Origin of the sequence: Halalkalicoccus sp. NIPERK01, assembly GCF_030287405.1 — an archaeon.
GTDB lineage: Archaea > Halobacteriota > Halobacteria > Halobacteriales > Halalkalicoccaceae > Halalkalicoccus.
In genome coordinates this window covers 1-42,507 of sequence record NZ_JASVVV010000010.1, presented here as the reverse complement: position 1 = coordinate 42,507, position 42,507 = coordinate 1, and the positions used below count along the sequence as shown (strand labels likewise).

Genomic DNA, 42,507 nt, shown 5'->3' with positions numbered 1-42,507 from the left:
CCTCAACGACACCGACCGACAGACTCGTCTGCGCGCTCTCGCTCGCGCCCAAGGGCGCTCGCGAAGGCGCGAGCGAGAGCGCGCCTGAGGAGAACGACTATCCAGCACCGCGCGCCGACCCGCCCGGAGCGAGCGGCCAGCGGAGAAAGCGTGGGGGGTGAGCATACCGCGCAACCCCTCGCGCTTTCCCGCTGGCGTCGAGGGCACATGCATTTTAGCCCGGAACGGGCGCTCGCGGTGCGGAGAGCGCCCGCACGCCCGGAATGGTCGGTCGCGAGCGACGCGGAGGGCGGCAGCGGCGAGCGGGGCGGGCCGTTACGAACCACCTGACCAACCGGGCTCGACGCTCGGTGACACAACCAGCGTCCTGGCGGACTCAGAAAGGGCGAGGCCGTCTCGGTCGTCCCCCGACCCTGCAAGCACCGAGCGAAGCGAGGCGCGCAGCTGTGGTCGCGGGATGCCGAGCGGCCGAGGGCTTTCATCACTCGTATTCTGTCGAGTGCCGTTCGATAATACGAATCGTCGACAAGGTACGCGATCACTGTTAACCAACAAAAACTGGCTATAAACGCCGTTGTTGGTTAATTGGAATCAAAACAAATTCGCCCGCAAGCGGCTCTATCTTCATTCGGCATGAGGGGTGTTTACTGGCAACGGTGGAGTGTTCTTAACCAACGAAGCGGGAGAGAGACGCCAGCGTTGGTTAAGACGAAGTTGAAGCCCGATTCGGCCGCCGTCGCTATGACTGCGACTCGACCTCGGTGCCGGGTTTGAACTCGGTCAGCTCCTCGATGCGCTGTTCAAGATCGTCGACTTCCTGTCGGAGTTCCTCGGCGTCGGGATCGTCGCTCAGCGCAAGCTGATCCTTCAGCCCTTGCAGCCGGGTTTCCTTGCGCTCCTCGTCGACGTCGGCTTTCCGCACGTACTCGCTTTCCTCGATCTCGTAGACCGCCGATTCAGCGAGTTCGGTCACGTCCAAGGCCTCGTCGACTTTCTCGCGGTCGACGGCCAGAATCCGCTTGCGGGGAATCCCCGCATCCTCGAGAACATCCAGGACCTCGTCATCGTCCTTCAGCGAGCGATTGCGCCGGCTCGTCCGCTGGACCGATCCGTACTGGCCATGCACCGGCTGGTCGTGGTGGAGCCGCCCGAGGAGTACCTCTCGGACTGTCTGCCGGAGGTCGCCGGCGTTGCGCTGGACGTCTGACAGCAGTGTATAGAGGTTGATGAGCGCCGGCGTCTCACAATCCTCGAGCGCGGTCAGATCATGGCGCTTGAGGGCATCGATCAGCAATAGCATATCGGCGTAGACATCGAGATCGGGTTCCGTGCTATCCGTCGCGTCGTCCTGATCGGCGGCAGGCTGGGTAGCGGCTCTTTTGATAAGCTGGGACGTCGTCGGCTCGTCGGTTTCAGTGATCGTTCCCGCCTGATCGTCGATCTCGTACCGGGGATGAAGGCTGAGCACTGCCGCGTACGGTTCGGCGTCCGGTGGCAAGCGCTGGAATTCGAAGGTTCCGCCAGCGTCGGTAATGCGCTCGGCCAGCGTTTCGAACTGGTCGCGTTGGAGCGGCTGGGAGTCACCCGAGTCGACGAACTTGATAACGATGCGGTGCTCTTGGACGTCGGTGAGGCGGAATCGCGTCTCCGACAGAGGCGTAATGAGCGTCGCATCCGCGGCGAGCTCCTCACACTCGTCGAGGAGCGTCCGCCAGCTCGCGGTAAAGGGCATGTAGCCCTTGGTTGTATCGCGGGAAAACCTCTCGGACCAGTCCTTTCTCGACATCAGTCTCTTGCAACGCTTCGGCTATCTGGCGGCAGTTAACCAACAACAACCCCGGTGCGTAGGATCTGTTGGTTAATACCCACGAATCAGCGAATCATTCGCTCTCAAGAAGTGTTTCGATTGATTCACGGAACGCTGAGAAGGCTGTTTCAGCTGTATCAATTTCTTGAGCGCCAGTGATCACCACCTTCCCAGAGGCAAAGACCAGGAGTACACACATCTGATCTTGAGGTCGGTACACTAGGCCGGGGAACTGCTCAGGCTCGTACTCTGTTACCTCAAGTCCTAGGCCGATCGCAAGGGCCGACAGATTGAGCGGTCGCTCCATATCTGCCATACACACGTAGTTCTGGACGGTGAACCAGGCATCATCAGCAGCCGAGACAATTCCATGTCGATACAATACAGCCAGGAACTCATCCCGGAGTCTGCCAGCCTCGGCTTCCGATGACGCTCCGGTGATGATGTACTTACCGGTGCGGTACAGCGTAATCAGTGGTGCATCGTCACCGAATCGAAAGTAGGCACCAGGGTATTTCTCGGGATCGTAGTCAACGACATCGTCAAGCTCCCGTGCGACTGCCTGGAGATCGAGTTCCACATCGAGGGCTCCCGACGCAACGACGTTGACGACCTGTACCATCGTGAAACTCTTCGTGGCCGAGCATACATCTATCACCCTATATAATGTGCCGATAGCTTGCTCACTGCGGCCGGACTCAGCTCACTCTCTTTGAGTGGTTTCTGGCACATTGTACCCACCCGCTCTGGATGGGACTGTACGCCACCACCCGGCTATACCAGGGTGCTACTCACTCCGCTCGACGAGGTCGTACTCTTCAGCGTACTCGAAAATGACCTGGAGGATGTCCCACGATTTGCCTGTCTGGTCGTCTTCAAAGTACCATTCAGCCTGTTCACCGATGGCGTCAGAAACGGCTCCAGCATCGAGAAAGTCCTCTGGGTCTTCGAAGCCCATGCCAATCCAGTCTTCGCCAGCGAGGTTCGCAGACAGGTCCCGTGTGATGGCGTCGATCACCGCTCGCTGGAGGTCCGACGTGAAGTCTACCTCATACCGATCTTCGGGTATCTCTTCTTTTAGTTTCGGGAGCAACTGCTCGGCGATCTCCTGATGCGACGATTCTCCACTTCCGGCCCAGTCGTTCAATACTGTGTAGTCGTTTGTCATCGTTTAAGACCGTCTTATCCACGTATTGGCCAGGTCATTGATAGTGTTTCTACTCAATGGATTGGTGAATTATACTACTGTGAGAGGATAGTGATGTTGAAAACACCCGTCAGTGATGTCTGAAGCTTATCCTGGTTGACTCTCTTGGTACACTTGTCGACGAAGATGTTTTGTGATCGCTTCCTGAACCTCGTTGTTGTCCATAAACTCCGCAAATAACTCCTGATTCTGATCCATTCGATCGATAAACATGCTGGTGAGCTCACCATCGAATTCCAACGCAAAGTTTTCACGACTATTCGCGCGCGCAGAACGCCGGAGGTGATCGTCTTCCAGCGCATCTTCCTTGAGCTGTTCGAGGAACAATTGGTCGGCTTCCGTGAAATCAGTCCCAAGCTTCTCGTTGATTTTCTCGACGATAGTCGACAGTTCGACTTCGTCATCAGCTTCTGAACCGCCCGTTCCAGTCTCTGTCGGGCCTTCGACCTCACCATCGGTCGCGCTGAGTCCGATGGAACCCTCCTCGGACTTCTCAAGTCGATAGTACTGTAGAGCAAGTTCGTCATCGAACTCTACGGAGGGGTCACGAGATTGCCGTGGGAGTTCCTTGTACAGGAACCGCCCGAAAGTGTAGAGCTTCTCAAGGTGGGTATCAGCGTAGCTAACGATCTGCGACTGGAACTTATACAGCCGTAGGAACGACCGGAGCGTCGAACGGAAGTCTTCCTTGGTTTCCTCATCTTTAGCGACGAAGCGGTCCCGGGCCGGCTGAACGATACTGCTGAGTTTTCCATGGGCACCTTCTGTTCCCGTGTTAGAAGGGTCAAAGAACACCTCAGCGAAGCGGTCTACTTCCTGTTGTTCGTAAATACGAAACGCATCAAGCTCGGTGGCCAACTGTTGGATGTGCTGTGGATCCATCTCTTCTGCCACAGTCGTCTTTCCGTAGAACGGTTCGAATGCCTCCTTGATCTCGTCCTGCTCATTCTCGAAATCCAGTACGAACGTATCCTCTTTCCCGGGATGCTGTCGGTTCAGCCGGGAAAGTGTCTGAACGGCCTGGATTCCGGAGAGCTTCTTGTCGACGTACATCGTATGGAGGAGCGGTTGGTCAAAACCGGTCTGATACTTATCGGCGACGACGAGGACCTGGTACTCCGGGGTATCAAAGACGTTCGGGAGTTCCGACTCTTTGATGCCGTCGTTCATCCCTTTTTCAGTGTAGCTACGACCGTCGTCCTCAACCGTGCCACTGAACGCGACAAGCGCGCTGAGGTCATATCCATTCTCCTCGACATGTTCTTCGATCGCCTTCTTATATCGGACTGCGTGAGCACGAGAGGAAGTCACGATCATCGCCTTCGCCTTCCCCCCGATCTTGTACTGCGTGTGATTCCGGAAATGTTCAACAATGATCTCTACTTTCTGTGAGACGTTGTGGGGGTGGAGTTTCAGGAACCGCGAAATAGCTTTCACTGCTTTCTGCTCAGGTACCTGCGGATCCTCCTCGACGATTTTAGCGACGTTGTAGAACGTCTCGTACGTCGTGTAGTTTTGGAGGACGTCGAGGATGAACCCCTCATCAATCGCTTGCTGCATCGAGTAGAGGTGGAACGGTTCGTGGCCACCGTCACCATCGGGTTCACCGAACGCCTGTAAGGTCTTGGCCTTCGGCGTCGCAGTAAACGCAAAAAAGCTGAGATTGGGCTGTTTGTTCCGAGCCTTCGCATTCTCTGCCATGGCATCCTCCCAATCCTCGATATCTTCCTCGTCGACACCCGAGAGAATGCCTTTCATCTCGGCGGACATCTCGCCGCTCTGGCTGCTGTGGGCTTCATCGACGACAACGGCGTAATCCCGCTCTGGAAGTGACTGCGCGTGTTCAATGACGTACGGGAACGTCTGCAGTGTCGTGATGATGACCGGCTTGCCAGCCTCCAAAGCCTCAGCGAGCTCCTCGGATTTTGAGCGGTTCTCCCCTTTGATTGGGTGAACGACGCCAGTCTTGTGGTCGAGCTCGTAGATAGTGTTCCGGAGCTGTTCGTCGAGGACGGTCCGGTCGGTGACGACGACAACGCCGTCGAACACAGCGTCATCTTGGTCGTCGTGTAGCGAAACGAGACGGTGGACCAGCCACGCGATCGACTTGCTCTTCCCGCTTCCAGTGGAGTGCTGGATGAGGTAGTCCTCACCAGTCCCCTCTTCTTTCGCGCTAGTGACCAACTGGCGGACACACTCAAGCTGGTGATAGCGCGGGAAGATTATCGTCTCGTCTTCCTCAACGGTGATACCGTCTTTCTTGATCTCCTCGGTATCGATATGAATGAACCGCTGAATGATCTCCATCCAGCTATCCTTCGCCCAGGTCTCCTTCCAGAGATACGCAGTGCGGTGGTCATTCTCGCGTGGGGGGTTGCCACCGCCCTTCTCATGGCCCTTGTTGAACGGGAGGAAATGAGTGTCCTCACCATCGAGTTCCGTTGTGTAGTGGATCTCGTGCTGGTCGATAGCGAAATGTACCAATGCACCGCGTTTGAACCGGAAGAGGGGTTCGCTCGGATCGCGGTCCTGGCGGTACTGCTCCCGGGCATCCCTGTTAGCCTGGTCAGTAAAGGTATTCTTCAGTTCAGCTGTCGCCACGGGGATGCCGTTGACGCTCAGTGCGAGGTCAAGACTCAGACTTGGGTTCGTCGCTGAGTAGTGGAGTTGTTGGGTGACGCCAAGACAATTCGCTTTGTAGCGAGCTTGTAGCTCGGGATTGATCCCTGTGTTTGGTTTGAACGTCGCGAGATCGATTTTAGTGCCGGTGGTGCGAAGACCGTGGCGTAGTAGTTCGAGAGTACCTTGCCGTTCGAGGGCACTCGTCAGTTCCTGGAGAAAGCGCTCGCGAGCACTGCCCTTGTGGGCGGTTTCCAGCTGGTCCCAGGCCTCCGGCTGGGTTTCCTGTACGAACGAGACGACCTCGTCGGGGAATATCCCCCGTTCGGCGTCGAAGCCGTCACTGGGGACGCGTGTGTAGCCGCGTTTCAGGAGGGCGGCGGCGATCTCGTCCTCGAAGGCCTTCTCATCGTACTGTTTACTCATATTTGACTGGTCTTTACTTCACTTTTGACTTCTGATACATCAATCTGGCCCGTGATCGCGGCGGTGATAAGTGCCTGACGTTTCTCTTCAATTAAACTCTCACACTCAGACACTTTTTCGTCAAGATGCTGCCCCGATTCCAAACCTGCTTGTATCTGGTCAACGACCTGCCGTTGTTCTTCTATAGGGGGAAGAGGAATTTCGAGATTTCGAACCATTTCTAGAGTAACTTCGCTAAATGTGGCGCCCTTTGATAGTCGGTTAAACTCTTGGTGCGCCAGAGATGAGTTAAGCACATAATATAGGAAATCACCATTAACTGACTTATCAGGACGAATTCTAGCTATTCCTCTTCCAAGATTTGCTTCCTCCAGATGATCTGGAACCTGCATCACTTTACCCACGGTCGCGCGGATGGACATAATCAAATCGCCCGGGTGAACAACTGACCTAGAGTACTGCTCGTGAATCTCTGTCGTCGTTCGCATATAGCCGTCTTCGGGGAGCTCGCCTTCTATCAGGTCTGACACACGTATATATGGGACCCCAGACTCGATGTCTGGGCCTGGTTGGACAATCCCGTACGCAATCGGCTCATCGACAATATATTTTAATTTTGTGCTCGACCAATTATTCGGTAGTCGAGGTATCCAGGATACCTTAGTATCCTTCATCACCGCGTTCTGAATGAGTTTTCCGGTGATTCCCAGATCAATGATGGTGTTTCTCCTTTCTGACAGCGTTTTCTCTAGTCTATCTAGCCTATCTGCTAAATCATCAATATAACTGATAATCTCCTCCAGATTTCGGACTATTGTATCTCTCTTGGTCTTGGGAGCTATCGAGATAGAGAATTCTTCTAGGAACTCGCTGGGTATCCGCTGCTGACCAGCTACCCCTTTCATAGCTGCCTCACCACCTTGCTTGAACGGTTCCGATCTCAGTAGGTACCATAAAAACTTGGAGGACACACCCTTTCGTGGACGTAAAACGTGTAATTCTGTAGTTCCAAACCCGATATCGTTCTCCAGGCCCTGACAGATCGCGCCTTTGCCGTTCTCGAATGAGGGAGTGATTTTCGCTATTGCAATGTCCCCCTCACGGAAATACGTATAGCCATCATAGACCTCTTCCAGCGGGCGAGTCTCCGTATTCTTGATTTCGCCATCAGTACTGAAGTCTTCCAAGGGCACGAAGCTAACATCCGTCTCCGGATTGAGGTCAGAAATCTCGGACTTGGCTGGATTGATTCGTGCGAGGTGTTTCAGTCGGACCGTCTCCTGCCCGCTCGAGCTTTCCCCCTCATCAGTGAACTGCCTGATATTCGCCTGTTCAACCATTATTCTGTCACCTCGCTCAGCAGTTCGACGATTTCATCCTCCAGTTCACGAATGTCGGCGTCGATCTCCTCTAGCGGCCGTGGCGGCTCATATTCGTAGAAGTAGCGATCGAAGTTGATTTCGTACCCCACCACTCCTAATTCGCCATCCTGATCGTCGTGGTATTTGCTACTCTCGTTTATCCAAGCGTTCTCAACATAGGGCTGTACCTCCTCCTCGAAGTACTCCCGCGGATCCTTCCCCAAGGGCACGCGCTCACGGTCGCGCAGATCGGTGTCATGCTCCGGGTTCCCCTTGCTGTCGGTCACTATCTCGGCGTCATCGTTCTGCTCGCCCAGCGCGCGCTCGATCGCATTGTAGACGCTATTGCGGACGTCAATATCGTTCCGTTCGAAGCAGTCTTCCACTTCCTGCATGAACTCGTCTCGGTCCATCCACTGTGTCTCCGAGTCCAGTTCATAGAGCGCCTCTTTCACCGCTTCCTGCACCTCTTCGTCGCGGTTCGTGAACGCCCGTTCGTCGTCAAGGCTTTCGATACGCTCCTCGGTCGCGCGGAAGCTCATGCGCAACGGCCGGTCGATGACGATGCGGCGGTAGCCGAACTCTTCGGTGGGGACGACCTTCGAACGGCCGTTGGCCTTCAGATCGCCGAAGAGGCGCGAGATCTCGTTGATGTGCTCCTGTGTTAGCTCGTGACGTTTCTCCCCCAGGCTCTCGTCCATCTCGGCATACAAGTCCTGGGCGTCGATAAGCTGAACGTGCCCCTGCCGTCGCTCGGGTTTGTCGTTCGAGAGCACCCAAATGTAGGTCCGAATGCCCGTATTGTAGAAGAGATTCTTGGGTAGGCCGACAATGGCCTCCAGCCAGTCATTTTCGAGAATCCAGCGGCGGATAGCTGACTCCCCGCTGTTTGGGCCACCGTTGAACAACGGTGAGCCGTTGAACACAATCGCAATACGGGAGCCACCCTGTGATGGTGACTTCATCTTACTCAGCATATGCTGGAGAAACAGGAACGCTCCGTCGTTGGTCCGTGGGAGCCCCGCGCCAAAGCGGCCAGCGAACCCTTCCTCCTCGTGTTCACGCTCAACCTGATCTTTGACCTTCTTCCACGAAACCCCGAACGGCGGGTTGGAGAGCATATAGTCGAAGGTCCGGCTCGGGAAGCCATCGTCAGTAAAGGAGTTACCGTAAATGATGTTCTCAGGCTCTTGTCCCTTGATGAGCATATCTGAGTTACAGACGGCATAGGATTCGGGATTCAGCTCCTGCCCGAAGACGTGGAGGTTCGCGTCGGTGTTGAGCTGACGGACGTACTCCTCGGCGACGCTGAGCATCCCGCCGGTCCCACAAGCCGGGTCGTAGACCGTGCGGATGGCGTCCTGCTCGGTCAGGACCTCGTCGTCCTCTTGGAAGACGAGATTGACCATCAGTTCGATGACTTCCCGCGGCGTGAAGTGTTCGCCGGCGGTCTCGTTACTGAGTTCGTTGAACTTCCGGATGAGTTCTTCATAGATATAACCCATTTCCTCGTTGGGGACCTCGTCCGGATGTAGAGGAAGCTCCGCAAACTGCCGAACCACCTTGTAGAGGAGATTGGCCTCATTGAGGCGCTGTATCTGGTGGTCGAAGTCGAACTTCTCGAAGATCTCCGTTGTCTCCTCGTCGTATTGATTGATGTAGTACTGGAGGTTCTCCGCGATGTCGTCGGGGTCATTGCACAGCGACTCGAACGTGTACTCGCTGGTGTTGTACACCTCCGCGTCAGCAGCCTGCTTCAGCGAGGGTGCAACGTTTTCGATGCCTTGTTTCTGGAGCTGTTCGTAGCGCTCCAACACCTCGTCTTTACTCTGCTCAGTCACGCAGTCGAGCCGTCGGAGCACTGTCAGCGGCAGGATTACCTTCTGATACTCCGACTGCTTGTAGTCCCCTCTGAGTAAATCCGCAATAGACCAGATGAAGTCCGTCTTCTCAGTGAAGTTCTCGACCATTATACGGTTCGATGCAAGTATATCCGATAAACCCCACGGAGCATCCCCGAAGGACTACGTATCGACGGCCATGAAGAGGGAGTCGGCGTTATTGGCGAATCAATTTCCATTGCTTATCATCTCAACGAGTAGCGATCAGCCCTTTCGCACTAATCTTCCCGATTGGTAGATCAGATCAAGAATGGGAAGTGCGAATTCTGCGAAGCATTTCCGCCTTATCAGAGAAGTCGGCACCGAAAGACCGTCACTCTCCTCTGAGACAGCCTAATCGCGGGATGACATCCCACGTTTTTGATGCACGATAGATATTTAGTGTAAGCTTGTTTTAGAAGCTCCTATGCGACTGGAAGCGACCGCAAAACAGGACGAATACAAGGTCTGGATGACCGACGCCGAACTCGAGGAGTTGCGACGGGCCGCTGCGAACCATCGCGACGATCTCATCATCCAGCTCGGTGGCTACGTCGGCCTCCGAGCCTTCGAAATTCCGCAAATCCGCCCGGAACACGTGAAGCGCACGCCGGACGGCGATCACTACCGACTCCGGGTTCCAGAGGGAAAGGACACGACCGGGAACGGCGGGAAGCCCCGTGATGCCTACCTCCCAGCTGACGTCGAGGGCGACGTTCACCGCTACCAGACTGCCGAAGATATATCGCCAGACGATTTATTGATTGATCTCACCGAGCGCGGCGTCCGTGACGTCGTGAAGCGCACCGCCGAGCGTGCGGCCGCCGAAACTGGCGACGACGATTATCAGTACGTCAGTTCCCATGACCTCCGCCGACGCTTCGCCCAGCGACTCCTCGTCGACCGGCAGATGAATCCCCGGGTTGTGATGGCCGTCGGCGGCTGGGATAGCTTCCAGGCCATCGAACCGTACCTCAACGCACCGACGGCCGAGGTCGTCAACGATGCCTTCGAGGAGGCCGGTCTTGCATGACTGAAGACGACGTCGATCCCGACGATCCCCGTCCGAAGGGGCACTTCCCGCGGTTTGCGGACAACGAGTGGCACTACGTTCCGGACGAACTCGCACAGACGATCTCGCTCGGACCGGGCGGCGACGGGGAGGAGGGGCAAGACTGGGTGCTCACGTACACGCCGGAGCAGCGAGATGAGGACGACCGTGAGAAAGTCCTCGTTCGGCTGATCCCTCGCGCGCTCCACGAACTCTACATCGAGACGAAGGGCCTCGACGTCGAAACCCGACAGATGGGGCACCGCGCAGAGTGTGACCTCTGTGGCGAGATGGTCGATTTTGAGCGAGCGATTCCGAACGGCGCTGGCGACCCGTGCCATCGTCGCTGCTGGGCTGAGGCCTACGGCGCACCTGAGTGGTTCACTGACCACTCGTAGCGAAAATCAGTGAAACGAAGGATAGGCTGGCGAGGGAGTCGGTTTCCGGGACGCGAGGGTAGGGTTGGGGCGGTAGAAACGGGTGCTCAGAACGGAATCAGGCCGGTTCTTCGCGGATTTGTTGCAAGTCGCTATCCTCCGACAGGTCACCGAACTCGGGGTCCGCTCCAACGACGAGGGTAGCCTCCTCCTCGATTGCCAGCGCAGCAGCGTATGAATCGCCGAGCGAGATACCACCCGCACCTTTGATGCGGGCGACCGTACTCCATGTCGGATTCTCTATCGTCACTCCAAAGCCCCGGAGGATGCGCAGATCCTGCTCGCCGACGTCAAACTCGTCTTCGCCAGGCGGGGTTTGGTTCGGGTCACCTGTTTCGAGACGAGCGACTTTATAGACCACCTCAGTCGCGGTGGCGTGGGAGATCGCTCCACTCGCCTCTTCGCTTTCGATCGCCTGCAGCCGCTCGGTCACATCCGGAGCGCCAGGTTCGTCGTAAAAATACGCGATGAGTGGTTCTGTGTCAAAGACGTAGTCCGTCATTGGTGCCGTTCGAGCCGCTCATCGCGCTCGAGCTGTTTGTCCTCTTCTTTCATCCCCCGCAGGTGCTCGAGGACGTCGCCCTTCTCGTAACGGCCAGCGTGGACACCCTGCATCTCTTCGACTGAGGGGAGGGGTTCAACCACGATCTTTCCGTCCTCCTCGTGGATGAGTACCTTCCCAGGCGTTTCGATGCCAAAGCGTTCACGGAGCTCCTTCGGAATCGTCGCCTGTCCCTTCTTGGACACGCGAATGATTTCCCCGCCATCAGTACTACTGGACATTGCTGTATTACAGTTGGAGTCAGTACTACTAAACCTTTCTCGTCATACTTAGTGTCCGATAACCTCCGTCGGGCTATACAGAATCCTTGCTTTCCAACTGTTCTGTGACTTCTGTGACTTCCATCCGTTCCAAGCGTTCTAGGCCGAGTTCGACGATGAGCGGGTAGAAGTGGCGTGTCTTCTTGAGATCCATATCAGCGTCAGCCTCTGATAGTGAGAGGTCCAGGCGTTTGAACGCGGTCGTGAGGTCACTATCGAGGTCGTCATCGAGGTAGAAGCTCCGTACGTTCCATTCCTTCTTGATGTTCTGTGCTTTCTGTGAAGTCTGTGGCTTCCCCTCTCCCCCTGACTGAACAGAATTCATGTCGTTCTGTGACTCCTCAGAAGTGGTCTCGTTCTCGTCGTTCTGGTCGTTGTCAAACCGGCGGCTCAGGCGGTCGTCAATTTCGTCACTCATTGATTCACCTCCGTAGCAATCTGTGCGTACACGTCGGTCATATCAGTCTCTTCGGCGCCTTCTGCGAATACCGAACCCTGATTTTTCACTGCTCGCTTGATTGCTGCCCGGCTTCGAACAGTCCACACACCTACGCGTCCTTCGAAGCGTTCGTTGAACCAGTCAATGGCCGCCCGCTGTTCATTATCCAGGGGATAGGCCACGTTCGAGACAATGAGTCCGAGGACATCGATGTGTGTGTCGTAGTTATCCTCGAGCGTGTCCAGCTGGCGCAGCAGATGGTTCAACGCGAGCTGGGAACTCTCGTCGGCTTCGACCGGCACGAGCAGTTCCTCGGTAGCGAGTACAACGTTGTCGTTCAGCGGGCCCAGCGACGGCGGCGCATCGATAAGGATGACGTCCCACGCGGTCGCGTTCTCCAAGACCCTCTTCAGCCGTAGTCGAGGACGCATCCCACTCGCGATGAGATCCTGCTCGAGGTGGAACATATCGATGTTGGCCGGGAGTAGATCGAACTCGTCGTGAGTGACAACGAGTTCGTCGACGTCGTGGTCGGCAGGCGACTGAAGCGCATCGTACAGCGAGGGTGGTTCCGAGGTATACTCGTCTTCGAATCCAAGGCGATGTGTGAGGTATCCCTGGGGATCCATGTCGACAGCGAGAACGTCCACACCCTTGGCAGCGAGGGCACCAGCGACGTTGATCGTGTTCGTAGTTTTGCTTACGCCTCCTTTTTGATTCGTGACTCCGATTCGTCGAGTCATGGCTTCCATCCGTTCTGTGCGTTCTGTGACTTCAAATAATTACGTCAGACACACGGCATCTCAAGATAGCTGGATTCAGCCAAAACAACCGTCTCTGAGTCGCTAACTCGCCAGAGACTCACTTTCGGAGGCGGCACATACGCTATTGGAGGGGCAACTGTCACACGTTCCTTCCCCCTTTCCATGACTACGGGCGAGTCGACGGTCGGGAGGTGTCCTAACTGTAGTGAGCGAATTTCCTCGGCGTGGGTTCTCATTGAGTACGAGAAAGACGACGGAACCACGGGATCTGGGCTGAGTGTCCAGCGTGTGATGATGTCGTCAGTCCAGAGTGAGCACTAGTGGGATGGATGGCCGGAACCTGCGGAAATATGGTGTGGGGTGCGGAACCTCCGGAACCGTTGGTGCTGTGGATCTCTGGGTAGCCTACGGAAACTAACCCCCCACCTGCGGAACCTGCGGAAACATCGGTCGAAGGTTTTTTGTGATATTCTCTGGTTGAGGGAACCAACGCCAAACCTTACTATGACATCAGCCTTTGATGATTTATCGGAGAGCGCGATTTTCGACAAGCGAGATGCTCTCGCCGATGAATACATTCCCTCGGAAATTGTCGGACGCGACGAAAAGAAAGAGGAGTATATGAATGCCCTCCTGCCCGTCTACAAGGGGGAAAGTCCAGATAATATCTTTCTCTACGGGCAGAACGGCGTCGGGAAGACCGCTGTTACACATTGGGTGCTCAACCAGCTTGAAGCGTCGGAGAAGCTCCAGACTGAGCTTGCAGTCCTTCCAATCAACTGTGAAGGTGTGAATACGTCGTATCAGTTGACGATAGAACTCGCGAATCAATTGATCCCGAATTCGGAGGACTATCTCCCCTCAACGGGCCACCCTGAGAGTAAAGTCTATTCCGTTTTCTTTGACCAGCTAGACAAGATCGGGGGGACTGCTCTCGTTGTCCTCGACGAGATCGATCACGTAGCGAACATCGACACGTTCCTTTACAAGGCCACGCGCGCAGCGAGTTATGGTGATCTCACCGAGACGAAACTCGGTCTTATCGGAATTAGCACCGATACTGCCTTCGGTGAAAATCTATCATCAGATGTCCGCTCATCTCTTCGCGAGCGCGTCATCGAATTCCCACCGTACGATGCCAGTCAGCTTGAGGAAGTCCTCCGCCAGCGTGTTGATACCGCCTTCTACGAGGATGTGGTAACCAACGCAGCAATCACTTATGCGGCCGCTCTTGGGTCGAAGAACAGTGGAGATGCACGGATGGTTCTCGACTTGATTCGAATCGCTGGCGACTACGCTCGCGAGCGGGGGGAAGACCACGTCACGGACGACCTCGTTGAGGAAGCCATGGACGAATATGAGATAGAACGGTCGATGTCAGTGTTGGCTGATCTCCCGGAAAACATCAAGATAGTCGTGTATGCCCTCGCAGTTCTCGAAGAACGTGAGGATGAGGAAGTTACATCAGCAATTCTCTATGATCTCTATAGTGATTTTGCGAAGATGGTCGGACACGATCCTGTCTCGGAACGTCGAGCACGGGACTACTACGGACGGCTGGATGAGTTAAACATCATCGAATCCCGGGTGAATCACGATTCCTCGGGAGGTCAGTACAAATCTCACTCGCTGAACCATTCTACCACCGAAGTACTCACAGCTCTCGGCGATACTATCGATACAATTGGAGTCCACCAGGGCGTTCAGCACTTGGTTGAGGACTAAGATCGACTCTTCACGTTCTATACGACAATTTCGATAGTAGGATAGAACCCGACTCAGCACACCACCGCTTCCGGAGGTTCCGTAGGACACACCACTATTTCCGCAGGTTCCATACGGGGGACCATCGTTTCCGCAGGTGTTCTGCAAAGCACGTGGAAATCGCAAGACAGAGGAGAGATTCTAGTAGATTCGACACACACCCTCCATCATTTCCGCGGGTTAGCGTTGAGAGTGACCGTGGAAACCTAGATCCCTATTTAGTAGGAGAAAGGTTTATTGCATTGCAAGAAAAACCACAGCCGTATTGCAGTCAATAAAGCGTTCTAGTAGAAGTTAGGGTTGTGAGACGGGACTTCCCAGTCCTTCTGTTCCCACCTGCGGAAACAGTGGAGTGTGTGTGTGGTCCCTCCACTAAATCAAGTGTTGTACTGCGGTTCTCCGACTGATCTCTACCCACCTCCGGAAACCGCACCCTGCCTATGGAACCTCCGGAAATGACGGTGTCCCCTCCGGAACCTCCGGAAACGATGGTATGGCCTTCCAAGTAGTCATCCTCAATGAGAATACCAGTGTAGCTTCAACCCTCGACTCGAGAGCTTACCGTATGTTTTACTGTAAAACGGTTTCGTCTACCTCGTCTACTCGTTCAGCGAGGAGCTGAACAAGCTCACGTATGGTGATTTTATCATCTTGACAAGTGTTGTAACGGCGGCGTACTTGATTGCTTCAGCGTAGCTGGAGCAATCATGACGCGTCATGTCATGATCCGAGTGAGCTTTGTGGCCAAGATGTCACTGACTGTGATTGTTGTGTAACCCTCTGGAGGCATGAACAGCTAATGGGTACAATTTACGGTAAGTTGACTAGTTTACGGTTGAAGCTACACTAAGAGGGAAATAGAAGCTGCACCTACGGTGCATGAGCTTCATAGGAGACCTTTGTTATAAGACACGGACACACCACTCTGCACGAGAGTATAGAGGCTCATTCTCATCCAGAGAGCGAATTTGTGGACTCCCCGAGCATATTGTCGATCGCGAGCTCACAGCCAACCAGGAGCGCGCGCGATTCATCGCGAAGGACGTGCGGGACTACGCCGAGAAGGTTCCCGCTGGCCTCTTCGTGGATAGTCAAACGATTACGAAGGTGATCGCCGCCGCCGAAGGAACAAAGCCACATACGCAAACCGTGGCGCGTGTTATGGACTTTCTCAACGACCTCGGGAAAGAGGACATCAAGCTAAAGAAACGGCGAGGGAAGAAGTTCGTTGTCATCGATCCGGAAGCGGCGGATCGATATCACAGTCGTTGTGATCGGGAGAACGACGATACCCCTGGCGAGAGAGTGATCGGAACGGTCTAGTCGTTCGCCGACGAGAATAGTTCGCGAGAGCGAGCCACGTGAGCAAGGTCGGTCTAGTAACAACCATGAACAAACCTAGTTTATTTAGTAATAGTGTAGTAGGCGAAAACGATTCTGGCTGTTCTGGCGGCGCGAGTATATCACACCACGGTGTGATCAGTCGGACGCTTCTGCTCTCGTGCCTTGTGCAACACCTTCTCCTTTGCACAAGGGATCTTAGGCGTCTATCGACGTCTGGTAATCACTATAAGGGGGTGTTCCCAGGTGTGAATAGTGAATGTCCGCCGATGCCCCGCGAAACTACGATCGAGAGTACACGAAGCCCATCTAGGCGGACGCTCGTGTTCGGATCGGATATAGCTACACTACTGGTGAGATTACTCGGTTCGTCGTACAGCTCGAATACCGTCTTGGAGAGGACTGGACCGAGGTTGTTCGGTTCGATCATGACACTGCTGGCGCTACCGAAATGGCTCACAATGTCGCTGATGAGGGCCTCCATTTGGACGTCTATCGTGGCGGTGAGAAGGTCGATACAGTGAGTGTGACTGGCCCGATCCCCCCAGCCGTCGGATTCACGACCGCCGAAGAACACTTAGCGGAGCATGCCGAACGGTATCTCAAGAGGTTCAAAGAATGGCATCCGACCGGTACCTAAGTGACGCTGACAGCGAGCGTGCGTCTCCGAGCCTCGAGGAACGTGTCGCTGCTGCCCGAGCCGTCGTCTATGGTGATGATGGAGAACTCATCGCTTCTGAGGAGTTAGATAGAGCGCTTGCGGAGTACGGCGTCGGTATTGGTAAAAGCGAAGATGGACTCCCAGAGTACCGGGATGTCCCTCAGGAGCTGTCGCTCTCGGCATGTCACATGGCGGTCGACCTTCGGCGCGATCCGGCAGAGTTTATCGCTCCGCGCGCCTGAACAGGCCTTCTCCTTTCTTCTCGACTAATAGCAGATCTGTATTGCCGTTACTGGGTGAGATACCTTTCTATGGACGAGAATTGAGAAGCGGTTAGCGACGGCAGCATGACGTTAGAGTTCAAGGTCATTAAGCAGATCGATAGCATGATCGAACTCGTCATCAAGCTCAGTCAGTCGCTCGAGCTCACCCACGATGCGAGTCGCAACGGTACCGACCCAGAGGCACCGACCTTCGCGATGATGTGGGTGAAGGATCTCGACAAACCGACTACTACAACTCTCTTAGATACGATACAAATAAGATGTCAAATAACTACACTGAATCAGAGACCGAGTAATGGCGTCGACCCAATTCCTTGAGACGTTAGGTATCTCTCGTCTACTTGATCAGAACTATTATATTGGTGAAGACCGTTATATGTTACTGATATGGCATCTATCCAACCCACACGTGGGGTCATCTCGCCCCTTGATGGGGGTGTCTATGCCTCTTCGCCAACTCTACAGTTGGATGTAGAGTATCAGCAGCACGCAAGCGAGTAGAAACCATACCGGCCCCGAAACTGTGACAGAAACTGAGACCGTCACAGCGGTCGCAGTTGGTGCAGTTTGAAGGAAGCTGAGTATGGTCGCTACGGCTGCCAAATCTTCGAGATCCGTCATAAAGTGAAGTCACTATTTCCCTCTTCTTCCCAATAGATAGAAGTACGATTTCATCGAGGTACATAGTGACTGTTATATAGTAGTCCTTCTTGTCTTTAAGAACCTTTCGATAATGGTATGTGTTTACACACCATGACTGCTGAACGTAGTGGTAGGGGCTTGGATTTTGACTCCATTATAACACAGAGGCTAATCTACGTCCTTGAACATTCAGTCGGAAGCCTGGGTGAGCGATAGTCAGTCCCACAATCCTAGTTCAGTCTGAGAGTGATTCGCAACGTGTTCGTCTCTCTATTGTCACAGATTCTTGACCGACTAAAATCGGCGTGACGGATTTAGAGAATGTATACAGCAAGGGCAATCTTTCCTTTCAACCCATCAGTGATGAAAAATTCGTTAGGCACGTGTGCAGTTTGAACAAGAAGTTTTTGGAGTACGATCAGATACAATTGGTATGGGTCTGGAGTCAAAGGAAGCGATCCGACGCGCCGAACGCATGCTCAAGGGTGCATATCTCGGATTAAAGCAATTTGAGAGTGGAACAGGCGAGGAGAAGTACATTGGCATCTACAATGCAGTATCGTTCGGCAGAAACCTCACTTTTGCGCTACAAAAGGCAACATCGGAGGATACTGAATTCAAGGAATGGTACGAAGATCGCGTTCAAGTCCTCAAAGAGGACCCGGTTTGCCGCCACATGAAAAATCTCCGTAATGACATGGAGAAAGAGGGAGAGACCGGAGTATCCAATTACGCATCATTTTCAGGTAATCCAGCCGAATTGCAAAGAGAAGTCCCGCCCTGGGCCGACTCAATCTTCGTCGGTGATGAGTGGGGTGGATCTGGGTTCAGCGTTGAAACGGGTGATGGTGATGAGGTGAAGTTCTACATGGAGTTCGAAAATGCAGATATAGAGTCTGGACTTTACTTTTCAAATTTGGAAAATGAAGAGTACAGCTACAATAACCCATCTGACGCTGAAGACGACCTAAAATACTATCTCAAGATCTTAGCTGAGCTCATAAGAGACGCAAAAGCGGAGTTTGTTGGTGATGAGTAATAGTGTCCTTATATTCCTACCTGATTCCTCGCCAAACAGTGGATAACCGATACGCACTGTGTATCACGCATGACGTTTCTGACAGTTGCCGGCGAGTGAAGAGAACTAATATGTAGATTCTTTCACTGATTCCTATCAGTCGCTGTCATCAGAACTCATCGGAGCGCGCACCCGTCGGCATGGAACTCCGAGCGCTCTACGTCCCTATGACGGAGCGACTCGCGACCACAGTCCTCGCACCGGTAGTACGTCGCACCACCCTGCTCCGGCGGCTCGAGGTGTGGGCCGGTGATTCGAGCCTCCTCGTTGGCATCGTCCTGTGTGGCGGTCTCGGTCGCAACACCACCGTCCGTCGCGACCGCCGTTGTCGAGGGTTCGGGTTCGACGCCGTACTTCTCGCGGTCGTGGACGAGTGCTTCGTCGAGATCGATGCCTGCGGGAACCGGCATGAGACCGAGCGCGAGCTTGACGCGCCGGATGTGCTTGCACCCACCCTTCGGCTCGCGGTGGCGGAAATCGGCACAGGTGCAGACTTCCGCGCGGAGGTCGACAGTGTAGATGGTGTTCTCGCCGTTGGTCGCCGAGTAGACGTCGAACATCGCCGTGCCGTCTCCATCCGGAACGATGATCATGCAGCCCTCGCACGCGCGGATCGTTCGCTTGTCGATAGCTTCTTTCGTGTTCGCTTGTTTCGTGCTCATGGGTTTGTTCTCTGACCCGAGACAACCCCGCTCGCCTGTACTAGCAGGCGGGCGCTCTCTACCGTCGAACCACGCCCCGAGGAGGGGGTCTGTCTCTGTATGTTAGTATATACCCTAACCACATAAAAGTTGCCCTATATTCTAACATTAGAACAGGGGGCAACCTTTATGCAGAGAGGAATGTTAGTAAATACTGTAATGGCTGCGATCAAAGGGATGAGCATGGCACGAAGCAGGGCGATGCTCACCGAACGTGAACGCGAACAACTAGCCGGTGAACACGGCGCTGACAGGAAGTATCAGGCAACATCTCGCGCACGTCGGCGAATCCAAGAGGAGCTGACGACTGATATCAGGCTTCTCGAAGAGCATCAACCTGATCTGCTCGCTGAGATCCGAGACGTAGTGTGCGCCGATCGGGAGACCGACGAATAAAGAGCGAGTGTAAGAAATGACGATCCATCTACACGAAACCGTTGATATTCCACAGTCAGCGCTACGCGAGTAGATGAAGGCAATAAACCGCACCGGCGAACCCCTGCTACAACAGGGGGCGACTGTTGTGAGCAGTCGCGACCACCGGCACGATCTCCGTGATAGTTACGGCGGTCCGCATCTGTGTACGGACACCGCTATCCGTGGTTTCGACAGGTACGGACTTAAATTCTCGTTTCTGCCGGCGTCGAGCTCCGTCTCCGCTCTTTTGAGCCTATCACGGTCACTATTTGAGCAAATCAAGCGATACTACCACGAGCTACGCGAGTAGTTTCGTTCGAGAAACCAAGCGGTCGACTGACGGTAATCAAGAGCGCTTAGCAACGAGTTGCCCATCTTGTGGTGCGATTCTGCCGACTGACACAACTTACAAGGAACTCGTTGAGTGTCCGCGCTGTCAATCCTTGATCGAGGTCGAACGATGACTGAGAGCAGTTTTATTTTTTCTTGCGACTCTCGAGAGAGTAGGTCCCCCTCCGAAGAAGGTTCCAGCAAGAACGGAAAATCGCAAGACGAAGAAGACTTCCTTGGAAGAAATGTTCGTGAGCGAATGGCTATTCACTCTCTTCCCTCTCTCTTCAACTCCCACTATGGACAACTTACTACTGCCACGGATCCACGAAGTTGTCCAGTTTGGCCAACCGAGTTCGTGGGGTGGTTGTAGTGAGTTCCGACCGCCCACATCTCAACTGGAAAGTCCCGACTGCTGAGTGGGATGCGTTCGTTACGTGGGTTCGTGCTGAGAACGGCGATACTAAGGGAGAAGTCGGTCGTGCGGTCGAATCAGCTATACAGGAATGGATCAACGCCGACGACTATCATGAGGTCGAACAGCGGATCGATCGACTCGTTCGAGCGGCGGGCCGTACTCCTGAGAACATCGACGAAAAGAATAAACCGATTTCAGAGGGGACGCTTGGAGATGGGGAGGACGTTGATCTTACGCAAGTCGGTGCTCGAGTCGATCGCGAACTCAAGGAGGCGTTCAAAGCGTTTGTGAAAAAACACACCGACGACCGTCTTGGTATCGCTCTCGCTCGCGCTCTTCGAGAGTATCGCCATGGCGGTCGTCCGCAGCGACTTGAGGACAAACTTGATCGGATTATCGATGACGCGGAGGGACTCCTCTCGGAGATCTCCGATACTGACTCCACCCTTTCGACGAAGGAAAAGCGGACGGTCGCGATGTGCCGGCAAATCCACGATCTCCCGCTTACCGTTGGCGTTCAGCCGATCCCTCGGCGTGACATCCATGTAGCAATCGAGAGCGTCATGGGGAGCCTCTCGGACTACCTCAAGGAGACGTACACGCCGCTGATCCTCGAGCGACTCGAGTATGAGCCATCTCCGAGTAACGCGGACCTTTTCTTCCCGATTGGAGACGCCGAGCAGCAACGTCGTGAGGAGACTGAGACGGAGGCCACTCAACAGATGGACGTGCTTACCCAATCGATTCCGGCAACAGATGGCGGAACATCAAACTGATATTCTCACTAGCCAGCTGCCGGATTCAATATTCTGGCGGCCTTGTGCAACACTCACCCGTTCTCACACAGGCCGATGTTGCACAAGGCATGTGATTGGCAGTAACTTCTGTCGAATCAGTTGCAACTATCGGTGAGCGAGATCTCAACGGACGTGCACGTAGTAGAGCTAGTCATTCAGCGGAACCCTCCCGTCAGCGGGAGACTGCACGGGAGGAGATACTCCGCAGAAAGGATCCTGTCAGGGGAGGATCCTCCCTGGGTAGCATCATGAAGCGCAGGACTCTCACAGGGTCCGACTAGGATGACGATGTTTTGGGTAATGTCCCGTTGTATGGTATCATCCTCCTTTCTGCTGCATGAAGACGTAGCAGGTGCTACTGTATTGTTATCGGGGAGGTAATGACGATCGACTTCTATCTACTGATTTGCTATATCTCGGACACCTATCAGAATCTCTGTCGACCAACTCAGGAATCCTTCATTTTGCCAATTTTGCAGGGTGTCATAGAACAGTTCATATTCAGCGGTGCCGAGCCTCACTTCTCGTTAGATACAGTCCGTGTGACTACTGGCAGAGCTATCCTATGAAATTGATAGTATGGTCGTGCTTGTTCGAGGGGGCGGCATTTTTACCGTAGAGATGGACGGAGAGGTCTGATCGGTTGCCCTCCCAGAGGTAGTTCAGCAAGTGGGGTCCGTCAAGTCCGGACCACCGGGTCGGGGTCAGGGTCATGGCCCGATATTCTTCATTTAAGCAAATGCTTAAGCATCTCGGACGCATTAGTTTAGAAGATGCTTAAGCATCCTGACGTTGACCTGGACTCGGTCTTTGCTGCACTCTCTCACCCCATCAGGCGATCGATCATCGAGCAGCTTTCCGAGGGGGAAAAGAGCGTGAGCGAACTGGCCGAACCCCACGACGTCAGCCTATCGGCGATCAGTCAACACCTGAGCGTGCTGGAGGACGCCGGGTTGCTCCAGCAGACTCACGAAGGCCGGGTGCGCCGGTGCGCGCTCCAGGGCAAACCCCTGTCCGAAGCCTTCTCCTGGATCGTCCAGTACCGGATCTTCTGGGAGGACACGCTGGATGCCATCGCGCAGGAAGTCGAAGGAGACGATCAGTCATGAGCGACCAACCTACCGAAATGGAGACGGGAAGCATCGAAGTTAGCCGCGTTATCAAGGCGCCTACTGAACGTATCTACTCTGCGTTCCTGGATGCCGACGCCTTGGCGAAATTCTCGCCACCGGCGGGCTACACCGCCACGTACGATCACGCCGACGGGGAGGTCGGCGGAACGTATCGCGGGACCTTCACCTCGCTCGACAAGAGCGACGAGCACAGCTTCGGTGGTGAGTACGTGGAGCTGGTGCCCAACGAGCGCATCGTCCAGTCAGACAAGTTCGAGACTGATGCACCCGAGATGCAGGGCGAGATGACCGTGACCATCACCTTTGAGGAGGTCGAGGGTGGGACCGAGGTGACCGTGCGGCAAGAGGGCATTCCCAAGCTCATTCCCGAGGAGGATGCTGCGACGGGTTGGGGCATGTCCCTGGAAAACCTGGCTCGGCTGGTGGAGTACCCGGTGGCCGAGTGAAGAGGTCGCCGGCCCCGCGGCCGTGGGCACCCCATCGCAGCGTCTGGTGGTGACCGGTGGTCCGCACATCCCTCTCAAGAATCGGGAGGTAATCACCATCCTCCGGTAACTACGCAGTAGCTATCAACCAGCTAGTTCACTAAAATTCAGCCTGAGATCAACCATGTGTGAATCGTTATATGACATCCCCAACCTTGTGCAACAAGGGCCATGTGGGAAGAGCGGATGTTGCACAAGGCTTCGTTTCTCGCCACACGACAAACGATCTGGACGATGCCTAGAGTGTGGCCCTAGTACCGGACTCGTCCCTCCCGGTAGGTCATCTCGTGTGTTGCGGGACAAGCGTCCGCCGGCCGGGAGGATGGTCGCAGCCGCCGACTGAGCGCAGCGAGGGAGGCGGCGAGGACAGGCGCGCAGCGAGCGGACGTGAGTGAGCACCGCCTCGTTCCGGACAGGCCGGCGGTTCCGTAACGGTAGCGGTTATTCGGCGTACTGCGCTTCAGTCATGCCGATCAGATACTCGTGAATCTCGTCGGGATCGATGTAGAAGGGGATTTCGACGTCGTACGTCTCGCCGGCGTTCATCTCGAAGAATGGGACAAATCCCTGATCGAGGTGATCGCCATTCTCCGCGAGCGCGACGGCGTCGACGCGGCACTTTCGGAGGTCCCACTCGCCAATCTCGAAGGTAGCATAACAGACGATCTCTTTGTCGACCTTCGGGTCCTCGGCGGGGCTGATGTCAAGGCCGTGGTCGATAACAGTCACCGTATCGACCGGATCCTCTGGCCTCGAGGGGCCACCCTCGCCGGCGTCCTTGTCCTCGGTGTTCTCCTCGCCGCCCTCGTCCGCCTGCTCGTCCGTGTTGCCCTCGGAGGTTCCATTCCTCTCCGCGTTTTCCTCGTCGGCCAGCGGGCTATCAGTGGCCTCCTCGGAGCCCTTAGTATCGCGGGTGTTTTCGGTTCTGTTCTCGTTGCTGTTCTCGTCATCGCCGGTGATCAACTGGGCAAGGCCGTAGCAGCCGGCCGTCCCGGCGAGTGAGGCCCCGCTGATCCCGGCGAGTAGTGTTCTTCGATTCATGATGATGTCTGGCTGATTCGGTTCACGGCGACGCCCCGGCCGGCCTCGATCCCCGAGAGGACCGTCCCGCCGGTGAAGCCGTGGAGATTGACGCTGTTCTCAAGGAGTTCGGCGTTCGCGCCCGTAACACGGATCCCGATTTCCGGCTCGTGGAGGTCGACGCGGCAGCGCTCGATGGTCGCGCCGTTCGTACCGGCTTGGACGTTGATCCCGTGGCCGTTCGCCTCGTGGATCTCGACGCTCGTATCACGGAGTATCGGGTCGCCGTCGTCGAGTCGGATCCCACGCTGGTTGCTGTACACGACCGGATCGGGCGCTCGGTCGACGATCACTTGGCAGTTCTCAACAACGGTCCGCTTGTAGCCGTCGGCGGGCGTCCCGTCGTCCCCGTCGATCAGCGGGTGCGGGACCCAGTCGTCGCCTGAGTTGACCCGGATGCTCGCGACGTTGCTGTTCGCGGCGACACAATTCCGAAGGATCTTCCGCCCGGCATCGTTCCCCGGTAGGCCGCCCTTCAGGTACAACCCGTTATCGGGGAACGCGCCACAGATCACGTTCTCGAGGAGCATCGTGCCGCTCATGTCCGACCCGATCGTGAACCCCGACGTCGACCATGACGAGGCGCGTCGGCCACCGCCGCGGTCGTTGATGGTGTGTGCGAAGTGGCGGCCACCGTACCGCATGTCGATGTTTGCGAACACGGCGAGGGCATCCTTGGAGCGGGTGAGCGCCCTGAACGGGCCTCGAGTGCCGAGGTCCTGCTGGCCGACGAACCGAATGTTTCGAATGTCGGCGAGGCCGGTCGAGTAGAGCCGGAGCAGTTGCATCCCGTGGTTCTCCTCACGGTCGTCAACGGTGAATCCGCCGAGAACGAGCGTCCCCGTGTGCGGCGAGGACACGCGCCCGATCGCGAACATGATACTCGACCCGCGGAACCCGCCGCCGGTGATTGTGTGCCCGGTAATCGACTCGACAGTTGCGTGTCGAAGCGTCGCGTTCTGGCCGACGATCCCGACGTTTCCGCGACCTGTGTGTCGGAATGGCGACGCGATCGTATAGACGCCTTCGGGAAACACGAGCATCGTCCCCGGGCGGGCGTAACTGTTGAGGACGCCGTCGATAGGCGTCTCTCCGCTGGGGTCCGCGCCGACGTCGACGGCGTTCACGATCTCGTCGAAGTACTGGGTATAATCCTCCGGGTTGATCGCCGTCGGGACGTCCCCGGCCGCCTCGCTGAGTGAGCCGATCCCGCCGCCTGAGCTCCCGCCGAGTAAGAGATCGAGACAGCCCGACGTCGCGGTTATCGTTGCTGCTCCGGCGGCCCCTACGGTCCGGAGTAGGTTCCGTCTTGAGGTGGTCATGATCAGTACCAAGTGCTCACGACGTAGAGGACGCCGACGGTCGTTAGGAGCCAGATCGCGTAGATCGCGTAGTGGTTGACCGTATTCTCGATCAGCCACGGGCGCACGGCGGCGTAGGAGCCCAGCGAGACGATTACGATCGCCCACGCGCAAACCAGGTACGCGACCAGATTCCAGATCGCCTTGAAGGGCGATGTGGTACTCATACCGACTCCCTGCTGGTCGTGGCTATTCTTCGTCCTCTTCTTTGTCGTCGCACTCGAGTGCGGGGAGGATCCCTACTTCTTTGAGTCCGATTCGGAGGAGTTCGGCGTGTGCTTCGTCTCTTGACATATCGTTCTCTGCGGCGTAGTCGCGGACCCCGCCCAGGAGCAGGCCGGGTATATCGTGATTTGGTCGTGGCATGCGTGGATGATCCCTCATTAACCGAGTCGGGGATAACTCTTATGTCCACGCCGGTATGAATGGATAATATGTCGTGTTTGTCCATACCTACATAATGGACAGAACCGACATAAAACTACTGCCATGATAAAAACGAGACTTGAAAAGACGAAACGAACTACACGAGATTGTTTCGACGTCGTTGCGACCTCGAGACGCAAACAGAACCGACTCGCAGCGGCGATAACCGCGCTGGGGTCTCTCCTCCTGGCCGTCGACCCGGTCGCCGCCCAGCTCGCGGACAACACCGGAACGCTGTGCGGGACGGGCGTCGACACCGGATACATGTTCATCATGAGTATGATCGTCCTCGGCGGGATCGTGTTTGGGTCGATCCAGACCGGGTTTGGCCTTATCAACATGAACTCGACAGAGGACGACACCCACCGGAAGGGACGGCAGGGCGTGAAAAGTGGGGCGACGTCCTTCGGTGTGATCTTCATCCCCGTGCTCGTGACCGTGTTCCTCGAGGTCCTCGGCGTCAACCTCGCGAGTTGCTTCATTCCAGACATCAACGTGCTCGGCGGCATGATCGCGCTGGCCGCGGTCCCCGCCGAGGTTTTCGACTAACTTCTCATGCGACGTTTTACTGTCAGCATCGGCGCGGTAGTGGTGCTTCTACTGCTGTCCTCGGCGATCCTCCCCGGCGTGGTGTTCGCTCAGACCGCCGGCGGCACGGTCGCCGGCGGCGAGTCCGCCGAGAATGACGCGGAGACGTCGACGCGGCTAGAGTCGGCGGTCGACTCGGGGAACGGGGACAATAGCGCTCCGAGTGGCGAGGACGCCGAGGAGCAGGCGGCTGAGACCACGACGGCCATGGGCGACCGTGCCGACTCGCAGGGTGTCGAGAACGGCAGTGACATTAGCGCGTCGAGCGGCGGCGATGGCCTCTTTAACATCGAGGAGCGCGTCAAAAGCCTGATCGACGCACTCGTGGCGGACGGGATCGCCGGCGCGCAGAACATTATCGAGACGCTCGTCGGCGAACTGAATTACCTGCTGTTCACCCTGCCAGCGCCGGGAGAGCCGACTGATCCCGTGTCGTGGTATCTTCCCGAGAATGGCTGGTGGCCCGACATCATGCGCTTCTACGGGATCATGGCCTCGGTGGCCTTCGCCGTCTTTGTCCCGTCGCTCATGCTCGCCATGATCAAGAATGACAGTCGGGAGACTCGAGCACGCGCTCGCTTCGCGCTGAAGGCTATGGGTATGGTCTTAGCCGGCCCGCTGCTGATCGGGGCGTTCTTGCATACGTTCAATGGCGTGAACGTGGCGCTTGCACCGTCCGGAACGGAGTTCCTGTACTCTCCGACGGACGCGGCCCGGCTCGGCGTCGGGGCGACGCTGTTCCTGATCCTGCTGAAGTTCAACGCCATGATCATCCTTCTCGGGATCGTCTTTCAGTTGGCTCAGTTCGTCCTCACACACGTCGCGGTCGGGATGTGGCCCGCCTCGTGGGCCTTCCGCGCGCTCCCCTCTCCGACGTTCGAGGCGTTAGGCGAGTTCGGCGTGAACACACTCCCGCTGCTCGTCCTGCTCAACTTCGGCCAGGTCGCGATACTCCGTTTGCTCTTTGAAATCAACTGGGGAGCGTACGGCTGGGGGGCGGTAATCGCCGGTCTGATCGGGACGGCCGTCGTCCTTCTCTTGACCCTCGTCGGCGCGCCGTACATGCTGTTCAAGCAGCAGTGGGCGGCCGTCGGCGTCTCAATCGGGACGAAACAGGCCAAACAGGCCGGGAGTGACGCAGTCGACTTCGCCGAGGCGAAAGTTGAGAACATCCGGGCGCGTTTCGGTGACTCTCCTCGAGGCGCGACCTCCTCGGGGAGTGTTCAGCCGGGGCCGACGATCAACCGACTCAGCGGGTCGCCGTCCCGCTCGGGGCCACGGGCCTCGACCGACGGCGGCCAGAACACCTCGCAGGACATTGACCGGCGTCGCCGCGACGTGTGAGCGACAAACACAACCCACCATAATCATGACTACGAAAACCGACGGAACCGACGAACCGGCAGATCCGACGCAAGTGACGGCCCCGACAGTGGACACCTCGACGCCGATCTGGCGGTGGATCACCTTCGAGAACGCCCCGTTCCTGCTACCGTCCGTCCTCGGCGTGGTCGGGGGGATCGTCGCGATCCCGTTCCTCGGCCTATTCGTAGCCGGGGCCGTGTTCACCGGCACGATGGTATGGATGGCGGCGGTGTACACCGTCTCGAAGCAAACCTCGGATCGGACGTCTCCGATGTGGAAGGCCCGGGACGCGATCGCGTTCAACCGGCTCCGACTCGCCATGCCGTGGACGCACGCCGAGGTCGCCGCGAGCAAGATTCACCAGGTCGAAGGGATATACACGGACGGCACGGTCGAAACCACCGACGGGCGACTCGTCGGCGCCGTCCGCTTCGACGGCGTCAACACGGCGGACATGACCGAGAGCGAACGTAACCGAATGGTCGCGGACCTCTCGGCGGCCGTCGACGAGGAGATCAAGGACTTCGATTTTCGATTCTATTCGACGACGGACGACTTCGACCCCGAGCGGATCGTCGGCCAGTACGACCGTGAGGCACGCTCGTCGCGGCTCCAGCGCCCTGGCATGGAATACGTCCGCGAGATGTTCAACGCTGTCTACGAGTGGTTTATCGGCGCGGATCAGCCGACGTGGCAGGCCCGCGAGTGGCGCCATTACGTGATCGTCGAGGCGTCGGTCGGCGAGCACCGCGCTCGGTACGGTGACCTGGAGGGCGAAAACACAGACGAGACCGGGACCGACGGGATCGACGCGGCGGTGTTCGCCGAGCTGAAGGCCGACCTCGAGGACCGCCTCGGAATCGTCCGGCGGGACGTCACGGGGTCGGTCGACGGCTGTTCTGCGACGGACGTCGGCCGTCGGGAGATGGCGGCGCTACTCCGGCGCTTTTGGTCGGGACAGTCGCCCACGGACTACCTTCGCGACGCCACAGACGAGGACGGCGAGGAGATCGCGCCGACCGAGGCCGTCGACGACTCGCAAGTGACTGTATCGCGCTCACCGGATCAACTCGCCGAGGACCTCGGCCTCGCGGCCTCACACATCGACGTCAAGCGTGGCCTCGTCGAGATCGGCCAGCAGGTCGCCCGCACCTACTGGGTGGCCGGGTGGGACCCCTCTCCCCGCTCGATGTTCCTCCGCGACCTCTACACCCTTCGCGACGACGTCGACGTTGACGTGTGTATTCACAACCGGGCGCTCGATCGAGAACTCGTGAAAGACGCACTACGCTACGACATTCGTGACCTCAACGTCGAGCAGGCCGACCGTGGAACGGACATTTCCTCGCTCGACGTCTCCGAGTCTAAGAAATCTTATATCCGGTTGTATCAGCAACTCGCCGCCGAAGTGACTCAGCCGTGGGCCATCAACGGGTACATCACCGTCCGCGCGGGCGACCGCTCGACACTCGACGCCCTCGAGGACGACCTGGAGGAGAGCCGTGGGTTCGACGTCCTCAAACGGCGGTACTTAGAGGACTCGGCCGAATCGGTTCGGAAGGCCGTCGAAGGGACACCCGCGAACCTTACCCTCACCGGACCTGGGCTTCGTCAGAAAGAGGCGTTCGTCGCGAGCTCGCCGGTCGGCTCGGATCAGTACAACGAGGCCGTCGACGGGACCGACTGGATGCACGGCGTCCGCCAGCTCTTCGGCGCGGAGAACACGGGCGACGTGATCGAAGGCGGCCGGTCGACACTGGCCGGCGGCGGGGCCGTCGGGGCCATGTTCCCGTTCTGCTCGGCAATCGTTCAAGACGAAAACGGTACTCTGTGGGGGCGGAATACGCAGAACGGCTCACCGATCACGGTCGATGAGTTCGACCGCGGCTCGTCCGGCCACACGCTTACAATCGGGAAGACACGGCACGGAAAAACGTACGCCGAGACCCTGATCGACGGCCGCTGGTTCAACGAACGCGGCGATCGAACGCTGATCGTCGCCGACACGCAAAAAGGGTTCACGGGGCTGACTGAGTACTGTAACGGCCGCCACGTCGTAATCGACGGCTCGACGCCGATCAACCCCTTAGCGATCAGTGCGCCCGACGACGCCTATTCGGTCGGTCGTGGAGACTCGGATCCCGTCCGCCTCAAAGTTGAGGAAGTGGCTCAGTTCATCACCGGCGTCCTGAGCGCGCAAGGTGTGAGCAACACCGGCGACTATGTCTCCTCGATCGAGGAGATCGCCATGCGGACCTACCGGCGCGAAGGGATCACACCGGGCGACCCCGCCTCTCTCGAAAACCCCAGCCCCGACATGATGGACTATCTGGATGTGGCGAGCGACATGATCCACTCAACCGGGGAGTACACCATCAGCGGCCACGAGGCCGAAACGGGGATCAAACGCGACCGGCTCGCCGAACTCCTTGATTACCTCTCGGGCTTCCGTCCGAACGGGAAGTATCATGCGCTCCTCGGCGGCGAGGGCGAAGACGAGAACATGGTCGACACGATGGGCCTCGGTCTCGCCGACCCAGACGTCGACATGGTCTATCTCGACCTCTCCGAGACGAACGTTGAGACGTCGGTTATGCTCCAGCTCGTGCTCGGCCAGGTGTCGCAAGCGATCCGAAAAGCACCGGGACAGTCGAAGTTCGTCGCTGACGAGGCGCACGTCCTTATGCACGACGAGCGGGCTGTCGACTGGGTTACTCGCGCGGCTCGAGAGTACGCACGCTTTGAGAGTGCGCTTTCGCTGATCAGCCAGCACCCCAGCGAGTTCCTCGCGTCGGGGAGTAGCGACGACAAGGAGGTGTTCAAGGACCAGTGTTCGATCATCCGGTTCTTCCGGACACCTGGCGTCAACGTCGACGTTCTCGAACGGTTCGGCATGAACGAAAAGCAGGCCGACCGCGTCCGGAATGGCCTCGTTCCCGGTCGCGCCGGAAAGGGCTACTCGGAGTGCCTGATCAATCTTCAGGATCATCAGGGCTGGATCCCGATGCGCGTCGAAGCGTCCCCGTTCGAAGATATGCTGCTCAACTACGACCCGAATGAGGACGGTGAGTTTGCGCAGTATGTCGCCGACGAATGGGGTGGCGAGCAGTTCGAGCAGCTGGCCGCCAATCTCGAGGACGACCAGAAGGACACCGGCGACGAGAATCCCGACACGATCGCGAAGCCTGTACTCGCCGACGACTAACGAACCCCCTTTTTTGACGGGGCGGCCATCCCGTGCCTGCGGTATGACAAGCATCTCGATCGAGCACTAAGTCCAGATCCTTCTTCGTAAGACCCTTCTAACAATACTGATATGACGATATAGAGGAGATGGGACGCCCTTGGTGTACTTCATCCAGCAGTGGGTTGTTGGTGGCTCATAAGGTGTCCTGCTATGATTTCGGTGTCGCTCTCTCCCCTGCTGCACGGCCCTTCACTACTCGGCAGATGGTCCACTTGTGGTTTGCGGTATCTCTACTGCCCCGATTGAGGGTTCCAGTAACCCCTTTCGGGATCGCCCCTGTAGGATCCATCTAACTATGTTATATGACAGTAGAGTGGTATTGGGACGTCCCTGGGAGGCGTACTTCACTCTGCTCGGAGGGTACGGGGGACGTCCTTTCATACATCGCATCTTCTCCTTCCTGTTGCTCTGACTATCTGATAGGGCGGCAGGCGGTCCATTCATGACTGCTGTGTGGGGCCAGCGTCCGCCGGCCGGGGGGATGGATAAAAGCCTGGCACGGGCCGAAGACCCGCGCCCCGAACACAGGGAGGGTCGGCGGTTCCATTATTCTACTAAATAGATGCGGAGGTAGACTTCTATCATTAAACTTTTCAGGAACAACTCATATGCTCTATATATGTTAACACTTATCGAGGAGCGATATTTTTAGTTGTTGTGGTATTTACAGAATTCATTCCAGGGATGAAACCGGGGAGTACAGTCCGTAATATCATCGTCGGATTCGTCTATCTACTTTTCTTCTATCTGATTCCCTTCGTACTGGCCTATGCGGTGTTCACGAACAGAAGCGGCATTGCTGATAAGCTATCTGGAATTCCCGGCATTGCGGAAGGCGGGGGTGTAGTCTCAGCATTAGCGATTTTCCTCATATCGATCGTAGTGATCGGTGTGATTACTGCTGCCTTGCCTAGTGAGGAGGCACCCGGTACCGGCGAGGTACCCAGTACAGATGGAGCTCCTACTGGAACCGATGATACTCCTGATAGCGAAGATGGAGGACAATCTGAGCCGTCACCTGATGAGCAGCAACAGCAAGTAGAGGAGACTGACGAAACCGATACGGAAGGTAGTGGAGCGAATGCTGCCGAAAGCGATGTTGAGGAACGCGACTTCTCAGATGATGAGCTGATCCCACTGTTTGAAACACTTGTTGAGGATGAAGGCATGATCGTCGAAACAGCTCAGGTGCAGAGAGACACCTTCGTTGTTGAGTATATGTCGTTTGCACAGACCGAACAGGAACTAGCGGGTGAGATCGGATACGTTGCTGGAGCATATGCTGGTATGGTCGGTGAGGGACATACTAGCGACCGAATGGAGGCAACGATTCTTACTGTCAATGGTGACCCAGCTGGTACATTCTATGTCGAATACGGATGGGCTGAAGCCTTCGCGAATGAGGAAATCAGCAATACTGAGTTCTCCCAGCGAGTGATCTCCACGATCGAGTCTGAAGACGAGGGACAAGCAAGTATTCAAGGTGGTTCAAATCTCGCTGCAACAGAATCCGCCTAACCCCTATCCAACCCTGAGAACCGAGGCTATAGCAAAGCCAGTATGTTCTCAATCTGTCAGTAGATGCGCCGAAAGATACTAGGAATAGTACCACAGTACTACTACTGTGTTGCACAGTAGACGAAATCGGCAGACGGAAGCGGTATGTGGGCTTGCCCACATCAGGTTTTTAACCTGCCATGCGACCACAACACCGACCAAACGAGAAAACTCAGGCCGCCCTGCATACCCCACGGAGATACAGCCATGAGCGACGACGCCGAGGGTGGACGGACAAAACGGGTGACGTTCTACGTCTCGGAAAGCGAACAGAACGCGCTCAAACGAGAGGCCGACGAACGGGACAAGTCCCTGAGCGCCTACTGCCTCCAGCTCATCCGACGTCAGCGTCAGCTCGACGCCGAGGACCAACTCGCCGAGGACCTCAACGTCGAACAGCGCCTCGAGGAGATCACTCAGCGGGCTATCGACCGGATCGACGACTCGGTCGAGGACGTCGAGGAGACAACCGAGGCACTCCGCGACCTGCACGCACGGGCCGGCAACTACCCGCTCGTGAACTTCCGGATCCTCATGCGAGCACATCGGCCGCCTGAGGCGTGGATCAACGAGCAATTCACATGGTCGCGCAACCGGCTTCGCGAACCCCTCTCCGAACACGACCCCACCGACGCGATCGTGACCGGCGAAAGTAACGACGACGTCGACGAGAACCAACAGGAGACGGGGAAAGTGGAGGACGTCGACGACCTGATCTAACATGTTCGGAGACGACCGAGACACGATCTACAAAACGAGTTACCGGGACGAGGAGGGGACCGAGAAGCTCACGAACTACCTTCAGCACGACGATCAGGCGGTCCGCGACCGGACGGGGCGGGCTATGACCGATAAGGAGATCGAGCAGTTCAACGACAAGGCTGCCGGCAAGCGGAACCGACACATCATCATCTCACCACGGGATCACGCCGACCTCACCGACCGGGAACTCGACCGGGCGACCCGCGAGTACATGAGCGAGATGATCGAGGAGCGCCCCACGGCGGACTACGTCTACGCGATCCACGACGACAAAGAGAGCGGGAAGGACGTCCATATCGCCATGACGGCGAACGATAAGAGCGACTTAGAAATGTACCCCGACGACATCAAACGCGAGCGAAAGCACGCGCACGAGAGTTACCTCGAGTTCGGACGCGACCGGACCCGAACCCACGAGAACGAACAGCAGAACGAACGCGCACACGAGAGCGGGAGGGTTCGGTGATGGTAGTCGAGACCCTCCTGCCGCTGGCCGCGATCGGCACGGCCGGACTGGCCTACGTCACGAAGCGTAAAATCTTCCCCGGCGCCCCGACGCCCGACGCGGAGAACTTCGTTCTCCCGATCTCGTTCAAGAGTGCGAACGCCGAGGACGTCAACAGCCGATTCATCAAGGGCGTGCGTATCCCCCGACGCTCGCTGCTCGCCCTTGGCACATCAGGCGCCGGGAAAAGTGAGACGTTGAAACACTTCGTGGATCAGCTGCAGAACGATCCGACTGAGCCGGTCGTCGTCTACGACCACAAAACGGACTACCGAGACTTCCTCGAGGAACGCGGGACACCCATGATCCGGCTCTCATCCCGGGGTTCGAGGGCTGAAGATGGGTCTCCAATCGCGTGGAATATCTTCGCCGAGATTGAGGACGAGGAGGACGCCGACGAACTCGCCCGCGCGCTGTTCCCCGAGCAGAGTGGTGACTTTTGGACCGGCGCTGCTCGGCAACTGTTCGCGGCGAATCTGAAGTACCTCCACCGGGAGATGGAGAGCCCCGACAACGCGGACCTCGTGCGCTACTTCGAACGCGCTACACCGGAGACGATGCACGAGAACCTCACGAGAGACGACCACGAGGATCTCACGGCCGCCGCCTCGGCGATCAACCCCGAGACGGAACGACAGGCCGGGTCCGTGTTCGCGACCGCCCAGCAGCAAATCACGGACCTCTTTGTGGGTGACTTCGCGGAGAGCGGATCGTTCAGCGTACGGGAATACATGCAGAACCCGGATGGGCGCGTGCTCGTCCTCGATTATCCGACGCGACAGTCGGGGACGATCGCGCCCGTGTTCCGCTACCTGATCGACCAGGCGATCATGCACGGGATGGACGACCCCGACCGGTCGGCGTACTACTTGCTTGACGAGATCGAACACCTCGACGCGACGATTAAGCGCCTCGGAGAGCTGATCAACGTCGGCCGTGGCGTTAACTGTCAGGCGATTCTCTCGCTCCAGTCGGTCGCGCAACTCGAGGACACGTACGGGAAGCAACGCGCCCACGCGCTGCTGTCGGGCATGGTCACGGTGGTCGGCCTTCGGACGGCCGACGAGGAAAGCGTCGACTTCCTCCGCGAGACGGTCGGGACGTCCTTTGAGCAGTACACGCGGAGTCCAGGCGACGACCGCACACCCAATGAGAGTGAAGAGAAAGAGGAGTATCAGTTCGCGAAGGGTGAGCTTCGGAACTTCAACGCAGGAGAGGCCGTGATCTGCCGACAGGGCAAGGGCTGGGTCCACGGGCGGATCAAGATGCTCGAGGAGTAGTCAGGGACTTTTCCCGCACCGTCGCTCGCCCGCGCGTAAAGACGAAGAAATCCGCTCGTCAGTCCAAACCGAATGGGACTTCTCCGCCATTGTCTTTAAGATACTGCACACCATCTGAGAGGCTCGTGAGCTGGATCGCATCTCGTTGTCCACCGTAGGCCTGAACTGGCGGTGGGTTACGGATCAACTCACGGATGGCTTCCTTGGCGTCTCCTTGTTCGTGGGAACTAAATCGACCCCGGTTTACTACTGTGTCAACCGTTCTGTTTTTCCCACCAGTCACGTCGTTACGCACAAGGTATCGGACCACCTCATTTTTGAGATCTTGATTTGTTATCCTTATCACCTCCATATCTCTGCTACTATCCACTAGCATATAAACCTGTATTTCTAATGCAACAGTGCCCTAGTAAAACACTACAGTACTGAGGTTAGAACCTATGTACTTATTACCCTCAACGCCTTACGGAGCGTAAGGTGACGGATATGGGAACTAACACACTACAGACGGACAATGACACCATTGGTCCTGAGGGGAGCGTTGTGCTCGGTGTCCTTGGAGACCACCCCAAGACACGGATGCTATTGGCGCTGCTCACCAACCCTGACAGGGACTATAACATGACGGACATCGCTCGTCTGTCGGACACTGATCGGTCGACGGTCCACCGGCACATGGATGATCTGCTCAAGTATGGCGTCGTCGAGAAAACACGAAAGGCCGGCAACGCATGGATGTATCAGATCAACCGCGACAACGACGCAGCCAAGGCCTTCGCGAAATTCGAATGGGAGGCCATCCAGGCACTTGCCGAGAATCGTGACAGCGAGTAACGCTGCACTCTCTATTTACGAGTCTCAAAGCCAGCAATGGAGTTGCACTATCTGTCTTCGATTTCATTAGTACGTCTATCATCTGAAAGGCGATGTTCACCCCAACCAGGGGCAAGATTTTGACTATGTAGCATATAGAACGTAGGGTCCTCAAAACTCTCGCCTGTTTCATTACAAACATACTCTAAATCCTCTAAATACTCACGAAAAGAATTATATTCCATATCCATTCGGAGAAAATCGGCGTTTTCTCTATCTGAAAGTTTTCTACGGATCTCTATTAAGGAGATAAATCCTGCATTCGCTAGTGAGTGAAGATGTTGTATGAGGTCGGGATCTAGAACATGTGCATATCTCTCAACTACGTGGTTTATACTATCTTCCAGCTCTCTATGACTATACTCCAATTCCTCTAGCCATGTACGGTCTTCCGAACCAAGGTCACCAGGTCGAACTTTAGAGAAATCTACCATTCTAATCTCTTCAAAGTCCTCTGAATCTACTAATTGCTTCAAATTGCCGATTTCATCCTCACTGACAGGTTCAGGCGCTCCAACCCTATACAAGAGCTCAATCAGAACTTGTTGACGGTGTAGATCAGGAGCTAATGCCTGAAATGCAGTTTGCTGAATACTCTCTTTTCTCTCGCGTTCTCGTTCTCTAAATACCCCATCAACTAGTATAGATGTTAAATATGCGCCAAATATGCTTGCACTAAGACGTCCGGTCCAGTTTAGCAAGGCTTGTGAATTTGAGAGTCTAATCTGTATAGCAATATATGCGAAGAAAAATACTATGGATATGAAAAGTAGTCCCACATATGGCCACTGAAAAGCGTGGTATCTATGATTTCTCCTCTCTAATTCAATCATAGTAATTTCAACTGATTAGAGAATAGGTCATACTCATCCTAAGTTCTAGTGCTACAAGGATAGATTGATGATTGTTTATAGGTCATCTCTCCACCCCCGAACAAGAGGGTTGCACGGTCGAAGATACCGGCACGCGAAATTGCACATTCAAACCGCCGAATTGGTGAATTCGATATGCAATTTCCGATGCTGATCAGCCTGATTTGCTCCGGCATCACAATCAGATAACTCGAGATTGGCACGGCCGGGGTCGATCAGAGCAGTTATCACCATTTGAATGGTGCTGCGGCCAGCACCGACTTTTTTGTCACTCCGTCCGATACAACTCTAGTACGCCGTGTGTCCCGCGCTGATCCGGGCGGTTGTAGTACTTCCCTTGCAATTTCTCTTCGTCTTCATGATACTCCAAGACCGCGGTCCCGTAGTGCGGGTCAAGGTCGTCGTTCGTCATACTGCCCTCGTTCCAATAATTGTACGTCAACGTCGGCCACGCCTTGTCGTTGACCAGGATCGTCGCCGCCTCACTCCGTGACGGTGATTCTGGGCCGTTCAATGTCACTAAAATTTTGTCCCACGTCTGCTCGATCGTGATCTCTGTTTCCTGTTTTGTCAAATTATCATACTGGGTTCCGTCTGTCACTATCTGATTGTCCGGAATCATGGTTTCGTCTCGTGACGTGTACAGGTAGCCGGTCCACGTCCCGTTCAGGTTGGGAACAGCCACTACGCTATACCGGTGCAGCACGTCCCATTTCCACAGCTTTCTCGTGAATGTCGCGTACAGCAGGGTGGATATGCCGCCAATTGCGAGTCCGATCACTGGGCCGAACAGCCACGCTACGCCGAGGTAGATCATCGCCGAAACTACACCAATCAGGATGTACCGTTTATGGCGACGTGGCTGGTCAGTAGAGAAGCTGTGCATTGGCCGTTTTATCGTTCCAGTCGTCCCACATCTCAGAGAGTCGCGTCACGAGATCGTCTGCTTCATCCGTGTTCCACTGCGTGTTGCTGTCTCCGAACAACGGCTCCATCTTAGATACTTGATCGAACGTGCTGAAGTCGGCGTCGTCCAGAAACTGCAGTGTCTCGTAGAATCGGTCCGCCCGGTTACTACGTTTCAGAATTCGTTTGGGCACGTTGGAGATCAGACACTCGATCCCGTACGAGTGCGCGCCGATCGTCCACAGTGTATCGAAATGGTTGTTGTAGTAGTCGCGGGCGTTTTTGAAGATACGGACCGTCTCTTTGTAGTTGTCGTGCATGTCGCACCCGTTCTCGTAGTGCAACGCCGGATAGTTGATGATCTTCTCCGAACCGTACCGGGATTTGAACGCCATCCCTTCGTCGCAATCTGGTTCGCCGTATTCTGGGTAGTTGGTGTAGTACCGGTACTCAATGCACGGTACGAGGTCAACGTCGATATCGGGCAGCCGGCCGCTTTCCTTGCTGATCTCGATGGCTTTTCCGTTCCAACTGATCACGTTTCGGTCGAATTTTGTCTGTATCCAGTTCCAGACGTCCTGCCGGAAGTCGGTGTACCCGTAGTCGGTAGAGCTGTTGTTGTCGTGGTATCGGTCTACTTCGTCGCTTTCCAGTTCGGAGAGGTCTCGCCACCAGGCGGACGTGAGTTTGGCGATTACGTCCACGTCGCTGTTGTCACGGGTGTGAGTGGTGTTTTTGTACGATCCCTGCCGTCGTACGATGAAGTCGCTTTGGTCGATCGGGGACCGGTCGAGTTCCAGAATTTTTTGGATCTTGTCTGCTGCTGTTTTTGACCCCTTATCTGCGCCAGGACTACTCCAGTTCTTGAATTGGGAGGGCGGAATTGGCATGGTCTATAGCTCACCTGCTTGCGCCTGCTGCGTCATCGATTTGATTAATGGGATCGGTTGTATTTAAACTGTTGCTACCAGAGTGAAAGTGAAATAGTGAGACTGTAGCATTGTAGGTGGAGAATTCGACCATTGCCAAGCATGTTAATTGTTCACAGAGATTGTATATAGTTATCGATATTGGCTGGTAATCAGTGATGTACTTGAAGAACAGTCGGGATCGGAACGGATTGCGGTGGGTCTATTCGGGTCCCTGCCTCGTTCGATAACCTCGTCGGTTTCCGAGTGACGCCGGGGTTGATTAGTCGATCTGGTGTAAATCCCCTTGTCTCTCATCAAGATACTGCAGGCCCGATGACCCGAACCGTTCGAGAGACTGCCAAACTCTTGGACGTACTCGTCGGTTATGATATGGAAGACGGACTCACTGCCAAAACCGAACTCGCAAACCCTCACGGGTCCTACGTCAACCATCTCAAGGCGGATGCTTTGAATGGAGCACGAATCGGGGTCCTCCGAGATGGGTTCGGGGATGACGATAATCCTGACGCAGCACCTGTCAATGAAGTTGTCGACGACGCGATCGTAACGATGCGTAATTCCGATGCAGAAATCGTCGATCCGGTCGAAATTCCCCGATTAACAGACTACCTTGAAGAGACGATGCTGTATGTACTCCAGTCAAAGCGGGATATTAACAGGTTCCTGCAGGATATCGACGGACCCGTCGATTCGGTCGACGAGTTGTATGAAAACGACGATTACCACGAATTGCTTGATCTCTTCGTCGCGTTCGCGGAAGAAGGACCGGACGATCTTGAAGACGACTTGGAATATTGGCGGCGACTCAATGCACAACAGGAATTCCAACAGGCGATTTTGAACGTCTATGCCAATCACGATCTCGATGCAATCGTGTATCCAGACGTCCAAGTCATTCCGCCAACGGAAGATGAAATCCGGGAAGAGAAGTACGCAACGATGACGTTCCCAACAAACACGATTATCGCATCACAATCACTGTGCTGCGCCATGTCGGTCCCAGCGGGGTTCACAGAGGGTGAGCTACCGATCGGGATGGAGATCTTGGGCAAGCCCTTTGACGAGACGACGCTCATTGAACTGGGATACTCGTTCGAGCAGACAGCACCTCGTCGTCGACCTCCCGAAACAACTCCTCCAACCATCTGGAGCCCGTAAGCGAGGGGATCGAAGATCTCGGTTCGGGCTTGAGGTGGAAGAAAAGGTCATTCCAGACCGTCGATTACGCTGATACGGCCGACTCTGACCCTTCGCCACGTGGCAGGCCGAACTCAACCTCAATCCGGACCGTGTCGTAGGGGACGTACGGCTTCTTCGAGCGACCATCCTCTTCGAAGTGGATAATACCATATTCGGCAAGCAGGTGCAGATCGTTATGGACGTCGTGCACGTCACGGTCGAGACGGCTGGCCAGTGCACGAATACTCTCGGGCGGGTGCTTCATCACCTCTTCGAGCAATTCCATCCGTCGATCGGTGAGTAGCTGGCGGAGCCGCGCACGATCTTCGAAGTTGACGACATGCAGTACTTCTTCACCCTGCTCCCACTGTTCGGCGCGCTCGATGGCTGCCGCCTGCGCCTGTTTCGCTGGAAGCGACGTGATGCGGAGGGTCGAGGGGTACTCAACGTTGTCCGGGTCAGGCGTGAATTCGTCGTGCGTCGGTTCGGTGTTAGTCGGTTTGTCGCTCATAGATTTCGTTCACCTCGGTTTGGAAGTCGTCGATCAGGTCGGAGAGGCCTGTGAACTCCAGTTTCGTGATAGCGCCCTCGGGCGTGTGCCGGTGGTGTCGACCGACGTCCAAGTGGTAGGGCGAGTTGTCGTACCGTAGGAGCGAGTTGCCGTCAGCGATCCCGTAGTAAAGCTTGTTGACGAACACGAGCAGCTCCCGCAGCAGTTGATTGATCACTTCGTAGGGGTCACGTAGCGAGTCAAATAAGGTGACCATCCAACTCCTAGACGTAGTTTTCGGCCATCTCGCCGACGATCGGGAGTTTGAACATCTCTCCCTTGTAGGCCTTGATGAGCAGAACGACCCAGAGGATCAATCCGACCGGTGCCAGTAGGAGCGAGGCAAGCCCAAAGAGCAACCCGACCATCCATCCCACGACTGGGATGGAATCGAGGAACAGTGGAATGAATCCGAGTAGGATACTGAGCGCAAAAATCCCGCCGAAGGTGAGCGTGCTCTGTGCGGCATGGAATCGGACGAACTCATTGTCGTCTTCCACTACGTAGAAGACGATCCCCGTCAGGAATCCGAAGAGGTAGCTTAGTGCTCCTGCGACGTTCTCGTCCAGTCCGAACGTCGCCGCTTCGTCAGCTCCGACGACGTGGTCTTCGTTCTCGCCGATTTCGGTTGCTTCGATGGTGTCTTGTGTTTCTGTAACCCTAATTTATTGAATCTGAGTCGTGGTGTTGCTGATCTAAGCTACAACCAACCAGATCCTTACACTTCGTTGGGTAGATGATGTGATAACGTTATCATATTTAATTTCAGTCAATTGGTTTGGTTAGTAGAATGGTGTCACGAGCGGATATAGGATCCCCTCAGATCAGACAGGAAATGACATTCGGTCGTGGCTGCCGACGCCGGAGGCGTCGGGAGCGGAGGGTGGGGCGGTGGGGCGTCACCGGGCGGCGGTCGCACTAAAAAAGAGAGGTGTGTCTCGCTCAGTGGAGCTGGACGCGGCTTCGCTTGAGGACCGCCGCCGGATCGTTCGTCCCGTGTCGGTCCACGTAGGCGTCGTGCAGCGCCTGAGAGTACCGACTGACCCGGCTTTTGGTGGTGTCGAGAATCGTCGTTCCTGCGGCGACCACCTCTGCTTGGGTCAACGCTTTGCCCTCAGTGAGCCGATCCGCTGCGTACACGGCCGCCGCTGCCATCGTCACCCGCGATGTCCCCGGCCCGATTGGCGCCTCGTCGGCGATCTCCAGAAGGTGCGCACCGATCCGTCGCAGCCGCAGACACGCTTCGACATCCGGCGCCGCCTCACCGAGCGCCGCGACCACCGCGTCGACTGGCGCTTCCCGCACGGGCGGCACGTCCAACTCGAGCTCGCATCGAAGCTTCCGCGCAGCCGCACACAGCCGTTCACGGCCGGCTTTCGCGTACTGGGCGACTTCCTCACAGGACCGCGGGAACTCCGCATCGAGGGCCGCCAGCAGGACTGCCCCGCCGGCGAGTGCCTCCCAAGACATCCGGCCACCGGGCAGGCGCGCATCGGCCGCCTGCTTGAGGAACAGCCCAGCATCCTCGGCGACGAACCCGGGAAGTGCCAGATTCCCGGTGATCGACTCGATGTCCCGGAACCCCTCGTTGAGCCGAATCGCGCGCTTGTCCTCGACCTGGAAGCGCTTGTGCCGCTGGCGCAGCCGCTCGAATTTGTCTTTTTTCTCGCTCGTCAGCGATCGTCCGTACCCGTCACTGCCGAGGAAGAACGTCGTATGCATGCCCTTGTCAATCCGCAGCGGATTGATCGACTCACAGCTCCACTCCACGGGACCGCTCCCATCTGACGGCCCATGCACGCCCCGCGTCGGCCGGTGATCGACGTGCTCCGCTGAGACGATGAGGCCGCAGCCCACGCAGAACGACTCGTTATCCTCGGTGATCACCCGTCCATCGCACTCGACGCACGTCGACGCCTGGGCTGGCTCGCGCTCGACGACCGACTCCTCGGACGCCTCGCTGTTCTCGGATACCTGTTCGACCGAAGATTCATACCGCACAAAGCTCGTACTTGACATTGGTGTCCTTACACCTGAAGGCGCTCACGCGCCCGACACCGCGATGTTCCAGCATCGCGGATTTCCTCAACGACACCGACCGACAGACTCGTCTGCGCGCTCTCGCTCGCGCCCAAGGGCGCTCGCGAAGGCGCGAGCGAG

44 protein-coding genes and 1 pseudogene are annotated in these 42,507 nt (G+C 56.3%); 22 read left to right on the top strand and 23 right to left on the bottom strand.

Annotated features, from left to right (window positions below):
- The first annotated feature begins 207 nt into the window (after positions 1–207).
- A complete protein-coding gene (locus tag QRT08_RS18340; protein WP_286047435.1) occupies positions 208–330 on the top strand; it encodes a hypothetical protein in 123 nt (40 codons plus the stop codon).
- A 409-nt stretch (positions 331–739) separates the two neighbouring features.
- Here the strand turns inward: QRT08_RS18340 and QRT08_RS18335 are convergent, their stop codons facing one another.
- From QRT08_RS18335 to QRT08_RS18310, 6 genes are all read right to left on the bottom strand, one after another.
- On the bottom strand, positions 740–1,732 hold the full coding sequence (locus QRT08_RS18335) for a DUF7983 family protein (RefSeq protein WP_286047438.1): 993 nt from the start codon (positions 1,730–1,732) through the stop codon (positions 740–742).
- Between the two features lie 148 nt (positions 1,733–1,880).
- A complete protein-coding gene (locus tag QRT08_RS18330; RefSeq protein ID WP_286047434.1) occupies positions 1,881–2,429 on the bottom strand; it encodes a TATA-box-binding protein in 549 nt (182 codons plus the stop codon).
- A 165-nt stretch (positions 2,430–2,594) separates the two neighbouring features.
- Positions 2,595–2,975 carry a hypothetical protein gene (locus QRT08_RS18325; RefSeq protein WP_286047433.1) on the bottom strand — a complete coding sequence of 127 codons (381 nt, stop codon included), beginning with the start codon at positions 2,973–2,975 and terminating at the stop codon, positions 2,595–2,597.
- Between the two features lie 126 nt (positions 2,976–3,101).
- Positions 3,102–6,059 carry a type I restriction endonuclease subunit R gene (locus tag QRT08_RS18320; protein WP_286047432.1) on the bottom strand — a complete coding sequence of 986 codons (2,958 nt, stop codon included), beginning with the start codon at positions 6,057–6,059 and terminating at the stop codon, positions 3,102–3,104.
- Complete coding sequence (locus QRT08_RS18315; RefSeq protein WP_286047431.1) at positions 6,056–7,399, bottom strand: restriction endonuclease subunit S; 1,344 nt, start codon at positions 7,397–7,399, stop codon at positions 6,056–6,058. The genes QRT08_RS18320 and QRT08_RS18315 overlap by 4 nt, the downstream gene beginning before the upstream one ends.
- Positions 7,399–9,390 (bottom strand): type I restriction-modification system subunit M, encoded by a 1,992-nt coding sequence (locus QRT08_RS18310; protein WP_286047429.1) that lies wholly within the window; start codon positions 9,388–9,390, stop codon positions 7,399–7,401. The genes QRT08_RS18315 and QRT08_RS18310 overlap by 1 nt, the downstream gene beginning before the upstream one ends.
- A 337-nt stretch (positions 9,391–9,727) precedes the next feature.
- Between QRT08_RS18310 and QRT08_RS18305 the strand changes: the two genes are divergently transcribed.
- Positions 9,728–10,333 (top strand): site-specific integrase, encoded by a 606-nt coding sequence (locus QRT08_RS18305; RefSeq protein ID WP_286047428.1) that lies wholly within the window; start codon positions 9,728–9,730, stop codon positions 10,331–10,333.
- On the top strand, positions 10,330–10,749 hold the full coding sequence (locus tag QRT08_RS18300; protein ID WP_286047427.1) for a DUF8161 domain-containing protein: 420 nt from the start codon (positions 10,330–10,332) through the stop codon (positions 10,747–10,749). The genes QRT08_RS18305 and QRT08_RS18300 overlap by 4 nt, the downstream gene beginning before the upstream one ends.
- A gap of 97 nt (positions 10,750–10,846) precedes the next feature.
- On the opposite strand, the gene QRT08_RS18295 is transcribed toward QRT08_RS18300, so the two are convergent.
- From QRT08_RS18295 to QRT08_RS18280, 4 genes are all read right to left on the bottom strand, one after another.
- Entirely contained in the window at positions 10,847–11,290 is a 444-nt protein-coding gene (locus tag QRT08_RS18295) for a PIN domain-containing protein (RefSeq protein ID WP_286047426.1), read from the bottom strand.
- Positions 11,287–11,571, bottom strand: a complete 285-nt coding sequence (locus tag QRT08_RS18290) for an AbrB/MazE/SpoVT family DNA-binding domain-containing protein (RefSeq protein ID WP_286047425.1) — start codon at positions 11,569–11,571, stop codon at positions 11,287–11,289. The genes QRT08_RS18295 and QRT08_RS18290 overlap by 4 nt, the downstream gene beginning before the upstream one ends.
- 73 nt (positions 11,572–11,644) lie before the next feature.
- Positions 11,645–12,028, bottom strand: a complete 384-nt coding sequence (locus tag QRT08_RS18285) for a DUF8160 family protein (protein ID WP_286047424.1) — start codon at positions 12,026–12,028, stop codon at positions 11,645–11,647.
- A complete protein-coding gene (locus QRT08_RS18280) occupies positions 12,025–12,792 on the bottom strand; it encodes a ParA family protein (RefSeq protein WP_286047423.1) in 768 nt (255 codons plus the stop codon). Before QRT08_RS18280 ends, QRT08_RS18285 begins: the two co-directional genes overlap by 4 nt.
- Positions 12,793–12,975: 183 nt before the next feature.
- Here QRT08_RS18280 and QRT08_RS19065 point away from each other — a divergent pair.
- The 6 genes and pseudogenes from QRT08_RS19065 (at position 12,976) to QRT08_RS18260 (ending at position 18,544) form a co-directional block, all read left to right on the top strand.
- A pseudogene (locus QRT08_RS19065) lies at positions 12,976–13,127 on the top strand (DUF7837 family putative zinc-binding protein).
- Between the two features lie 190 nt (positions 13,128–13,317).
- On the top strand, positions 13,318–14,538 hold the full coding sequence (locus QRT08_RS18275; RefSeq protein ID WP_286047422.1) for a Cdc6/Cdc18 family protein: 1,221 nt from the start codon (positions 13,318–13,320) through the stop codon (positions 14,536–14,538).
- A gap of 1,083 nt (positions 14,539–15,621) precedes the next feature.
- On the top strand, positions 15,622–15,900 hold the full coding sequence (locus tag QRT08_RS18270; protein ID WP_286047421.1) for a hypothetical protein: 279 nt from the start codon (positions 15,622–15,624) through the stop codon (positions 15,898–15,900).
- 349 nt (positions 15,901–16,249) lie between these two features.
- Entirely contained in the window at positions 16,250–16,558 is a 309-nt protein-coding gene (locus QRT08_RS19060) for a DUF7718 family protein (protein WP_483299978.1), read from the top strand.
- On the top strand, positions 16,537–16,821 hold the full coding sequence (locus QRT08_RS18265) for a hypothetical protein (protein WP_286047420.1): 285 nt from the start codon (positions 16,537–16,539) through the stop codon (positions 16,819–16,821). The genes QRT08_RS19060 and QRT08_RS18265 overlap by 22 nt, the downstream gene beginning before the upstream one ends.
- 1,117 nt (positions 16,822–17,938) lie before the next feature.
- Positions 17,939–18,544, top strand: coding sequence for a hypothetical protein (locus QRT08_RS18260; RefSeq protein ID WP_286047419.1), 606 nt, complete (start codon positions 17,939–17,941; stop codon positions 18,542–18,544).
- 155 nt (positions 18,545–18,699) lie between these two features.
- On the opposite strand, the gene QRT08_RS18255 is transcribed toward QRT08_RS18260, so the two are convergent.
- Entirely contained in the window at positions 18,700–19,176 is a 477-nt protein-coding gene (locus QRT08_RS18255; RefSeq protein WP_286047418.1) for a DUF8118 domain-containing protein, read from the bottom strand.
- A 291-nt stretch (positions 19,177–19,467) separates the two neighbouring features.
- Here QRT08_RS18255 and QRT08_RS18250 point away from each other — a divergent pair, with 291 nt between their 5' ends.
- From QRT08_RS18250 to QRT08_RS18235, 4 genes are all read left to right on the top strand, one after another.
- Positions 19,468–19,680 (top strand): hypothetical protein, encoded by a 213-nt coding sequence (locus QRT08_RS18250; protein WP_369684864.1) that lies wholly within the window; start codon positions 19,468–19,470, stop codon positions 19,678–19,680.
- 723 nt (positions 19,681–20,403) lie between these two features.
- Positions 20,404–21,225: a hypothetical protein gene (locus QRT08_RS18245; protein ID WP_286047416.1), complete on the top strand. Its 822-nt coding sequence runs from the start codon at positions 20,404–20,406 to the stop codon at positions 21,223–21,225.
- Between the two features lie 794 nt (positions 21,226–22,019).
- Positions 22,020–22,355: an ArsR/SmtB family transcription factor gene (locus tag QRT08_RS18240; protein WP_286047415.1), complete on the top strand. Its 336-nt coding sequence runs from the start codon at positions 22,020–22,022 to the stop codon at positions 22,353–22,355.
- Positions 22,352–22,825 (top strand): SRPBCC domain-containing protein, encoded by a 474-nt coding sequence (locus QRT08_RS18235; protein WP_286047414.1) that lies wholly within the window; start codon positions 22,352–22,354, stop codon positions 22,823–22,825. Before QRT08_RS18240 ends, QRT08_RS18235 begins: the two co-directional genes overlap by 4 nt.
- Before the next feature lie 480 nt (positions 22,826–23,305).
- On the opposite strand, the gene QRT08_RS18230 is transcribed toward QRT08_RS18235, so the two are convergent.
- The 4 genes from QRT08_RS18230 to QRT08_RS18215 all read right to left on the bottom strand — a co-directional run bounded on the left by QRT08_RS18230 (position 23,306) and on the right by QRT08_RS18215 (position 25,671).
- Entirely contained in the window at positions 23,306–23,827 is a 522-nt protein-coding gene (locus QRT08_RS18230; RefSeq protein ID WP_286047413.1) for a hypothetical protein, read from the bottom strand.
- 74 nt (positions 23,828–23,901) lie between these two features.
- Positions 23,902–25,266 (bottom strand): hypothetical protein, encoded by a 1,365-nt coding sequence (locus QRT08_RS18225; protein WP_286047412.1) that lies wholly within the window; start codon positions 25,264–25,266, stop codon positions 23,902–23,904.
- A gap of 2 nt (positions 25,267–25,268) precedes the next feature.
- A complete protein-coding gene (locus tag QRT08_RS18220; protein ID WP_286047411.1) occupies positions 25,269–25,472 on the bottom strand; it encodes a hypothetical protein in 204 nt (67 codons plus the stop codon).
- Between the two features lie 22 nt (positions 25,473–25,494).
- Entirely contained in the window at positions 25,495–25,671 is a 177-nt protein-coding gene (locus QRT08_RS18215; protein WP_286047410.1) for a hypothetical protein, read from the bottom strand.
- A gap of 339 nt (positions 25,672–26,010) precedes the next feature.
- On the opposite strand from QRT08_RS18215, the gene QRT08_RS18210 reads away from it, so the two are divergent.
- The 7 genes from QRT08_RS18210 to QRT08_RS18180 all read left to right on the top strand — a co-directional run bounded on the left by QRT08_RS18210 (position 26,011) and on the right by QRT08_RS18180 (position 35,035).
- The gene (locus tag QRT08_RS18210) at positions 26,011–26,280 is read left to right on the top strand and encodes a hypothetical protein (protein ID WP_286047409.1); all 270 of its coding nucleotides are present in this window, start codon (positions 26,011–26,013) and stop codon (positions 26,278–26,280) included.
- A 6-nt stretch (positions 26,281–26,286) separates the two neighbouring features.
- Positions 26,287–27,663 (top strand): TrbL/VirB6 family protein, encoded by a 1,377-nt coding sequence (locus QRT08_RS18205; protein ID WP_286047407.1) that lies wholly within the window; start codon positions 26,287–26,289, stop codon positions 27,661–27,663.
- A gap of 25 nt (positions 27,664–27,688) precedes the next feature.
- Positions 27,689–30,889, top strand: coding sequence for a TraC-like domain-containing protein (locus QRT08_RS18200; RefSeq protein WP_286047406.1), 3,201 nt, complete (start codon positions 27,689–27,691; stop codon positions 30,887–30,889).
- 699 nt (positions 30,890–31,588) lie between these two features.
- Complete coding sequence (locus QRT08_RS18195) at positions 31,589–32,449, top strand: TgpA N-terminal domain-containing protein (protein ID WP_286047405.1); 861 nt, start codon at positions 31,589–31,591, stop codon at positions 32,447–32,449.
- A gap of 246 nt (positions 32,450–32,695) precedes the next feature.
- A complete protein-coding gene (locus QRT08_RS18190) occupies positions 32,696–33,208 on the top strand; it encodes a hypothetical protein (RefSeq protein WP_286047404.1) in 513 nt (170 codons plus the stop codon).
- Position 33,209: 1 nt separating this feature from the next.
- A complete protein-coding gene (locus QRT08_RS18185) occupies positions 33,210–33,716 on the top strand; it encodes a relaxase/mobilization nuclease domain-containing protein (RefSeq protein ID WP_286047403.1) in 507 nt (168 codons plus the stop codon).
- Entirely contained in the window at positions 33,716–35,035 is a 1,320-nt protein-coding gene (locus QRT08_RS18180) for a type IV secretory system conjugative DNA transfer family protein (protein ID WP_286047402.1), read from the top strand. The genes QRT08_RS18185 and QRT08_RS18180 overlap by 1 nt, the downstream gene beginning before the upstream one ends.
- Before the next feature lie 58 nt (positions 35,036–35,093).
- Here QRT08_RS18180 and QRT08_RS18175 read toward each other — a convergent pair whose 3' ends face one another.
- Positions 35,094–35,387: a hypothetical protein gene (locus QRT08_RS18175; RefSeq protein WP_286047401.1), complete on the bottom strand. Its 294-nt coding sequence runs from the start codon at positions 35,385–35,387 to the stop codon at positions 35,094–35,096.
- Between the two features lie 134 nt (positions 35,388–35,521).
- On the opposite strand from QRT08_RS18175, the gene QRT08_RS18170 reads away from it, so the two are divergent.
- Positions 35,522–35,869: a winged helix-turn-helix domain-containing protein gene (locus QRT08_RS18170; RefSeq protein WP_286047400.1), complete on the top strand. Its 348-nt coding sequence runs from the start codon at positions 35,522–35,524 to the stop codon at positions 35,867–35,869.
- Positions 35,870–35,916: 47 nt separating this feature from the next.
- On the opposite strand, the gene QRT08_RS18165 is transcribed toward QRT08_RS18170, so the two are convergent.
- From QRT08_RS18165 to QRT08_RS18155, 3 genes are all read right to left on the bottom strand, one after another.
- Positions 35,917–36,741, bottom strand: a complete 825-nt coding sequence (locus QRT08_RS18165) for a hypothetical protein (RefSeq protein ID WP_286047399.1) — start codon at positions 36,739–36,741, stop codon at positions 35,917–35,919.
- Between the two features lie 307 nt (positions 36,742–37,048).
- The gene (locus QRT08_RS18160) at positions 37,049–37,597 is read right to left on the bottom strand and encodes a Cap15 family cyclic dinucleotide receptor domain-containing protein (protein WP_286047398.1); all 549 of its coding nucleotides are present in this window, start codon (positions 37,595–37,597) and stop codon (positions 37,049–37,051) included.
- 49 nt (positions 37,598–37,646) lie between these two features.
- Entirely contained in the window at positions 37,647–38,576 is a 930-nt protein-coding gene (locus QRT08_RS18155) for a nucleotidyltransferase-like protein (protein ID WP_286047397.1), read from the bottom strand.
- 219 nt (positions 38,577–38,795) lie between these two features.
- On the opposite strand from QRT08_RS18155, the gene QRT08_RS18150 reads away from it, so the two are divergent.
- The gene (locus tag QRT08_RS18150; protein WP_286047437.1) at positions 38,796–39,776 is read left to right on the top strand and encodes an amidase; all 981 of its coding nucleotides are present in this window, start codon (positions 38,796–38,798) and stop codon (positions 39,774–39,776) included.
- Positions 39,777–39,840: 64 nt separating this feature from the next.
- On the opposite strand, the gene QRT08_RS18145 is transcribed toward QRT08_RS18150, so the two are convergent.
- The 4 genes from QRT08_RS18145 to QRT08_RS18130 form a co-directional block, all read right to left on the bottom strand.
- Entirely contained in the window at positions 39,841–40,308 is a 468-nt protein-coding gene (locus QRT08_RS18145; protein ID WP_286047396.1) for an HVO_A0114 family putative DNA-binding protein, read from the bottom strand.
- Positions 40,289–40,564: a toxin-antitoxin system TumE family protein gene (locus QRT08_RS18140; protein ID WP_286047395.1), complete on the bottom strand. Its 276-nt coding sequence runs from the start codon at positions 40,562–40,564 to the stop codon at positions 40,289–40,291. The genes QRT08_RS18145 and QRT08_RS18140 overlap by 20 nt, the downstream gene beginning before the upstream one ends.
- A gap of 7 nt (positions 40,565–40,571) precedes the next feature.
- Positions 40,572–40,916 (bottom strand): DUF4870 domain-containing protein, encoded by a 345-nt coding sequence (locus QRT08_RS18135; protein WP_286047436.1) that lies wholly within the window; start codon positions 40,914–40,916, stop codon positions 40,572–40,574.
- Positions 40,917–41,289: 373 nt separating this feature from the next.
- Positions 41,290–42,366 (bottom strand): transcription initiation factor IIB, encoded by a 1,077-nt coding sequence (locus tag QRT08_RS18130; protein WP_286047394.1) that lies wholly within the window; start codon positions 42,364–42,366, stop codon positions 41,290–41,292.
- Positions 42,367–42,507 lie beyond the last annotated feature (141 nt).

Coding starts and splice junctions, on each gene's coding strand:
- QRT08_RS18340 (WP_286047435.1), top strand. CDS start 208: ATGCATTTTAGCCCGGAACGGGCGCTCGCGGTGCGGAGAGCGCCCGCA.
- QRT08_RS18335 (WP_286047438.1), bottom strand. CDS start 1,732: ATGCCCTTTACCGCGAGCTGGCGGACGCTCCTCGACGAGTGTGAGGAG.
- QRT08_RS18330 (WP_286047434.1), bottom strand. CDS start 2,429: ATGGTACAGGTCGTCAACGTCGTTGCGTCGGGAGCCCTCGATGTGGAA.
- QRT08_RS18325 (WP_286047433.1), bottom strand. CDS start 2,975: ATGACAAACGACTACACAGTATTGAACGACTGGGCCGGAAGTGGAGAA.
- QRT08_RS18320 (WP_286047432.1), bottom strand. CDS start 6,059: ATGAGTAAACAGTACGATGAGAAGGCCTTCGAGGACGAGATCGCCGCC.
- QRT08_RS18315 (WP_286047431.1), bottom strand. CDS start 7,399: ATGGTTGAACAGGCGAATATCAGGCAGTTCACTGATGAGGGGGAAAGC.
- QRT08_RS18310 (WP_286047429.1), bottom strand. CDS start 9,390: ATGGTCGAGAACTTCACTGAGAAGACGGACTTCATCTGGTCTATTGCG.
- QRT08_RS18305 (WP_286047428.1), top strand. CDS start 9,728: ATGCGACTGGAAGCGACCGCAAAACAGGACGAATACAAGGTCTGGATG.
- QRT08_RS18300 (WP_286047427.1), top strand. CDS start 10,330: ATGACTGAAGACGACGTCGATCCCGACGATCCCCGTCCGAAGGGGCAC.
- QRT08_RS18295 (WP_286047426.1), bottom strand. CDS start 11,290: ATGACGGACTACGTCTTTGACACAGAACCACTCATCGCGTATTTTTAC.
- QRT08_RS18290 (WP_286047425.1), bottom strand. CDS start 11,571: ATGTCCAGTAGTACTGATGGCGGGGAAATCATTCGCGTGTCCAAGAAG.
- QRT08_RS18285 (WP_286047424.1), bottom strand. CDS start 12,028: ATGAGTGACGAAATTGACGACCGCCTGAGCCGCCGGTTTGACAACGAC.
- QRT08_RS18280 (WP_286047423.1), bottom strand. CDS start 12,792: ATGACTCGACGAATCGGAGTCACGAATCAAAAAGGAGGCGTAAGCAAA.
- QRT08_RS18275 (WP_286047422.1), top strand. CDS start 13,318: ATGACATCAGCCTTTGATGATTTATCGGAGAGCGCGATTTTCGACAAG.
- QRT08_RS18265 (WP_286047420.1), top strand. CDS start 16,537: ATGGCATCCGACCGGTACCTAAGTGACGCTGACAGCGAGCGTGCGTCT.
- QRT08_RS18260 (WP_286047419.1), top strand. CDS start 17,939: ATGGGTCTGGAGTCAAAGGAAGCGATCCGACGCGCCGAACGCATGCTC.
- QRT08_RS18255 (WP_286047418.1), bottom strand. CDS start 19,176: ATGATCATCGTTCCGGATGGAGACGGCACGGCGATGTTCGACGTCTAC.
- QRT08_RS18250 (WP_369684864.1), top strand. CDS start 19,468: ATGGCACGAAGCAGGGCGATGCTCACCGAACGTGAACGCGAACAACTA.
- QRT08_RS18240 (WP_286047415.1), top strand. CDS start 22,020: ATGCTTAAGCATCCTGACGTTGACCTGGACTCGGTCTTTGCTGCACTC.
- QRT08_RS18235 (WP_286047414.1), top strand. CDS start 22,352: ATGAGCGACCAACCTACCGAAATGGAGACGGGAAGCATCGAAGTTAGC.
- QRT08_RS18225 (WP_286047412.1), bottom strand. CDS start 25,266: ATGACCACCTCAAGACGGAACCTACTCCGGACCGTAGGGGCCGCCGGA.
- QRT08_RS18220 (WP_286047411.1), bottom strand. CDS start 25,472: ATGAGTACCACATCGCCCTTCAAGGCGATCTGGAATCTGGTCGCGTAC.
- QRT08_RS18215 (WP_286047410.1), bottom strand. CDS start 25,671: ATGCCACGACCAAATCACGATATACCCGGCCTGCTCCTGGGCGGGGTC.
- QRT08_RS18210 (WP_286047409.1), top strand. CDS start 26,011: ATGATCGTCCTCGGCGGGATCGTGTTTGGGTCGATCCAGACCGGGTTT.
- QRT08_RS18205 (WP_286047407.1), top strand. CDS start 26,287: ATGCGACGTTTTACTGTCAGCATCGGCGCGGTAGTGGTGCTTCTACTG.
- QRT08_RS18200 (WP_286047406.1), top strand. CDS start 27,689: ATGACTACGAAAACCGACGGAACCGACGAACCGGCAGATCCGACGCAA.
- QRT08_RS18190 (WP_286047404.1), top strand. CDS start 32,696: ATGAGCGACGACGCCGAGGGTGGACGGACAAAACGGGTGACGTTCTAC.
- QRT08_RS18185 (WP_286047403.1), top strand. CDS start 33,210: ATGTTCGGAGACGACCGAGACACGATCTACAAAACGAGTTACCGGGAC.
- QRT08_RS18180 (WP_286047402.1), top strand. CDS start 33,716: ATGGTAGTCGAGACCCTCCTGCCGCTGGCCGCGATCGGCACGGCCGGA.
- QRT08_RS18175 (WP_286047401.1), bottom strand. CDS start 35,387: ATGGAGGTGATAAGGATAACAAATCAAGATCTCAAAAATGAGGTGGTC.
- QRT08_RS18170 (WP_286047400.1), top strand. CDS start 35,522: ATGGGAACTAACACACTACAGACGGACAATGACACCATTGGTCCTGAG.
- QRT08_RS18165 (WP_286047399.1), bottom strand. CDS start 36,741: ATGATTGAATTAGAGAGGAGAAATCATAGATACCACGCTTTTCAGTGG.
- QRT08_RS18160 (WP_286047398.1), bottom strand. CDS start 37,597: ATGATCTACCTCGGCGTAGCGTGGCTGTTCGGCCCAGTGATCGGACTC.
- QRT08_RS18155 (WP_286047397.1), bottom strand. CDS start 38,576: ATGCCAATTCCGCCCTCCCAATTCAAGAACTGGAGTAGTCCTGGCGCA.
- QRT08_RS18145 (WP_286047396.1), bottom strand. CDS start 40,308: ATGAGCGACAAACCGACTAACACCGAACCGACGCACGACGAATTCACG.
- QRT08_RS18140 (WP_286047395.1), bottom strand. CDS start 40,564: ATGGTCACCTTATTTGACTCGCTACGTGACCCCTACGAAGTGATCAAT.
- QRT08_RS18130 (WP_286047394.1), bottom strand. CDS start 42,366: ATGTCAAGTACGAGCTTTGTGCGGTATGAATCTTCGGTCGAACAGGTA.